At 51.7% G+C, this 57671-nt stretch carries 55 protein-coding genes (1 of these 55 running past the window's edge); 35 read left to right on the forward strand and 20 right to left on the reverse strand.

Annotation, left to right across the window (positions count from 1 at the left end; translation table 11 throughout):
- Positions 1 to 91: 91 nt before the first annotated feature.
- From PQG83_RS07245 to PQG83_RS07310, 14 genes are all read left to right on the forward strand, one after another.
- Entirely contained in the window at positions 92 to 1420 is a 1329-nt protein-coding gene (locus PQG83_RS07245; RefSeq protein ID WP_312748230.1) for a BamA/TamA family outer membrane protein, read from the forward strand.
- A gap of 482 nt (positions 1421 to 1902) precedes the next feature.
- The gene (locus tag PQG83_RS07250) at positions 1903 to 2103 is read left to right on the forward strand and encodes a hypothetical protein (RefSeq protein WP_376753580.1); all 201 of its coding nucleotides are present in this window, start codon (positions 1903 to 1905) and stop codon (positions 2101 to 2103) included.
- 37 nt (positions 2104 to 2140) lie between these two features.
- Positions 2141 to 2359: a DUF2283 domain-containing protein gene (locus PQG83_RS07255; protein WP_312748232.1), complete on the forward strand. Its 219-nt coding sequence runs from the start codon at positions 2141 to 2143 to the stop codon at positions 2357 to 2359.
- Between the two features lie 421 nt (positions 2360 to 2780).
- Positions 2781 to 2999: a DUF2283 domain-containing protein gene (locus tag PQG83_RS07260; RefSeq protein ID WP_312748233.1), complete on the forward strand. Its 219-nt coding sequence runs from the start codon at positions 2781 to 2783 to the stop codon at positions 2997 to 2999.
- Between the two features lie 815 nt (positions 3000 to 3814).
- Entirely contained in the window at positions 3815 to 6238 is a 2424-nt protein-coding gene (gene hsdR, locus PQG83_RS07265) for an EcoAI/FtnUII family type I restriction enzme subunit R (protein WP_312748234.1), read from the forward strand.
- A 15-nt stretch (positions 6239 to 6253) separates the two neighbouring features.
- Positions 6254 to 8032, forward strand: coding sequence for a class I SAM-dependent DNA methyltransferase (locus tag PQG83_RS07270; RefSeq protein WP_312748235.1), 1779 nt, complete (start codon positions 6254 to 6256; stop codon positions 8030 to 8032).
- The gene (locus tag PQG83_RS07275; protein WP_312748236.1) at positions 8032 to 10029 is read left to right on the forward strand and encodes a restriction endonuclease subunit S; all 1998 of its coding nucleotides are present in this window, start codon (positions 8032 to 8034) and stop codon (positions 10027 to 10029) included. The genes PQG83_RS07270 and PQG83_RS07275 overlap by 1 nt, the downstream gene beginning before the upstream one ends.
- Position 10030: 1 nt before the next feature.
- Positions 10031 to 11821 (forward strand): AAA family ATPase, encoded by a 1791-nt coding sequence (locus PQG83_RS07280; protein ID WP_312748237.1) that lies wholly within the window; start codon positions 10031 to 10033, stop codon positions 11819 to 11821.
- Positions 11818 to 12687: an HNH endonuclease family protein gene (locus PQG83_RS07285; protein ID WP_312748238.1), complete on the forward strand. Its 870-nt coding sequence runs from the start codon at positions 11818 to 11820 to the stop codon at positions 12685 to 12687. The genes PQG83_RS07280 and PQG83_RS07285 overlap by 4 nt, the downstream gene beginning before the upstream one ends.
- Positions 12684 to 12896 (forward strand): hypothetical protein, encoded by a 213-nt coding sequence (locus tag PQG83_RS07290; protein WP_312748239.1) that lies wholly within the window; start codon positions 12684 to 12686, stop codon positions 12894 to 12896. The genes PQG83_RS07285 and PQG83_RS07290 overlap by 4 nt, the downstream gene beginning before the upstream one ends.
- Complete coding sequence (locus tag PQG83_RS07295) at positions 12893 to 13279, forward strand: hypothetical protein (RefSeq protein WP_312748240.1); 387 nt, start codon at positions 12893 to 12895, stop codon at positions 13277 to 13279. Before PQG83_RS07290 ends, PQG83_RS07295 begins: the two co-directional genes overlap by 4 nt.
- 68 nt (positions 13280 to 13347) lie before the next feature.
- Entirely contained in the window at positions 13348 to 14331 is a 984-nt protein-coding gene (locus PQG83_RS07300; RefSeq protein WP_376753581.1) for a restriction endonuclease, read from the forward strand.
- 591 nt (positions 14332 to 14922) lie between these two features.
- The gene (locus PQG83_RS07305) at positions 14923 to 15408 is read left to right on the forward strand and encodes a YehS family protein (protein ID WP_312748242.1); all 486 of its coding nucleotides are present in this window, start codon (positions 14923 to 14925) and stop codon (positions 15406 to 15408) included.
- A gap of 1299 nt (positions 15409 to 16707) precedes the next feature.
- A complete protein-coding gene (locus tag PQG83_RS07310; RefSeq protein ID WP_312748243.1) occupies positions 16708 to 16953 on the forward strand; it encodes a DUF433 domain-containing protein in 246 nt (81 codons plus the stop codon).
- A gap of 463 nt (positions 16954 to 17416) precedes the next feature.
- Here PQG83_RS07310 and secB read toward each other — a convergent pair whose 3' ends face one another.
- The gene (gene secB / locus PQG83_RS07315) at positions 17417 to 17878 is read right to left on the reverse strand and encodes a protein-export chaperone SecB (RefSeq protein ID WP_312748244.1); all 462 of its coding nucleotides are present in this window, start codon (positions 17876 to 17878) and stop codon (positions 17417 to 17419) included.
- A gap of 279 nt (positions 17879 to 18157) precedes the next feature.
- Between secB and PQG83_RS07320 the strand changes: the two genes are divergently transcribed.
- The gene (locus PQG83_RS07320) at positions 18158 to 18472 is read left to right on the forward strand and encodes a hypothetical protein (RefSeq protein ID WP_312748245.1); all 315 of its coding nucleotides are present in this window, start codon (positions 18158 to 18160) and stop codon (positions 18470 to 18472) included.
- A gap of 189 nt (positions 18473 to 18661) precedes the next feature.
- On the opposite strand, the gene PQG83_RS07325 is transcribed toward PQG83_RS07320, so the two are convergent.
- Entirely contained in the window at positions 18662 to 18895 is a 234-nt protein-coding gene (locus PQG83_RS07325) for a hypothetical protein (protein ID WP_312748246.1), read from the reverse strand.
- Positions 18896 to 19403: 508 nt separating this feature from the next.
- Here PQG83_RS07325 and PQG83_RS07330 point away from each other — a divergent pair.
- The gene (locus PQG83_RS07330; protein WP_312748247.1) at positions 19404 to 19877 is read left to right on the forward strand and encodes a type II toxin-antitoxin system VapC family toxin; all 474 of its coding nucleotides are present in this window, start codon (positions 19404 to 19406) and stop codon (positions 19875 to 19877) included.
- Positions 19858 to 20067: a hypothetical protein gene (locus tag PQG83_RS07335; protein WP_312748248.1), complete on the forward strand. Its 210-nt coding sequence runs from the start codon at positions 19858 to 19860 to the stop codon at positions 20065 to 20067. The genes PQG83_RS07330 and PQG83_RS07335 overlap by 20 nt, the downstream gene beginning before the upstream one ends.
- 432 nt (positions 20068 to 20499) lie before the next feature.
- Here the strand turns inward: PQG83_RS07335 and PQG83_RS07340 are convergent, their stop codons facing one another.
- The 3 genes from PQG83_RS07340 to PQG83_RS07350 form a co-directional block, all read right to left on the reverse strand.
- Positions 20500 to 20745: a GIY-YIG nuclease family protein gene (locus PQG83_RS07340; protein WP_312748249.1), complete on the reverse strand. Its 246-nt coding sequence runs from the start codon at positions 20743 to 20745 to the stop codon at positions 20500 to 20502.
- A gap of 119 nt (positions 20746 to 20864) precedes the next feature.
- Entirely contained in the window at positions 20865 to 21416 is a 552-nt protein-coding gene (locus PQG83_RS07345) for a hypothetical protein (protein ID WP_312748250.1), read from the reverse strand.
- 203 nt (positions 21417 to 21619) lie between these two features.
- Positions 21620 to 23092 carry an MFS transporter gene (locus PQG83_RS07350; RefSeq protein WP_312748251.1) on the reverse strand — a complete coding sequence of 491 codons (1473 nt, stop codon included), beginning with the start codon at positions 23090 to 23092 and terminating at the stop codon, positions 21620 to 21622.
- Positions 23093 to 23232: 140 nt separating this feature from the next.
- On the opposite strand from PQG83_RS07350, the gene PQG83_RS07355 reads away from it, so the two are divergent.
- Complete coding sequence (locus tag PQG83_RS07355) at positions 23233 to 24129, forward strand: LysR family transcriptional regulator (protein WP_312748252.1); 897 nt, start codon at positions 23233 to 23235, stop codon at positions 24127 to 24129.
- Positions 24130 to 24732: 603 nt separating this feature from the next.
- On the opposite strand, the gene PQG83_RS07360 is transcribed toward PQG83_RS07355, so the two are convergent.
- Complete coding sequence (locus tag PQG83_RS07360) at positions 24733 to 26886, reverse strand: Tex family protein (protein WP_312748253.1); 2154 nt, start codon at positions 26884 to 26886, stop codon at positions 24733 to 24735.
- A 276-nt stretch (positions 26887 to 27162) separates the two neighbouring features.
- Here PQG83_RS07360 and PQG83_RS07365 point away from each other — a divergent pair, with 276 nt between their 5' ends.
- Entirely contained in the window at positions 27163 to 27951 is a 789-nt protein-coding gene (locus PQG83_RS07365; protein WP_312748254.1) for a DUF3313 domain-containing protein, read from the forward strand.
- 353 nt (positions 27952 to 28304) lie between these two features.
- On the opposite strand, the gene PQG83_RS07370 is transcribed toward PQG83_RS07365, so the two are convergent.
- From PQG83_RS07370 to PQG83_RS07390, 5 genes are all read right to left on the reverse strand, one after another.
- Positions 28305 to 29618: an OmpP1/FadL family transporter gene (locus PQG83_RS07370; RefSeq protein WP_312748255.1), complete on the reverse strand. Its 1314-nt coding sequence runs from the start codon at positions 29616 to 29618 to the stop codon at positions 28305 to 28307.
- A gap of 72 nt (positions 29619 to 29690) precedes the next feature.
- The gene (locus PQG83_RS07375; RefSeq protein WP_312748256.1) at positions 29691 to 30020 is read right to left on the reverse strand and encodes a hypothetical protein; all 330 of its coding nucleotides are present in this window, start codon (positions 30018 to 30020) and stop codon (positions 29691 to 29693) included.
- A 64-nt stretch (positions 30021 to 30084) separates the two neighbouring features.
- Positions 30085 to 30780, reverse strand: a complete 696-nt coding sequence (locus PQG83_RS07380; protein ID WP_312748257.1) for a DUF3313 domain-containing protein — start codon at positions 30778 to 30780, stop codon at positions 30085 to 30087.
- A 687-nt stretch (positions 30781 to 31467) separates the two neighbouring features.
- Complete coding sequence (locus PQG83_RS07385; RefSeq protein WP_312748258.1) at positions 31468 to 31941, reverse strand: hypothetical protein; 474 nt, start codon at positions 31939 to 31941, stop codon at positions 31468 to 31470.
- A 216-nt stretch (positions 31942 to 32157) separates the two neighbouring features.
- Positions 32158 to 33264 carry an Lnb N-terminal periplasmic domain-containing protein gene (locus tag PQG83_RS07390; protein ID WP_312748259.1) on the reverse strand — a complete coding sequence of 369 codons (1107 nt, stop codon included), beginning with the start codon at positions 33262 to 33264 and terminating at the stop codon, positions 32158 to 32160.
- Here PQG83_RS07390 and PQG83_RS07395 point away from each other — a divergent pair.
- Positions 33258 to 33557: a hypothetical protein gene (locus PQG83_RS07395; protein WP_312748260.1), complete on the forward strand. Its 300-nt coding sequence runs from the start codon at positions 33258 to 33260 to the stop codon at positions 33555 to 33557. The two genes, PQG83_RS07390 and PQG83_RS07395, sit on opposite strands and share 7 nt — an antisense overlap.
- Positions 33558 to 33597: 40 nt before the next feature.
- On the opposite strand, the gene PQG83_RS07400 is transcribed toward PQG83_RS07395, so the two are convergent.
- From PQG83_RS07400 to PQG83_RS07410, 3 genes are all read right to left on the reverse strand, one after another.
- Positions 33598 to 34083 (reverse strand): hypothetical protein, encoded by a 486-nt coding sequence (locus tag PQG83_RS07400; RefSeq protein ID WP_312748261.1) that lies wholly within the window; start codon positions 34081 to 34083, stop codon positions 33598 to 33600.
- A gap of 107 nt (positions 34084 to 34190) precedes the next feature.
- Positions 34191 to 34643, reverse strand: a complete 453-nt coding sequence (locus PQG83_RS07405; RefSeq protein WP_312748262.1) for a globin — start codon at positions 34641 to 34643, stop codon at positions 34191 to 34193.
- A gap of 71 nt (positions 34644 to 34714) precedes the next feature.
- Positions 34715 to 35446, reverse strand: coding sequence for a TetR/AcrR family transcriptional regulator (locus PQG83_RS07410; RefSeq protein ID WP_312748263.1), 732 nt, complete (start codon positions 35444 to 35446; stop codon positions 34715 to 34717).
- A 755-nt stretch (positions 35447 to 36201) separates the two neighbouring features.
- Between PQG83_RS07410 and PQG83_RS07415 the strand changes: the two genes are divergently transcribed.
- Together PQG83_RS07415 and PQG83_RS07420 are read left to right on the forward strand one after the other, a co-directional pair.
- A complete protein-coding gene (locus PQG83_RS07415) occupies positions 36202 to 38043 on the forward strand; it encodes a mechanosensitive ion channel family protein (protein ID WP_312748264.1) in 1842 nt (613 codons plus the stop codon).
- A gap of 219 nt (positions 38044 to 38262) precedes the next feature.
- Complete coding sequence (locus PQG83_RS07420; protein WP_312748265.1) at positions 38263 to 38841, forward strand: DUF4136 domain-containing protein; 579 nt, start codon at positions 38263 to 38265, stop codon at positions 38839 to 38841.
- Between the two features lie 100 nt (positions 38842 to 38941).
- Here PQG83_RS07420 and PQG83_RS07425 read toward each other — a convergent pair whose 3' ends face one another.
- A complete protein-coding gene (locus PQG83_RS07425) occupies positions 38942 to 40441 on the reverse strand; it encodes an MltF family protein (RefSeq protein ID WP_312748266.1) in 1500 nt (499 codons plus the stop codon).
- 420 nt (positions 40442 to 40861) lie between these two features.
- On the opposite strand from PQG83_RS07425, the gene PQG83_RS07430 reads away from it, so the two are divergent.
- A complete protein-coding gene (locus PQG83_RS07430) occupies positions 40862 to 41704 on the forward strand; it encodes a transporter family protein (RefSeq protein ID WP_312748267.1) in 843 nt (280 codons plus the stop codon).
- A 706-nt stretch (positions 41705 to 42410) separates the two neighbouring features.
- Here the strand turns inward: PQG83_RS07430 and PQG83_RS07435 are convergent.
- The 3 genes from PQG83_RS07435 to PQG83_RS07445 form a co-directional block, all read right to left on the reverse strand.
- Positions 42411 to 42995 (reverse strand): hypothetical protein, encoded by a 585-nt coding sequence (locus PQG83_RS07435; protein WP_312748268.1) that lies wholly within the window; start codon positions 42993 to 42995, stop codon positions 42411 to 42413.
- Positions 42996 to 43251: 256 nt separating this feature from the next.
- Positions 43252 to 43458 (reverse strand): hypothetical protein, encoded by a 207-nt coding sequence (locus PQG83_RS07440; protein ID WP_312748269.1) that lies wholly within the window; start codon positions 43456 to 43458, stop codon positions 43252 to 43254.
- Between the two features lie 376 nt (positions 43459 to 43834).
- Entirely contained in the window at positions 43835 to 44050 is a 216-nt protein-coding gene (locus tag PQG83_RS07445; protein ID WP_312748270.1) for a hypothetical protein, read from the reverse strand.
- Positions 44051 to 44505: 455 nt separating this feature from the next.
- On the opposite strand from PQG83_RS07445, the gene PQG83_RS07450 reads away from it, so the two are divergent.
- From PQG83_RS07450 to PQG83_RS07460, 3 genes are all read left to right on the forward strand, one after another.
- On the forward strand, positions 44506 to 45219 hold the full coding sequence (locus PQG83_RS07450; RefSeq protein ID WP_312748271.1) for a DUF4410 domain-containing protein: 714 nt from the start codon (positions 44506 to 44508) through the stop codon (positions 45217 to 45219).
- 251 nt (positions 45220 to 45470) lie between these two features.
- On the forward strand, positions 45471 to 46529 hold the full coding sequence (locus tag PQG83_RS07455; RefSeq protein ID WP_312748272.1) for a hypothetical protein: 1059 nt from the start codon (positions 45471 to 45473) through the stop codon (positions 46527 to 46529).
- A gap of 42 nt (positions 46530 to 46571) precedes the next feature.
- Positions 46572 to 46910 (forward strand): peptidylprolyl isomerase, encoded by a 339-nt coding sequence (locus PQG83_RS07460; protein ID WP_312748273.1) that lies wholly within the window; start codon positions 46572 to 46574, stop codon positions 46908 to 46910.
- On the opposite strand, the gene PQG83_RS07465 is transcribed toward PQG83_RS07460, so the two are convergent.
- Positions 46890 to 47114 (reverse strand): hypothetical protein, encoded by a 225-nt coding sequence (locus PQG83_RS07465; RefSeq protein ID WP_312748274.1) that lies wholly within the window; start codon positions 47112 to 47114, stop codon positions 46890 to 46892. The genes PQG83_RS07460 and PQG83_RS07465 overlap by 21 nt on opposite strands.
- Positions 47115 to 47313: 199 nt before the next feature.
- Between PQG83_RS07465 and PQG83_RS07470 the strand changes: the two genes are divergently transcribed.
- The 8 genes from PQG83_RS07470 to PQG83_RS07505 all read left to right on the forward strand — a co-directional run bounded on the left by PQG83_RS07470 (position 47314) and on the right by PQG83_RS07505 (position 55685).
- The gene (locus PQG83_RS07470; protein WP_312748275.1) at positions 47314 to 47481 is read left to right on the forward strand and encodes a hypothetical protein; all 168 of its coding nucleotides are present in this window, start codon (positions 47314 to 47316) and stop codon (positions 47479 to 47481) included.
- A 212-nt stretch (positions 47482 to 47693) separates the two neighbouring features.
- Entirely contained in the window at positions 47694 to 48950 is a 1257-nt protein-coding gene (locus PQG83_RS07475; protein ID WP_312748276.1) for a formylglycine-generating enzyme family protein, read from the forward strand.
- Positions 48951 to 49075: 125 nt separating this feature from the next.
- Positions 49076 to 51496 carry an arylsulfatase gene (locus tag PQG83_RS07480; RefSeq protein WP_312748277.1) on the forward strand — a complete coding sequence of 807 codons (2421 nt, stop codon included), beginning with the start codon at positions 49076 to 49078 and terminating at the stop codon, positions 51494 to 51496.
- A gap of 760 nt (positions 51497 to 52256) precedes the next feature.
- Entirely contained in the window at positions 52257 to 52877 is a 621-nt protein-coding gene (locus PQG83_RS07485; RefSeq protein ID WP_312748278.1) for a TMEM175 family protein, read from the forward strand.
- A gap of 41 nt (positions 52878 to 52918) precedes the next feature.
- Positions 52919 to 53359, forward strand: coding sequence for a hypothetical protein (locus PQG83_RS07490; RefSeq protein WP_312748279.1), 441 nt, complete (start codon positions 52919 to 52921; stop codon positions 53357 to 53359).
- Positions 53360 to 53371: 12 nt separating this feature from the next.
- Positions 53372 to 53710: a hypothetical protein gene (locus PQG83_RS07495; RefSeq protein WP_312748280.1), complete on the forward strand. Its 339-nt coding sequence runs from the start codon at positions 53372 to 53374 to the stop codon at positions 53708 to 53710.
- A gap of 898 nt (positions 53711 to 54608) precedes the next feature.
- Positions 54609 to 55091: a hypothetical protein gene (locus tag PQG83_RS07500; RefSeq protein WP_312748281.1), complete on the forward strand. Its 483-nt coding sequence runs from the start codon at positions 54609 to 54611 to the stop codon at positions 55089 to 55091.
- A gap of 15 nt (positions 55092 to 55106) precedes the next feature.
- Entirely contained in the window at positions 55107 to 55685 is a 579-nt protein-coding gene (locus PQG83_RS07505; protein ID WP_312748282.1) for a hypothetical protein, read from the forward strand.
- 562 nt (positions 55686 to 56247) lie between these two features.
- Here PQG83_RS07505 and PQG83_RS07510 read toward each other — a convergent pair.
- Complete coding sequence (locus tag PQG83_RS07510; protein WP_312749123.1) at positions 56248 to 56859, reverse strand: DUF4136 domain-containing protein; 612 nt, start codon at positions 56857 to 56859, stop codon at positions 56248 to 56250.
- Positions 56860 to 57479: 620 nt separating this feature from the next.
- Between PQG83_RS07510 and PQG83_RS07515 the strand changes: the two genes are divergently transcribed.
- Positions 57480 to 57671, forward strand: partial view of a TonB-dependent receptor gene (locus PQG83_RS07515; protein ID WP_312748283.1) — the start only. It continues 891 nt past the right edge of the window; 192 of the gene's 1083 nt are visible here — the first part of the coding sequence; its start codon is at positions 57480 to 57482; its stop codon lies beyond the right edge, outside the window.

Raw genomic sequence — 57671 nt, forward strand, 5'->3', positions numbered from 1 at the left:
GGAAAAATATCCATCGAAAGTCTCGACAAATAGCATGATGAATGGTCGTCGAATCCGTTGCGTCTCATCCTACATAGCCTGGGTCCTGCCGATGCTCCTCCTGCTCGCGCTTCCGGTAGAAGCCGAAACCAGCGTCCCCGCTTCTGCCGCGGTCGAGAAGGAGGTGGTCTACGACCCTTATCGAGGAATGGACCAGAATGGCCGGATTCCCAGCATCGACAAAGCCGCGCTTGTCACCAAGCCCGAACGCTGGCGTTATATCCCCGAGGGCCGACTCAAGCCCGGCGGGTTCTTCGAGCGCTTCCTGGTCTCGAGCTTCCTGCTTCCGTTCTTCTTCGCCAACTCCGCTGTCGGCGCCGGATTGGGCGTGGCCATCACCGACATCGATTTTCGTGCGCAACGTCGTCGTGAATTCCTGGGGGCCTTTCTCTCCCACACGACCGAGGGCCAACAGAGTTATGTGTTGCGGTGGCGACGGTGGCTCAAGCATCTCGAAGTCCCCACGGGTGGCGTGCTCCAGGAAGAACGCAGTTTCGTCAGCGCGGGCGGGGGATATCGCAAGACGCTAACCAGCCGCTTCTTCGGGATCGGGCCATCGACCAAGGAAAGTCAGGAGACCAGCTATACCGACCAGATCGCCTTTCTCGAACTGGGTCTCTCGGAGTCGCTTCAGGGATCGTTTGAAGACGTCGTCCTCGAGTTGGATGTGCGAGTGGAACACCACTGGCTCAGCCGGGGCCGCGTTGGGGGCGCCGGGCAAACCGACAGGGAGTTTCCGGGGCTCTTCGCCGAGGCGGATCCCTATGCTCTCGGGTGGGTGGGCGGCGGCATTCGCTGGGACACGCGTGACAGCCAGCGCAATCCCTACCGCGGGACGGTCCTGGGCGGGAGAGTCGATGCCGCGCTTCTCCAGAGTGATTGGAACCGGGGTGTAATCTACCAACTCTTCGGCGACCAGCTGATCCCCGTTCCAGGGCTCTTCCACGATGGAGGAGACGTGGGCGAAGAGCATCCGCCGACCGACACCATCGCGCTCCACCTCGAGAGCCAACTAAGCTCCGGCAACCTGCCGTTTTTTGCGCGGCCGACCCTCGGCGGCAGCCGGGTGCTACGCGGGTACATCGCCGGTCGCTGGCGGGATGATGCGGCCTGGGCTGCGGCCACAGAATATCGCGTCTGGGTCCTCCCACGCGGTTTCCCCATCTGGCGATATCTCCGGATCGAGCGCCTTGGGCTGGCGCTCTTCTACGAAGTCGGCAGTGTCGCAGAGAACGGATTAAAATTCTTCCAGGAACGCGTGCGCCAGAGCTACGGGGTCAGCGCCCGATTCACGTTGGAGCGTGCAGCCATCTTTCGCGCCGATTTCGGATTCTCGGAAGACGGGATGAACTTCACAGCAGGCTTCGGCCTCCCCTTTTAACCTGTACGCCATGAAAGAAAACCAGCCGGACCATCTGTGCATGATGTGTCTCGAAGAGCACGTCCGTTGTTGAGTCCTATTCTTTCCTCATGAATGCATCTATCTTCGCAGTCTTCCTATCGACTTCAGGTCGGCAAACCAGGCTAACGCGCAATTAACAGGCAACCTGTTAACTCGACGCCTGCCGGCTGGCCAAAGGGAGGGACGCTCTTATCCGTTGCGGACCTTGTCTGAGCGGAGCGAGTTGGTCCGCTCTTCAAAAGATTAGTGTCCCTCCCCTTCCATGAGGCCAGACGGGGCGTCAATGGTTTTGGCTACTTTTGCCGAAACAAAAGTAGCTCGTCGTTCGGGGACGAAACCCCGAATTCCCTGCCTTCGCCTGCCGGGCCGACCCTCGGCCCTACAAAATTCTGTACTTTAAGCAATAGGTTGGGTACATTCTTCTAAGGAATCCCTTAGAACGAAAAAAAGAGGACCACACCATCTCAACGGCAGAACAAATCATGCGAGAAATTCAAATACTTCCCGAACCTTTAGCCAAGGAAGTCTTAGATTTCATCGGGTACATTGAGTTGAAACATGGGCTCAAAGACAGACTAGCTGAGGAACTCAAGCTCGCCCAGACTCCGGCCATGAAACATATCTGGGACAATTCTGAGGATGAGGTGTGGAATGACGTGTAGCGTCTCTGACCTGCATAATAAAGACAGGAAAACCAATATGGAAAAAATCAAAGTCATTCATGACACCGTGGGCCATACCTTAACAGTATGGTTGGATGATCCTTCCCTTGAGCATGTCTGCGAAGAAACAAATGAAGAAGTCATTCTCATGAAGGATAAAGCCGGTCACGTGATCGGGTTTGAAAAACTCCATTACACACCTGCCAACTCACAGAAAACACTTGCTGTCGAAACCGTGGTTCAAACCGGGCATTAAGCAACCCGGAAGGTAGGACTTTCCAACACCATGTACCCTTCTCCACCTTCTCTTAATTAAAAGGGTTTTCCGGAATCCTGCTTTTCGTGCCTCATCAGCCCAAGCTCCACCTTCAAAAGCTTTTCTCTTGATGAGACACCTGAAGACTAGCCATTCATTGGAAAACCAAGTATGTTAGCATCGTGGAGAGTTACACATTCACAGAATATTTTGAGAAAGAAGTATTACGTAAACGCCCATATCTCAAAAAAGACTGGTGCATTCAAGTTGTAGAAAATCCATCTAAGAGCGAACCTCAAGAAGAAAATCGTTTTCGATTTTGGGGACCGATAGCTGAACTTGATGGTCGGATATTACGTGTCATCACACTTGCCGATAAAAAGACAATTCACAATGCCTTTCCTGATCGAGGATTCAGACCATGAAATTGAACTATTACCCAGACACCGATTCACTCTACATCGATCTGACCGAACACCCCAGCGTAGAAAGCCGGGAGGTATCGGAGGGAATTGTCCTGGATTATGACGCTGCAGGCAATCTGGTAGGCATTGATATTGATAATGCGAGCTCCAAGGTGCATCTCAAGGAATTAACCTTAAACAAACTGCCAGCTTCCGTTCATTCCGTAGCCGAATAACAGACCCCTCCGCTCCCGCACCTCTGCCGGAATCTACCTTTCCGCAACTCGGCCCTTCACCCATTCTCTCTATCATGCCTGTGCTCCTCCTTCTTTCATAGGCATTTCTGAAAAAATCTCCGCCTATGTTCCGACGCCTGCCGGCTGGCCCCAGGGAGGGACGCTCTTATCCGTTGCGGACCTTGTGTGAGCCCTGCGAGTTGGTCCGCTCTTCTCAGGTTAGCGTCCCTCCCCTCCCATGAGGCCAGACGGGGCGTCAATGGTTTTGGGTCCTTTTGCCGAAACAAAAGGACCTCGGCTGCCGGGCCGAGACCCGGCAATCCCGCTCTTGAAATCTCAAGGCCACCTCGCGAATCCAAACTAGAGCCATCATAAAATCATCATAACTTCAAAAGAATTTTCCCAATTCTAGTTATCAGAATATAGGACAATCACCCTCGAAGTTTCGCGGAAAAAATGTGGAATCAAACCGGGTCTATATTTCCGAAAGGAAACGTGTGCAAATATATCACTCTGAATTTCATCAGAGGTAATTCCTCTTCGTTCCGTTCATACCGTTGCGAGTATTCGGCTACCCATCTTCCTATGAATCATTCCTTCTCCCCTGCATTGTCATCCTGAGTTCCGGCGAAGGATCTGTGCCCAGCCCAACCCCGCAAATCAACATGCAACGACAAAATTTTATGCACAAATTTTCTGTACATTTTTCAACGAGTTGGGTAGCATAGCCACCAGATTGTGTGAAACCGGTGCGGTCTAGAGTTTCGCCGCAAAACAATCGTACTTCCTAGATTTTCAAAACGCTCGAAACCTCTATGAACTCCCCCGACAAGAAGACGCTGTCTGAACGTGACATCTGCACCAAGTTCATCACTCCCGCCATCCAGCAGGCCGGGTGGGACATCTTGGCACAGATTCGTGAGGAGGTTAAGCTGACCGATGGTCGCGTTATGGTCCGTGGCAAGCTAGCTGCGAGAATTAAGAATCCAGACGCCAAGGGTGGCCCTAAAAGGGCCGATTACGTTTTGTATGCACGCCCCAGCATCCCAATTGCCGTCATCGAAGCAAAACAAAATAAATTTTCAGTCGGCCACGGCATGCAACAAGCCCTAGCCTATGCAGAAATGCTCGATATTCCTTTTGCAATCAGCTCCAATGGTAATGGCTTTCTTTTCCATGATCGAACCGGTTTGTCGCAACCTGTGGAAAGGGAATTGAACATGGATCAGTTCCCACCCTGTGACGAACTGTGGCCGTTGTATCAACAATGGAAAGGATTAACGGAAGCGGGCGCACTCAAGCTCGTCGAGCAACCTTATTTCACTGACGCCAGCAGCAAAGAACCTCGATACTATCAGCGGGTCGCGATCAACCGCGCAATTGAAGGGGTTGCCAAAGGACAGCAACGCATCCTCCTAGTGATGGCAACCGGAACTGGCAAAACCTACACCGCTTTTCAGATCATCTGGCGCCTTTGGAAGGCCAAAAAGAAAAAACGCATCCTGTTCCTCGCCGATCGCAATATTCTGGTCGATCAGACCATGCAGCAAGACTTCGCACCTTTCAGTGAGGTTATGCATAAAATCACCAACCGCGAGGTAAAAAAGAACTACGAGATTTACCTTGCACTTTACCAGGCGGTAACGGGAAAGGAAGAGTGGAAGCAGATCTACCGACAATTCCCGGCGGATTTCTTCGATCTCATCGTGGTTGACGAATGTCATCGTGGCAGCGCCGCAGACGATTCAGCTTGGCATGAAGTGCTCGACTACTTCAGCAACGCAACCCATCTCGGCCTCACAGCCACACCAACGGAAACCAAAGAGATCAGCAATAAAACCTATTTTGGTGCGCCTATCTACACTTACTCGCTCAAGCAAGGAATTGAAGATGGCTTCCTCGCTCCATATAAGGTCATCCGTATCGTTACCGATGCGGACGCCCTGGGGTACGCACCAGAAAAGGGCAAGCGTGACAAACATGGCCAAGCAGTCGAGCAACGCCAATACAACACCAAAGACTTCGACCGAAACCTCGTGCTGGAGAAACGCACCAAACTGGTGGCGCGGCGCATCTGGGAATATTTGGAGGCCATTGACCCTATGGCCAAAACCATTGTCTTCTGCGACGACCAGGATCACGCCGAACGTATGCGACAGGCGTTGGTGGAAATTATTCCAGCCGCAGCAAGCAACCGCCGTTACGTCATGCGCATCACCGGTGACGATAACGAAGGCAAAGCGCAGCTTTCATACTTTATCGACAATGATGAGCCTTACCCCGTTATAGCAACCACCTCTAAATTACTGACAACCGGCGTTGATTCCAAAACCTGCAAGCTCATCGTGCTCGATCAAAACATCAACTCAATGACCGAATTCAAGCAAATCATCGGGAGAGGCACCCGCATTCGGGAGGATTACGACAAACTATACTTCACAATCATGGACTTTAAAGGTGCCACAAGATTGTTTGCCGACAAAAACTTTGATGGCGAGCCCGTAGTAATTTACGAGCCGAAGCCCGAGGAATCTGTCGTTCCGCCGGAAGACACCACAAAGCCACCTCTAGAGGGAACAGCAGAACTTCCCTTTCCCCCGTACACGCCAGAACCGTCTAGTGTTAGTGACACTAGCGAAATCGGAGAAGGTCGAACCAAATACTACGTGGACGATGTTGAAGTGCGCACGGCCATCGAGCGCTCGCAATACCTCGACACCGACGGGAAACTTGTCTCCGAAGATTATCGCGTTTTTCTCAAAAACGAGATTAAAAAGTCCCTCCTTGCCCAGTTCGGCTCCCTCACCGATTTTTTGCGTCGTTGGAGCCAAGCCGAACGCAAGCAAGCAATCGTGAAAGAACTCAAAGATCAAGGTATTCCTATGGAAGTCTTACAGCAGGCTATTCCAAATAGCGCGGACCTCGACATATTCGACCTCATTGCGCACATTGCCTTTGACCAGCGCCCCCTCACTCGCCAGGAGCGTGCAAATGCGGTAAAGAAGCGCAACTACTTTGGCAAATACGGTGACCAAGCACGAGAAGTGCTCGAAGCGCTATTAGATAAATATGCTGATCACGGCATTACCGACATCGAAGATTCAAATGTTTTGGAATTGCCACCGTTTGACAAATACGGAACAAAAACACAAATCCGGCGCGGCATCTTCGGTGGATCGGAAAATTATTCCCAAGCCATTACCGAACTGGAACACGCACTCTATGATAAAAGCGCCTAACAAAGTGAGAGTTTCATGAATCTAAGCAGTACCATTAAGTCCATCCAAGACATCATGCGCAAGGACGACGGCGTCGACGGTGATGCTCAACGAATCGGGCAGTTGTCCTGGATGCTGTTCCTCAAGGTCTTTGATCAACGTGAAGAGGAATGGGAAGACGACAACCCCGCTTACGAGTCCCCGCTTCCCCAGCAATTCCGCTGGCGAAATTGGGCTGCTTACAAGGCCGACGCCGAGGGGAAAAAGCAGCCGCAAATCCAGGGCAGCGAACTGCTCGGCTTCGTCAACAACCAACTGTTCCCCACACTCAAGGAACAGATCGAACCATCGAAGAGCCCGATGCACCAGGTCATCAAACGAGTGTTCGAAGATGCCAACAATTACATGAAGTCCGGTCCATTGATGTTGGCCGTGATTGAAAAACTGGAAGAAGCTATCAACTTCCATGATCTAAAAACCCGGGTCAGCCTGGGTGACGTCTACGAGCAAATACTCAATGACCTGAGAAGCGCCGGGAATGCGGGCGAGTTTTACACGCCACGGGCGATCACGCAGTTCATGGTGGACCGCGTCAATCCTCGACTGGAGAAACGGCAGAAGGTCATGGACCCAGCCTGCGGCACGGGCGGGTTCTTAACTGCCGTCATCGATCACTTCCGCAAGCAGCTCACGGCCAAATCGAGCGCCGACGACACGCGTGCGATTGAGAAACTCATTCGTGGCATCGAAAAGAAGCAGCTCCCACATCTCCTCTGCACCACCAATGTGCTGCTGCACGGGATCGACGTGCCCAGTCAAATCGAACACCGGAACACCCTTGGCATCGGTTGGAACGAATGGAGCGCCCACGACAAGGTGGAGTGTCTCATCACGAACCCTCCATTCGGTGGGTACGAGGATGACTCGGTAGGGGGCGACTACCCGGCCGATTTCCGCACCCGCGAGACAGCGGATATGTTCATTGCGCTTATCATTAAAAAGCTTCTCAAGGAGAACGGCCGCGCCGCCGTGGTGCTGCCCGATGGGTTTTTGTTCGGGGACGGCATCAAAGGTACGTTAAAGCGGCTGCTATTGCGCGATTGCAATCTGCACACCATCATCCGCCTGCCCAAGGGCGTGTTTGCCCCTTACACCACCATTAAGACCAATCTGCTGTTCTTCACCAAAGGCACAGTGGTTGATGACGGCACAGAACATTTCCACACCGATATTATCTGGTTCTACGAGCACCCCTATCCACCCGGCTACAAGAGCTACTCTAAGACCAAGCCCATCCGCTTCGAGGAATTCAAACCCGAGCAGGAGTGGTGGGGGAGCGAGGACAATGATTTTACCGACCGAGTGGAAAACGAATTCGCCTGGAAGGTGGATTTCAAAACCAAGCGCGAACAAGCAGAGGCCGCTGCCCGACCGCATTGGCAACGCGCCGAAGAACTAAACAACCAAGCCTCCGCACTGGAAGGCCAGGCCCGCAAATTGCGCAATGGCCTCGTGGGCAGTACCGACGCAACGCACCGCGAAAAGGTCGAAGGCCAGATCGTGTCTCTGCGCGAGCAGGCCGAACCGCTACGCCTGCAGGCCCGCGACGCTAAGGCATCCGGAGACCGACTCTACTGGCCTATCTACAACCTCGACCTCAAAAACCCCACCGCACCGGAAGAAGAAACTCACGACCCCGACGTACTGTTAGAAAAGTACAAAATCCTGCTCGGCCAGATTGAGGAGACGGAAGCCCAGCTGAAGAGCGAACTGGCCGCTGCAATGGCGCATCACTTCGCAGACGAGGACGCCTGATGGATGCACAGCAGTTCATAGGCGAGTTTAGACATATTGCAAATGCGCCGGGGGGGGTGGGGCGGCTTCGGGGGCTAGTTCTTCAGTTGGCGATAAGCGGTCGACTTACAGAGGAAAAAGCTGGCGATGTATCCGCAGGGGAACTAATTAAACGCAATCAAAGTCTTCAGCGTGAGCTAATTTCGCGTCGAGAGTTAAAACGCCAGCCTGCGCCTCGCCCTGTAGCAGAGGCGAAAATACCTTGGAAGCTGCCAACCAGCTGGAGGTGGACACGCCTTGGTGCCGTAACGAACTACGGAGATGCGCTGAAAGTCGGATATTCAGATGTCGGGGAACACACCTGGGTTCTTGAGCTAGAGGATGTTGAAAAAGGAACGTCCAAGCTACTCACTAGAGTCCTCGCCAAAGATAGAAAATTCAAGAGCACAAAGAACGGTTTCCCGGCTGGCGCAGTGCTATACGGAAAACTGCGACCTTATCTCGACAAGGTCCTGATCGCAGACTCCCCCGGTGTCTGTACAACAGAAATAAACCCCATTTCGTTCTTTGATGGCATAGCCGCCGCCTACCTCCGCTGGTACCTCAAGTCACCATACTTTATAGCTTATGCCAGCGGTTCCACCCATGGAATGAACCTTCCGCGCCTGGGAACAGACTCTGTGCGCGAGGCCTTGTTTCCATTCCCGCCAAAGGAAGACCAAGGCCGCATCGTTGCAAAAGTCGATGAACTCATGGCCCTATGTGACAAGTTGGAAACGCAGCAGCAAGAGCGTCGCAAATTGCAAAACGCCGTTCGCCAATCCTCGCTGCATGCCGTTGCCAACGCCCAAAGCCCCCACGAACTGCGACTTGCCTGGGCGAGACTGGAAACCAACTTCTGGCAGTTGTTTACCCAGCCAGAGGATGTAGATCAATTTAAGGGCATGGTGCTTGATCTGGCGGTGACTGGACAGTTGCTTCCCCCGGAACAACATGCGGCCTCTAGCGGGGCAGAATTATTAGCAGCCATTGAGGCTAAACGAGTCAAATGGGCAAGCAATGCCACGGACCAAGAGAAAAAAGAAGCGCATACAATGCTGAAGAAGCTGCGCACCCATACTGTGACCCAGCCTATAGACCAGTTACCTCGACACTGGAGTTGGGCATCTTTGCTCCAAATATCACAAGCCTTGGTGGATTGCCACAATAAGACGGCGCCTTATGTTTCCGACGGCGTCCATCTTGTCCGTACAACCGACATCCGCAATGGACGGATGGATCTGACAAACACGAAGAAAATTTCCCAAGAGACCTATGAATACTGGGCAAGGCGCATGCCTCCTCGTCCTGGGGACATCTTCTTCACACGCGAGGCACCGATGGGTGAGGCCGCAATCGTCCCGGAGGGGGAAAAGGTCTGCCTTGGACAAAGAACGATGTTGATACGCCTTTTCCCGGCACTTTTCAGCAATCGCTTCCTCCTGTACGTCATTCTCAGTCCTAGTTTCCAAGCTCGGATGATTGAGGCTGCGATAGGTATGACCGTGAAGCATCTCCGCGTTGGCGGAGTAGAAAACTTGATGGTTCCTGTGCCACCTAAGTTTGAACAAGACCTGATTGCCGAACAAGTGGAGCATTTATTCCAGGGATGCGATAGCTACGCAGTGCAGCTGGGAAAAAGGCAAAAATTAGCGGCAAATTTTGCGATATCCTCAGTAGCAAACTTAGCTGGCTTCTCTGGTGAACAAGAGGAGGAAGATTTTGTGAAAGCCCCCGAAACTGAACTTATTGCCCCATTACGTCTGGGCCAGAGCCCAGACGTCAAAGCCCAGGCTCCCCTGGCCACGCTACTTATCCGGCATAACGGCGAAATGAGCGCCACCGATCTGTGGCAACGATTCGGTGGCGAGATTGATGCCTTCTACGCCCAACTGAAAACCGAAGTTGCCCATGGTTGGATTCAGGAGCCGGTCGTTGCTGAGGTGCGCGAAAAGGCTGATGATACGGCGAGAGTCTGAGATGCAATTGCGCCACCTCTCCATCCCACACTTTCGCAACTTGCGCGACTTCGCGATAAACTTTTCCACCCATTTTCCCTTGGGTGATGGGGAATCAATGGGTTCAACTGGCAAGCTTATCCGCAGCCACGCGCTGATCGGCCAGAATGGAACCGGCAAGTCAAACCTGATCGAGGCGCTGATTACGATCTTCCGCGACATCGACCTCAACCGTGATGCTGCCTTTGATTATACGTTGGAATATGAAATTCGTGGTCACACCGTGCGCATCCAGGCCGACAGGACCAGGCAGAAGCATCCCTTCGTATGGGTGGATGGCGATCGGGTCCCTCAGGATTACCTAACGAAAAATGATTCTCCAAACAAGGTTGAACAGGATACGCGACGCGGCCCACGCCTCCTTCCCACGCACATCTTTACCTACTACTCCGGCCGTAACGAACGGATTGAGTTATTGTTCCAAGAGCACCAGCGCCGCTTCAACCGCCGACAGGAAATCGTGGCAGAGGAGGTGTTACCCCCAGAACTGCTGCGTGGCTTTACCGGCAGCGAGGCCGACATCCGCGCCATCGAGGGCGCCAAGAAGCGAGGGCAAAGCCGGATGCAGCAACTGGGCGCTGACCGGTTGCGACGCCTATTCTATTGCCGTGGGGGGCACAGCCAATTGGTCCTCCTAGCTTGCCTGCTCTCTGATGACCCGGTGTTTCAGAAGGTGCTGAGGAACCTGCATATTGAGGCCCTGGAATCCGCACTGTTCGTTTTGAAGGAGCCGCACCGTCTGCGTGAGAAACGCCGCGGGGGTAAATTCGACCAGAACGAACTCAACGAAGGCGATCCGCGCTTCTGGTACGCGCGGGGGAATGTAGTGAGCGAGTTTCTCGATAAGCTCTGGCAGGTCGCTTGGGCACCCATCGAGCAGGAAGCAACTAAGCAAATCGACTTCCGTGGCCGCACTGAAAAGCAGAAGCAACTCTACCTGTTCGTGCCCAGCCACGACAAACTCAAGCAACTCGGTGAATTAGTCGGTGGCACCGACAGCTTCTTCCGCTATGCGGAGGGCGCCTACATCGGTGATCTGATCGACGAAGTGCGCATCACGGTTAAGAAGCGAGACGAACATGGGGGTAAGGTGAGCTTCATTCAACTCTCAGAAGGCGAGTTGCAAATCCTCACAGTGCTCGGGCTCATGCGCATCACCCGCGAAGACCACTGCTTGTTTCTGCTCGACGAGCCGGACACGCACCTCAACCCAATATGGAAGCTGCGGTACTTCGATGATATCGAAGGCATTTTAAGTGCCAACGCCGGTGCGCTAGTACAGGGGGAATCGCAGATCCTTATCACCACGCACGACCCAATGATGGTGGGTAGCCTCAAACGCGAGCAGGTGCACATTCTGAGGCGGGAAGACAACCGCACGGTGGTGGACACACCCGACGAGGACCCGCAGGGTATGGGGGTATCCGGATTGCTCAAAAGCGATTTATTTGGCCTACGCTCCACAGTGGACTCCGAAACTCTCCGCCGTTTGGACCGCCGTAATTACTTGTTCGCTAAGGGCAACGAACGTACCAGTGAAGAAAATAATGAGCTTGCACGCCTGAGCGATGAGCTTTCCGACCTCGGGTTTGCGAAGGACTTCAAAGATCCGTATTACGCATTGTTTGTGAGCAAAATGGCGCGCCACACCAAATTTCACAAGGAGACCCTCACGCCCGCCGAACAGCAGGAACAAGATGCAATTGCCGATGCCATTATCGATGAGATCCTACGGGAGGAAAAAACCGTATGATCTTTATTGAGTTTGAAGGTAAAACACCATGCAATACCCCAGCTAACCCCGATTTTGCAGGTTGGTCGCCCTGGTCCCAGGAAGCGTGGAACACATGGCTACAAAAATCACAGGACTATGCCATACACATACAGAAGCTGCATCAAGAAGGAAAAACCCAGGAACGCAATCAATTTATAGATGAGCATGCTTCTCATTGGGGCTCGCTCAAACCTTGGCTACAAGTTCTTTCAAATGGGAAGTGTTGGTTTTCGGAAGTGCGCGAACTGTATTCGCACTACGACGTAGAACATTTTCGCCCAAAAAAAGAAGCCAAAGCACTGGATGGTACCTTGCGAGACGGGTATTGGTATCTAGCTTTTGATTACACCAATTTTCGCCTTTGCGGAAATGTTGGGAACCGCAAGAAGGGCGGTTGGTTTCCACTTAAAACAGGCTCTATCTGTTCGTCGTTCGATAATCAATGTGAAGAATCAGAAGCCCCGTATCTGCTGGACCCAACTGACCCCGCTGACGTGAATCTGCTTGCCTTTGATGAGGAAGGCAATGCCATCCCAGCGCCAGGAATTTCCGAGTGGGAAAGGCAACGCGTAGAAGTAAGCATCCTGCGGCTAAAACTCAACGAACATGAACCGTTAACTAACGAACGCCGAAAGATTTGGCAAAAGGTCTCTCGAGAAATCGAACAATATCTTTACGCAAAATCCCGCAGTGCTAGCGGTGATAATCCAGCTGCCAAGGAAAAGGTTCGGAGTCATCTCCTGAAAATACGTTCTATGACTATGAAGCATGTCGAACTCTCATCGGTTGCCAAATGGTGTCTTCTATTTCGAAATGATCCGCAATTGTTGAAGCTGGCAGCGTGAAACATGGGAAGGGGCACATCTCCGCCCGCGACAAAGCCAGCCTCGACCTCTTCTGGCTGAAAGACGACTCCCTCGAAAACTCCGCCAATCTTCCCGATCCCGATGTAATAGCCCAGGAAATCGTCAACGACTTCGAGGCGGCTTTCGAACAATTCCGCCTGATCACGAATAATTTAGGTAATAAAAAATCTGCGGAGGTAATCCAATGACGTGGATTCATGCCAAGGAAAAGATTCTCAAAAAAATTATCCAAGGTACGGACATCAACTCTCCCAACACAAATTATCGAATCGTCCTCGAAGTTCGAGAGGACATATCGAGTGCACGCTATGGGTACAATAATGAAACTGGGTTTGTAGTGCAGATTGGAGAGAATAGCTCCATTTGTATCCCGCTGAAAATGCTAAAACATTGTTATGGTGCGTTAGGCCTGGACGGAAACTATGATGGAAAATTCTTTAGGAAACACTACCCCCTTCAGGCAAAAGACCATCCTTGCCATGTCCATACAGTTGGACAGATATTTGTTGTAGCTGGTCTAGCCAAACGAACTGGAAACAGTTATAGCTTGCAACCTTCACGTGCACATTAGTTCCATTGAATCGCTCATACCCTGAAGATTTACCCTTAAAAGGAGATTTCTTAATGGCTAATAACCCAATGTGGATGGTCCGAGCTGGCGAAAAAGGCTATCGGTTTGGGGACTGCAAGGAAAACTCGGTGGTCGCAATTGGCTGGGGAGATATCGGAGATTTAAATGAATTTCGGTCCAGGGAAGAGCTGTCAAGTAGAATCCAAAGCCAGTGGCCAGATTGGAGTAAAGGAAACGTTGCTATGTCTGCTGGGCAGGTTTGGAGATTTTTTCAAGATATTAAGCCTGGTGATAAAGTTCTTACTTATGATCCAGCACGTCGGGTCTATCTTGTAGGTACGGTGTTAGGTAAATACGAACATATGGTTGGCGTAGTGGAAGATTTACCCAATATTCGACGAGTAAAGTGGGATGGGGAGGTTTCCCGTGATGCCATTTCTGTATCTACCAAAAATTCGCTTGGAGCTATTTCAACCCTTTTCCGCATTTCTGAAGAAGGTGCAAAAGAGATCGAATCCTTGGTGGCTGGGAAGACGGTTGCCGCACATACTACGGTTCAGGATGAAATTGCTGAGGAAAAAGACGTCCTTAGGGATATCCAGGCACGATCCCATGAATTCATTAAAGATGAACTCTCCAGATTGGATTGGGAACAAATGCAAAGACTGATCGCCGGGCTTCTTCGTGCCATGGGATACAAAACCCGTATTTCTCCGCAGGGGCCAGACCGGGGCAAGGATATCATAGCTTCTCCGGATGGCTTTGGTTTCGAAGCACCCCGCATTGTGGTTGAAGTGAAACATCGACGCGGCGCTATGGGTTCGCAGCAAATTCGGAGTTTTGTAGGCGGTCGCCATAAAGACGACAAAGGTTTGTACGTTAGTACTGGTGGGTTTACCAAAGATGCCCACTATGAGGCAGAACGTTCTTCCATACCCCTCACCTTAATGGATCTTGATGAAATTGCTGATGCGATCACCGACCACTATGAAACGATGGACTCCGAAACTCGTGCACTCCTCCCTCTTACTCGGATTTATTGGCCAACCTAATAAATTGATTATATGAACGAAATGGAGATGCTCATGCCACGTATGCGTGATCAGGAATGAGTATGGACTTTTGAGAGATGAGCCGCCCACCCAACATGCAACCAGGCCCCTCGCAGAAAGACGATCTTCAATATGTCTCGGGCATGCCGGAGACGAAGATGGATTCCCACTTACTCCTGGCGGGAATGACGGAAGGGCATCGCGTTTCTATGCGCGGGTGCGTCTGGGCACAGATCCTTCGCTGCTGCTCAGGATGACAATGAGGAAGGAGGCTGAGGATAACGCCGGACTACAGAAGAAACACCGTTCGCGCTGCTGGGTCAGGGCTTCCATTCAAATCTCACTCCCACCTTGCTCCTAACCTACAAGGGCGAGGGAGTTTCTGGCATTTTATTGGGTTGGTGGCCGGGTCGTGACTGCATACGTTAAACTGCTTCTGGCCTGGGCAGGTCCTGCTCAATGGGACAGTCCACACGCAAACGCGAAAGACCATAATGGCCAGTGCTACGATCGCATTTGCTAATGAAAAATTCGAATTCAACTCTCACCAATTCGTGGTACAGAGCACCATGAAGTCACGGGAACACCGACATGAATAATAATTATTGCCTGCGTCGAATTCGCTACATCCTGGATTTGGGCGATTCCCAAATGATTGAGGTCTTTGCTCAGGCCAACCAGACCGTGACCCGAGCAGAGGTGAGTGCGTGGTTAAAAAAAGATGATGATCCGGATTTTGTGGAATGTCCTGACACCATGTTCGCCACGTTTCTCAATGGTTTGATTAACGCTAAGCGGGGCAAGAAAGATGGCGCGCAGCCTGAACCAGAACAACGGCTCAATAATAATATTATTTTCGTCAAACTGAAAATCGCCTTCAATTTACAAGCCGATGACATCTTGTCGATATTGGCTTTGGCTGATTTTCGTATAAGCAAACATGAGCTGAGTGCATTTTTTCGCAGACCTGATCATAAACACTATCGCAAATGCCAAGACCAAATTTTGCGGAACTTCTTGAAAGGCCTTCAACTTCAGTATCGTCCCGAGACGGAACCCGACGAACTCTTTCAATAGCCACCCCTTAAAGTCGTGGGGAAAAATCTTTGGTTAACTCATACTCCCCCTCTCACACTGGCCCTGTTCAGCCTCGATTCGTCAATTCATTAGTTGTTCAATTTTTCTCCTGTTTTTGGGGCAAGTCTTGAAATACGATATCTTGACTGCCCTGCCTTGGTAGCTCCAGGGGGCTTTTTCTCTCCCCCTGTTTCTGTGGAAACAAATTCGTGTTGGCGTGGGACGAATTTTTTCTTTTCTGTTTTCTCTGGTCTCGGTTGGGTGAAGGATTGAAGATGGATGCCCGATGACCACCTGCAGGGATGACGGAGGGGCGTAATGTTTCGATGCGCGGGTGCGGCTGGGCACAGATCCTTCGCTGCTGCTCAGGATGACCATAGGGGAAGTAAGATAGATGCCCGATAGTTATTGCAGGTCTGAATGAAAATGGGAAAATGGATTTCCGATGACTACTGGCAGGAGATGGAGGGGAAGATGGATATAACTTGTCTTTTAGATTAGATGCCGGGTTTCGGCCCGACAGCCGAGCCACTTTTGTTTCGGCAAAAGTGGCCAAAACCATTGACGCCCCGTCTGGCCTCATTGAAGAGGAGGGACGCCAACTCTGAAAAGAGCGGCCCAACTCGCAGGGCTCAAACAAGGGCCGCCAGATGCGAAGAGCGTCCCTCCTTGGGGCCAGCCGGCAGGCGTCGGACTACAGAAGAAACACCGTTCGCGCTACAGCGTCAGGGCTTCCATTCACAGATCACTCCCACCTTGCCCCAACCTCCCTCCCCCCACTCTATGGACCGAAATCGTGTTGGAGTGAGAGGGACTTCTTCTTTTCGGTTCTCCCCTGACTCAATTTGACCCAAGAAAGAGATGGATTCCCGCTTAATACTGGCGGGAATGAAGACCGGCGGGAGGGATTCGCTAACCCTCCCCCGTTTCTCTTGGGGCACAGATTCTTCGTGGAGCCCTGGTCCTAAGAGTTGTCGAATGGATCAGGATGACCGTAAAACAAAAAAGGTCCAACCAAGGGGAGAAACCCCGATGGGTGGCCTGTCGCCCCTACAAAGACATGAAAGCTCCAAGGTCCCAAAGGAGTTAGCGTTCAATGCCGCGATCCTATTGGCAGCAGTATGCCGAATAACCATGTGCCTCATCCTTCCCTTCCTTGTTAGCCGGCAATGATAGCGTTATTCGATCCGACTCATTTCCAAAACCGAGTTTGTCTTAAACCGGGTACCCTTTGAATATTAGACTTCACCCTCATTCCCGGATATAGTTCTCAGGAAGACCCTAAAGAAAGGGATAACTATGTCGCTTGTCATAGAAGAACAAGAACTTCAAAAATTACCTATTACGATTGATCCAGGCATCCTGAGCGGGGCACCGGTGTTTGAGGGTACCCGTGTTCCGGTAGACGCGCTCATCACAAATTTGGAAGCCGGACTGACCTTGGACGGATTTCTTGAGAATTTCCCTACCGTCACTCGTGATCAAGCCGTCCAAGTGCTTGAGTTTTCCAAATCAACCCTTCTGAAACTTGCTCACCGATCTTGACCATTCTTCTAGACGAATCCGTTCCACGGGTTGTTAAAATTCGTCTTCACGAGTTTTCAATTGCCACAGTCCAGGAGATGGGATGGACGGGGATGAAAAATGTTGAGTTGCTCGCGGCTGCCAGCCAACAATTCACCGTTTTGATTTACTGCAGACAAGAACCTTCGTTATCAACAGAACCTGACAGGTCACCGGCTTTCCATTATCGTTCTTCCCACCAACCAGGTTTCCTTGGTGGTGACGTTACTCCCGGTTATCCAGGACACCCTTAAGACCATTCAACCCGGCGACCTCATCCAAATTTCTCTGCCGTGAGTTCTTGGGGTCAAGTCTTGTAATCCGATACCTTGACTGCCTTGCCTTGTTTGCTCTCCCTGCAGATAATCCATACAGTTCGTGATTGAGCGACCCCATACGCTAGTGCTCCCTCCCTTCGAGATAGCACTTCGCTCGAGAAGCTGGCTCAGTGGATGGTGGCCGCGGAATCGGGTGTCGTTTGTTGTTGTTGCTGTTGTTGTTGATACAGAGCTTCAAAATTCACCGGGTTGAGCATGACGGTCGGGAACCCTCCCCGTGTCACCGCATCAGACACCGTCTCCCGAACATAGGGAAAGAGAATATTCGCACATCCGATCCCTAACACCGCACCCATTTCCGTTTCCGGGACATGCCGAATCCGAAAAATGCCGGCTTGCTCCACTTCCACAATAAACATGATTTTTTCGTTGACCTTGGCCGTCACGGTCACCGTCAGGGACGCATCATACATGTCCTCTTCCACACGTTTATGTTGTGTCTTCAATTCGACATGAACCTGTGGGACTCCACCCTCCCGAAAAATGCCGGGAGCATGAGGGACTTCCACGGACAAATCCCTGACGTAAATTTTCTCTATGGTAAACACGGGCTTCTGTTCTTCAGTCATGTGTCATCCTCTTGTGCGTAATAAAGATAGTCATCAAGCCACAAGGAGGCCTGACCAACCTGATCTTCCGGCGTTCAAAAAAAAGAAACCCATATTGTCATCGATTCCTCATGAGACGCAACCCGGCTCCCCTTCCTTTTGCATGGAGAAGGGGGGGTTACTTGCAGATGAGGAAAGTTCGTCGCCGGTGTTGATGTCGAAGGCCAGAGATTGGCATCATGTCCTATGCTAGAGAGGAAGAGACCACGGTAGCGTCGAATATGATCCGGAGCTCTAAGCATGCGATTCTATATTTTACGTAATCAGGTCGTCGTTCCCGCTTCGGGTGCCAAGGAATTTGGCGAATGGGTGGAAACGGCCGATCGGGTTGTGAGCCGCACACAGGTCGCAGACATTGAGGTCTCGACCGTGTTCCTCGGGATTGATCATCAATTCTTCGCCGGCCCCCCTCTCCTGTTTGAAACGATGGTGTTTGGAGGCGATCTTGATCAAACGTGTCGCCGCTGTTCCACCTGGGAGGAAGCGGAGGCGCTACATGAAGAGATTTTGTCAGAAGTGTTAAACCGGCTGTATGGCTATCATAAACCGGGTTGAATCTGTCCCGTTCGTTTGGTCTGCAATCTGCGTGGGGTCGGGCTTTCCATTCACACATACTCTCAATTCATTTTCACCTTCCCGATTGTTTAGATGGGATTTGCCTTTTTGATGCCGGGTTTCGGCCCGGCAGCCGAGCCACTTTTGTTTCGGCAAAAGTGGCCAAAACCAGTGACGCCCCGTTTGGCCTCATTGAAGAGGATGGACGCCAATCCTGAGAAGAGCGGACCAACTCGCATGGCTCAAACAAGGCCCGCCAACGGATAAGAGCGTCCCTCCTTTGGGCCAACCGGCAGGCGTCGGATCAACGGTTCGCCTGTTGATTAGCGCGTCAGCCGGGGTGGCCGACCTGAAGGTGATAGGTTCGGTCAATTTTCCTTCAATTTCCCCTACCAGGGCTTGGGATCGGAACATTCTATTCACACAGACTCCCGGCCCATTTTCCACTTTCCTGCTTATTGAGACTGATGTACTTTTGCCTGCGGGTTATTGGGAGGCATTCCGGGGCAAATGCCCAATGATCAACGTCGGAAATGATGCCAGGGAAATCTCTCTGCTGTCCTTATGTGGTTTCGCCGGGAACACACCTCTTTCGCCTCCGGCCCAGGATGACCACCAGCGCACGTTACCCCGCAGGGAAGAACCCGCCGAGTTCTCGGAAAAGTCTTCGCCTGACGGTGCTTCTCCCCATCTGTTGATGATGCCGGTTTTCATGGGGTGATGTTCCCCGCCAGACCCAAACGACAATTCCGTCAAAAAATGATTGGCATAATGCTAAGCTGAATCGTATTTGGTAAGGTTTCGCCGGAAGGAGGACAATGAACCGACATAAGACAGAAGATGTTGAGGACGATAGAATGAAGTCACATTGCATCATCAATGACGGCATCAAATACTGGATAGAGCGAAACTCTGAAAAAAGTGTGAGGGAATGATGACAATCCCCAGGATCTATGCTGATACGTCCGTATTTGGCGGGTTTTATGATGAGGAATTTCGCGACACCAGCGGAAGGTTTTTTGATCAGATCCGGGAAGGAAGATTTTCATTAGTAACTTCGGCACTCGTTCAGGAAGAGATCCGTCCTGCTCCCCCTGATGTTCAACGGTTGTTTTCCGACATGCTCCGATTTATGGAAGTGGCCGAAATCACCCAATCTGCTCTTGACCTCAGAGACGCCTATTTGGAGGCAGGTATCGTTTCAGCGAAATGGGCTGAGGATGCGCTTCATGTTGCAGTCGCCACCGTGGCACGCAGTACCATGATTGTCAGTTGGAACTTCAAGCACATTGTGCATTATGATAAGATTTCCTTATATAATGCCGTCAATATTTTAAAAAGACATGAAACAATCTCAATATTCTCTCCTCTGGAGGTGATCGTGTATGAAGACGAAAACTTTTGACTGTGTTGAAATGAAGCACCAGGGCGCAGAGCAATTGAAGAAAACAATCGACCAATTGACGGATCAGGAGAAGTTGGCATTTTGGTCCGAACGCACACATGAGCTGAAGCAGCGAATGGCGACCGCCAAAACCCGGAAAGAATCTTCAGGGAACACCTCCTCTACTGACTCCAGCACAATGCACAAATGATCGCGAAATTCCAGACGATAAGCTCCCTCCCGGTTGATTCTTACTGGGCTTTATCTGCAAGAACGCCCCCTATCCTCTCCAGATATCCTATGCCGATACTCCTTTGGTAAAGATCATTATCCTCGCGTTACATCGGGATGGAATTCTGCTTTTCGGTTTTCTTTAGTCTCTATCGGTTAAGAGAATGAAGTTGGATGCCCGATGGGAAATGTGGGGCATGACAAAGGGAGGATGGCTCTTAGTTTGCCCTGCGGGGTGTATAGCTTGGGGCACAGATCCTTCGCCGAAGCCCTTGTCCTTAGCCTTGTCGAATGGATCAGGATGACCATGCGGAAAATAAGATTGGTATCCGATGGCACGCGTCGGGCATACAGAAAGAAAGAAGATGGTGATGGCGGATGAAGAACAAAGGAATGAGGGTACGCGACCGTTTTATCCTGTGCCGATTAAGCCCAGTTTTGCTTTTCGCTTCATGGATTTAATCGCCGCTTCTCTCTTTAGTGCCTGGCCTCTCGTCTCCTGCAGTTCGGTGAACACCACGGTAAACGGTCCACGGTGTTTCGTATATTTGGCCCCTTTCCCTTTTGCGTGCTCGTCTAGACGACGCTCCAGATCCAGGGTAATTCCGGTGTACAAACTGGTATCGGCGCATTCCAACATATAGACCGTCCACGCCATACAAAGCCCTTTCCTCATGATTCATGCAGCCAGGTCACGCTGCGAGTGACATGGCCCCTACCCATTCAAGGCCACAGGAATCTCCCCTGGAAAAATTCCGTGATGGTCCCCCTCAACGACTAATCGTCGAGCAGCAAATGTCCAAATACCGAGAAAATGCCGATCATGATGCCGGTCACGAATTGCGCATGTACAAAATACGAAAACGTTTTCAAATCCTGCGGAGAATATCGCCATGTCAGGAAAAACCCAAACAGGCCCTGCCACAGCACCAGCGCCAGGACGGCCGGAAAAAATAAGATGTCGGCGTTCAGGCCGACCATCGCGATGTGCAACAGGATGACCGCGATGGCCACAATCCCCACATAGATGTGTGTGCGATTCAACACATTGAGAAGAGTGCTGAATGGCGGGATCGCAGACACGTCGTATTCGTCCGGGACAAGTCGCTGAAGGAGGCCACCCTGACCACACGCCAACTTCACCAACGTTCTTCCATAAATAATGCCCAGTGCCCAGAGGCCGAGCGTCCCGAAGCCCTCCCCGATTTCGCGCAGAAATGTTTCGTGCTCGGGATCATCAGGCCGATTCGGATAGAGAGAGAGGAAGTATCCAAAGGAGAGAAGAAACACACTGACCGTAAAGATGAGAATACGTTTAAAATTGTTCATGCGGAGGTTCCCGCGTGGATATTGGTGATGTTCGGATGTCTTGTCAATGGTATCGGATGGGAACGCAATTAGGAATGGGACGGCAGGTATACCTCGTGTCGGAATGATCGATGCGGGTGTGAAGCCTGTAAGGGGTAAGGAGTCGGAAGTCGTGTATCGATGTGTTTCCTGGTGACACGCTCCGGGTTCATCCCGAGCCTTTCTCATTCGCCTGCCACTGCTTCCACAGCCACTTCCCGATTACCCGATGTGCGCCGGGACATGCCGACTGCGAGGGCGAGCGCGATGACGATGAGCATCGCGGCGACGGCGAATGTGTTCCGCATACCCCTGGCCACGGCCTCTGGAGGCGCCGTAGTGATGTCGATCGTGGCCGAGGCGAATGCGAACACCGCACCCATCACGGATGCCCCGGTGATACGTCCGAGATTGCGCGAGAGGTTGAGCATGCCGGACATGACCCCCCGCTGGTCCGGACTGATACCGGTCATGACGGCGGTGTTGTTGGCCGTCTGGAACAACCCATAGCCGGCGGTGATGACGACGATGGGAGCGAGGTAACCGGAAATCCCGAATGTCGCCGGTATCATGGCCAGGATGAAGGAACCGGCCCCCATGCCGATGAGCCCGACGATCGCCACGCGTGGTGCGCCAAAATGGTCCGCCATGCGCCCGGCGGGCACCCCCGTCAGGGCGGCGACCAGCGGCCCGGCCGATAAGACGAGACCCACCATTGCCGCATCGAGCCCGAGCGCTCGAGAGAGATAGAACGGCCCGACGACCAGCGTCGCCGTCACCACGGTTGTGACGAGTGCGCTCATGGCGAGGCTGGCACTCAGGATGGAATCGTGGAACACCGCCAATCGGATCAACGGCGAGACGGTTCGCGCCTCGACGTGCACAAAGAGGCCGACGCCCATGGCCGCAGCCAGGAGCAGTGCCAGATTGAGTGCACCGAAACTGCCTCGACCGATCGTCACGGCGAGGGCATAGGCCGCGAGCGTCAGCGCCAGCAGGAGCGTGCCCGCATGGTCGAATCCGGCCCGATGCGTCTCCGGCTCCCGGCGATCAACAGGGAGGTAGTGGTGCGCGAGAAGAAAAGTCAGCATCCCCAGCGGCAGGTTCATGAGAAAGATGGCCCGCCAACCGAATCCGGCGATCAGCACGCCGCCGAGCGATGGACCAAGAGCCGTGCCGATTGCGGACATCGTGCCGAGCAGGCCCATGGCGCTCCCGGTCCTGGCCTTCGATACCGTCTCGCCGACAAACGCCATGGAAAGTGCCATCATGATAGCCCCACCGAGGCCCTGCGCTGCCCGCCCGGCAATCAACAACCAGAACGTGGGCGCGACAGCGCACAGAACCGAGGCCACCGTGTAGAGGAAAATTCCGGCTAACAGCAGCCGGCGCCGGCCGATGATGTCACCGAGCCGTCCGACGCTGACGATGAGGGTCGTGGCGGCGAGAAGATACGCGAGGATCACCCATTGGACTTCCTGGAAGGAGGCGGTGAACGCCAGGGCCAGGGTCGGTAAGGCCACATTGGCGATACTGGTGTCGAGCGAAGAGAGCAACATGGAGAGCGAAAGGCTGACGAGCGCCCATCGTACCGTCGGTTCTCGTTCCGCATTTTCATGGTCGACCGTGTGTTGGTTCGCAATAATTGTCTTCACCATACCCTCCGCTTTTTTGGCCACTCTCGACCTGTCATGTTCCAAAATATACGCTCTGCGGTGACCTGGCGGAAGACGCACCACTTGCACTGTATTCGTGCATGTGACGCTACATCAGAAAAAAACTGTGCTACAATCCCTGCATGTCGACTCCTGATTTCAACCTGTTGGTCACGCTCGATGCGGTGCTCGCGGAAGGGAGTGTGGCGCGGGCAGCCCGACGGTTACGGCTGAGTCCGTCGGCGATGAGCCGCGCGCTGGCGCGCTTGCGTGAGACGATTGGCGATCCACTGTTGGTGAGGGCCGGACGCGGTCTCGTTCCCACCCCCCGGGCGCTCGAACTCCGGGAGCGGGTCAGTCAGCTCGTGCAGGAGGGAGAGGCGGTGCTACGCCCGGCCGGGAAGCTCAACCTCACACAGCTCGTCCGGACGTTTACGCTCCGGACCGGCGAAGGCTTTGTGGAGAACTTCGGACCAAATCTCATTGCCCGCATCGGCAAGGAAGCGCCCGGCGTGCGGCTGCGCTTCGTACAGAAGCCCGACAAAGACAGCACGCCCCTTCGCGACGGGACCGTCGATCTGGAAACCGGCGTGGTGAGTGACACGACTGCCCCGGAGTTGCGCGTGCAGGCATTGTTCCGCGACCGGTTTATCGGCGTCGTGCGAAAAGGACACGTGCTGAGCAAGGGGAAGATCACGCCCTCCCGGTATGCGGCCGGAAAGCACGTCGTGGTCTCGCGGAGGGGTCTCGACAAGGGACCGATTGATGAGGCCTTGGAAATGTTGGATCTGACAAGGGAGATCGTCACGATCGTCGGCGGCTTTTCGGCGGCGCTGGCGCTCGCCAGGGGTTCGGACCTGATCGCCAGTGTTCCCGAACGACACACCGGAAATCTGCGCACCGGCATGCAGAGCTTTCCCCTTCCGTTCTCCACACCGGAGGTGACCGTTTCCTTACTCTGGCACCCCCGGCTGGATGCCGATCTGGCGCATCGCTGGCTTCGCGGCCACATCCGGGATATCTGCGCGACGATCCGCTGATGCGGGACATCTCCCCCGGTCCACCAGGGGGTCTGTTGAAAAAAGCCGCCAGCGACGTTCTCGCCATTTTCCCGTGCTCACGTACTAAACGTACGCTCCGCGCGTAAAAACGGCTGCGGCCTTTCCTTCGAGGGGCCTCAGGACAGGACTGGACGGACCCTTCGGGAAGACTCAGGGCATGCTTTTTTGAACCGACCCGTAGCCTTTGATGAGTAATCTCATCCTGCGCAAATTTGCCCTTGAACCTCCTTATTATTATTCAACACTCCCCCAGGACACGCTTGCCGATTGCCTGCCGGATCCAGTGCTACCCATCAAGGTAAAGGATCAGTCCTGAAGATCGCGGCTGATCACACGACGGCTTGTTCTCCCTCTAGGTGCGCACCCACTGATTCGGTCCGGATGGGAGGGAACCCGAAAGTCGGCTTAATTCGCCGGACTCCGACACGGGCTGCCTGTTGATGTGCGCGTCGGCCCGGTTGCCCGATCTGCAGATGGTGTGTAGAACGAGACCGGGTTGTGGTGAAATTCGCGGGGATGCGGCGGGCTCGGATCGAAGGGTCTCGGATTCCCACAAGGACACGGAGACATGACCACCGTGACTCAGGACTTCCCGTTTGCCGCTGCTTTCATGGACAGCGAAATACGCTTGCGGGGAACGTCGACTTCCAGGACGGTGACTTTGACCTGTTGATTGACCTGCACCACCGTGTTGGGATCGCTGACAAATTTGTTGGCGAGTTGACTGATATGCACCAGACCATCCTGATGCACGCCGATATCGACGAACGCGCCAAAGGCCGTGACATTGGTCACCACCCCGGACAGAATCATGCCGGGGGTGACCTGCTCGATGGATTGCACCCCTTCATCAAACTTTACGGCTTCAAATTGTTGGCGCGGATCACGGCCGGGTTTGGCCAATTCGGTGAGGATATCCATTAAGGTCGGTTTGCCCACGTCCTCCGTGATGTATCGATTGAGATCGATCGTGCGTTGCCGGGCAGGATCCTTCATGAGATCCTTCACCGTGCAGCCTAAGTCTTTGGCCATCGCGTTGACCACGGGATACCGTTCGGGATGCACGGCGCTGGCATCCAGCGGATGCTCGCCATTGGTGATGCGTAAAAATCCTGCCGCTTGCTCAAACGCTTTGGCTCCCAGGCGCGGGACTTTCTTTAATGCGGTTCGGCTGGCAAACGGGCCATGCTCCTGTCGATAGGCCACAATATTCGTGGCAAGTTGCGGACCCACACCGGAGACGGCCGTGAGTAGTTGCGGGCTCGCCATATTTACGTCCACCCCTACCCGATTGACACAGCTGATAACCACATCCTGCAACCGTTGTTTCAAGATGCCCTGATCGACATCATGTTGATATTGCCCGACGCCGATGGCCTTGGGATCGATCTTTACCAGTTCGGCTAAGGGATCCATGAGCCGTCGCCCGATCGAGACGGCGCCACGCACCGTCACATCGTGATCGGGAAATTCCTCACGTGCGACCGGGGACGCGGAATACACGGACGCGCCGCTTTCGTTGACCATCACGATGGGGATGGCGGATGGCAATTTCAATGCGCGGAGAAACGTTTCAGTCTCCCTCCCGGCGGTCCCGTTGCCCACCGCGATCGCCTCAACCGGAAAACGCTGACACAATTCCACCACCGTGTCTCCCGCTTTGGCGGCCCCGCTTGCTCCCAGATGCGGGAAGATGGTCTCCGTATGACGCAAGGTGCCCTGGCGGTCCAGACACACCATTTTACATCCGGTGCGAAATCCCGGATCGATGGCCAGCACGGTCCTCTGGCCCAGCGGTGGCGCCATGAGCAGTTGCTGCACATTCTGCGCAAACACTTCTATCGCCGTTTGATCGGCTCGGGTTTTGGTGACCAGGCGGGCTTCGGTTTCCATGGAGAGTGACAGGAGCCTGGTAAAACTGTCCTTGATCGCCAGGGTGACCTGTTCCGATGCCGGCCCTTTTCCTTTCAGAAAAAGGCGATGCAGAAGCGACAGCGCGTCAGGTTCAGGCACCAGCACCCGAAAGGTCAGAAACCCTTCTGTTTCCCCACGCCGCATGGCCAGCACGCGATGTGAAGGCGCCTTGGCGACCGGTTCTTCCCATTCGACATAATCCCGATACTTGCTGCCTTGAACATCTTTCCCCCGCACGGCAGTGGTTTTGAAGATTCCCTGCTCCAGATACAACGCCCGCATGGAAGCGCGAGCCTGCAGATCTTCGCTGATCCATTCGGCCATGATATCGCGCGCACCGGCCAACGCATCATCCACGGTCTCTACACTGCGTTCCGCATTGAGATATTTTTGAGCCTCGGCTTCGACATGCAACTGGGCCTCTTGCGCCCAGAGGCTCAACGCCAACGGTTCCAATCCCCGTTCTTTCGCGATCATGGCTCTCGTGCGGCGTTTGGGGCGAAAGGGTAAATAGATGTCTTCCAATTCGGTCATGGTCGCGGCCGCGTGCACCTGCCCTTGAAGCGCGTCGGTGAGTTTGCCTTGTTCCTCGAGCGAGGCCAGGATGACGTCCCGCCGCTTATCCAATTCCCGAAGCTGCGCGATACGATCCCGAATGGAGGTAATCATGACCTCATCCAACCCGCCCGTCACTTCTTTGCGATATCGTGAAAGAAACGGCACCGTGGCGCCATCATCCAGCAAGCTTACCGTGGCTGCCACCTGCTTGTCGGAGATCTTCAGTTCCTTCGCAATGGTCTGATCATGCAATGCTGAATTCATATGCTGTTTCCATCCTTACGTATTCATGAGTGAAATGGTCATTACGAGCCGTTCGTCACACCCCAGGCCTGATTGCAGATACATGCTCCCGGCAGATCACTTGGGCCATGTTGTCGGGACCCAACCGTCTTCTCAACCCGGCTCAACGTCACCCGGTCCCTCCGTGTGTGACAGACCGCACGACCGTGCCTCCAGACAGGAGCAGACTTCCCCTACCAACCACAAGCCATGCCCTCAAGATGGACACCCTCATGTTCTCGATGGAGCTGATTTGGAGTGCGGCCGCGATATGGCCTTTATGGAGTAGACGGGATATACTCGTCAACTTTCGATCTCGAAAAAATTGAGGATACCGTGATTCACACCTTTCCGCAAATACACCGGCTGAGCATGCTCTTGTGCGTGATCGTCAGTCTCTCCGGATGTACTCCCAAAATCGAGCCGTTGAATTTTTCCGGATTTTTAACCGATTACACCAGCCTTCGTCCTTCGCCGGATGACAGCGGTGCGTGGAGTTATCGGAAGCCGGGGGTTAATTTCAAGGGATACGACCACATTATTCTCGATCCCCTGGTGATCTGGCCCAGCCAACATTCTGAGTATGGCGGTCTTGATGCCCTAACGGCCTGGAAACTGGCGCTGGGATTCCAGGACAGTATGAGCCGGGCGCTGGCAGGAGGGTATGTGATTGTGAAAGATCCCGGTCCGGGAGTCCTGCGGCTTCGAGCGGCCCTGACGGACGTGTTGTTGGAACGCCCGGTAGTGTCCACGCCGGATCATATCCTTCCGCTGGCCAATGATCTCCTGATCCAGGCTTCCGAAAAGATTTCCGGCATGAATGCCTTAGAGGGCGAGGCGGCCATTGAGGTCGAAATATTGGATACCCAGAGCCAGGAACGACTGGTGGCGTACGTGGAAAAGCGGATGAGCTCAGAGGTTCTCCTGACCCGCGATAAAGATTCTTTGGGACCGGTGCTGGAGATCTTTGACTATTGGGGCAAGAAACTTCGACAACGGTTAGACGAGGAACGCGGCCTACGGGAGTATCGGAAAGATATTCAGTAATCCGTGGTGGTGTGCTCAAGATAGCAGTGCATCCGCATCCGGAATTCGAACCGGCGACCATGCGTGCTTCACGCCATCCAGAATTCATAGGAATGGGTCTGGCCGTTTATTCCTGCATGACGATTGTCTGCTGACGCACTCTCCCATGACTCCCCGCTCCTGATCGAACGCAGCAAATTCCGAGTCTCTCTCCGTCCTCCCGTTCTCACGTTGGTCCGACACCGCGGGCGGGGGTTGAAAATTTCAGACGGAAATTTTAACCACGTGACGATGGAGATTGCCGGTTCACACGATCGTTCACGTCATCAATTGTCGTGACCTTGTCACCGATGCATTCCCGACGGACGGTGGCCTCAGGCCCCTCCTGGCCCAATATTCACCCCCTCGCCCCAGGTGACGGTCAATGCAAAAAAGTGGAGGGTGGTGTTCTTAAAATCACCGGATACCCGGCCGGCCAGTGGTCCACGATTTTGATCAACCGGCAGATCTCCCCCCCAGACAAGTTCATAGGAAAAACCCAGATTAAGGGCGGGTGTCTTTTGCCAAAGGGCTCCAAATCCGAACTTGTAGGTTTCGCCAACGGGGACGCTGAGGGTGCGATTTTTATCCTTCACCATGGAACTATCGTAGGCAAAACCCGTTGAGAGCACCCATGCGGAATTCATACGATATTGGGTCCCAAACGCCACATGCCAGGTATCCTGATAGTTCAGGTTGGTGACGACGCTCGTGGGATTCGCCGTATTCACGCCGACATCCACCTTCCCGAATTCAGACCAGTCCTGCCATCCTAAGTTACCCATGATCGCCCATTGCCTGGTGAGGTCGTGGTAGGCGCTGAACATCAGCGATTGGGGGACGGTGATGCCGACATCGAGTTTCTTGTTCAGTAGGCCGTTATTCTGCAGGGCGGTACCGATGGGTCCAAGATTCGTAAATTTCGGTTTATCGGAAAAATTCAAATCAATGGGCGATTGATACGTGAGGCCGAAGCGTGTCCCTCGTGTCGGGGTAAACATGACGCCGATATTGCCTCCCACCCCGACTGCCTGATCTTTGATTTGCATTTGCCCGTCGTTGGTACTCCCGAGATTGTTGATACCAACGGTTTGTTTGACCGCGCCAAGCATCACGTTGACGCCTCCACCGACAGACAGGTATTCATTCACCCGATAGCTTGCGGTGGGCATGAAGCTGACACCGGCCAGCAGCGCGTCTTTCACGTAATAGCGACCGACCCATTCCCCCGTGTATTTCAATCCAAGCCCGAAATTGGAAAAGATGCCAAAGCCCACTCTCCAATCATCTCCCAGGGGATGCACGTAAAATCCGCTGGCTCCGGGAATCACGTCGATGGGATTCCCGCCGCCGCCGCCGGACGGGGTGGATTTGCCGTCGGAGGTGAATCCAATATCTCCATATAACAGTTGGGCGCCACCCTGAAATTGCGCGCCCTCCAGGAGGGACATGCCGGCGGGATTTTTAAATAAGGTTGACGCGTCCTGCGCGCGCGCCGCCCATCCCGCTCCAGCGAGTCCCACATCCGGAGTCCCGATCTCGGTCAGAAAGAGTCCTCCGGCTTGAGCCCATGAAGGGAAAAGGAATGGTCCCACCAGGAGTAGACTCAGAATATGCCATCGGAATGTCACCGCAACCCACGCATTCATAATTCTTCCTTATGTGAAGGATGTCTTGCCGGAATGTCCAGGGCCATGCTTTAAGCATGGCCCTGAAATCGCTTATTCAAATTGGACGTCGAGAATTTTTCGAGCCGCATCCTGGCCGGACGGCAGGAAGGCGCACCCGAGATAGACCGTTTGATTGGCTTTCACAGGTATTTGGGAAGTCGTAATGACCTTCTCTCCTGTGATCTCGGCAACGGTCACCATGACCGTCGCCTCCGGATGTTTATTGACAACACCTTGTTCAATCTTGGAATGCGGACACTCCCCGTTAGGACGCTCGATCATTTCAGCATATGGTGTCGCATCCATATGCTGAAGATTTCCTCCACCACAGGACGCCAAGGTAAGGAGTACGCAACCGGACCACCAGGGCACAACTTTCATAGTCATCTCCTTGTCAGTGAATCACGCGATGATTTGACCGGATTTGGTTGGGAATGACTGGCCCTTACGCCTCCGGCTCCACACAATTTTCTCCACCTCGAAGCAGACATGCCCGCCAGCGTGTTTTTTCCGCCCAATACCGGTAGGCTTCCTCGACATCGTGCCACGAATTGGTGACTCCGCTCAGATTTTTCGTCCCTCCCCGGCGATCCACCGCAGCGGCCAGCAGGGTCTTATCCAAGGAATCCGTGACTTTCAACTCTACACTCGCCGAACCTGTAAAACCGGAAACGCCTGTCGCGACCCCTTTGACTCCGGTTAAGACTCTCAACTGAGGAACGATGCTTGAAACCGTATCTAACACGGGATTGGAGGATTCGGCTTCCGTAATGGCGGCCTGGAGACGCATGACATCCGGACCGGGTGTGGTCACGATTTCATAATCGTTTTTTAAGGCATCATGCAATTTGACCCAGAAGAGATCCGCCATCCGTTGACGATCTTCCGCGGACACGTCTTTCAATTGGGAATCCTTGCCGATCCAGAGGTTGACGGGATCAAGAATGATTTTCTCGTATTTCTTCCAATCGGCTTGAGGATTTTTATAGATCAAAAGGGTTTCGTCACTTTTCCCTTTTTTTAACATGGAATAGTCCCCAAGAAATCCTGATTGTTCCACGCTCCGGGTTTGCTGAGTGCTGGCACAACCCGATACACCTACCAACAGGATGAGCACTACATGTAAAGGTAAACGGATCATTACGCTTCTCCCTGGCTTAAGATTGATAAGATGCTCGTACAAGGCAGTTGTCTTTTTCGGGATTATAGCGATATCAGCATTCAAAACATACGAAGAACAACAGGTACGGTGAACGTGGTGCCCATACCATCACCTGAAAAACTCCGCATGCATCAGTACACTCGAACAGTGGTGGTTCAGGAAGCTACCAGGATTTAGGCCCATCATAGAGACAATCTTTCCAATCCCTTCCGGCGCAACATAATAGGCGCATCATCAAAGTAGGCATCAGTCAGGTCGGTGACCCGAAGCACGTTATTGGTAAATGGGCTGGTTTCCCCTGAGGAGATCACGTTTTTTTGGTTAATTGGTGCCTAACGGTCTCAGAATCGACCCGGGCCACACCCACCGGGGTTTTGACAGCCAGCCAGAATAGCGGCAGTGAGGATTACGAAAAACCATCGGCAGTTAGCATGCACACTCGCCATCGTCCATAGCCATTCTTTTCAGAAAATTGGGTAAAGACTGCCCCCGACTTATCTTGAACCAAGGATTTTCGTGGATTGGTTCACACATGACTATACTTGGATCACCGACTCGCCCCATCGATCCGAGAGAAGCGAGCCGGTTAGGTCGGCACCAAACCCACGAATCCAACCTATACGATCCCGCCGAGGGAAAAATCAGAAACCATGGCTGAATCCTCGACTAATCCATCAAGGGAATATTCGCAGCTAGGTCAAACTTGATCGCAGCCCGGATTTTATTTTCCATTTGGAGGTACCGCGCGACTTTATGAGCGGGCAGGACTTTGCTGAGTTTTTCGGCATACTCCCTCCGCATTTTGACTTCCGCCCCTTCGGTTTTGATTGATTCGTTGATGAGATCTTTGGCCACTTTATCCGGCACGGACCCTTTATTGTAGGCCTCCGCATATTCGTTGATGAGTCCGCCCAAATGTTGATTTAAATGTTCGAGTTCTTTTTGATACCCTTCATACAGGGGCCAGAAATCTTTTGATTCTTGGTCCGTCAAATCCATATTGCTGGCGATGAGCAGCTTCTTATCCGCTTTGACCTTATCGATCAGAATTTGCATATTGGTGATTTGTGCATTCTCTGCAAATGCTGGAGTCACGCACGTGATGGCTGCGGCAACGACAAACATGATGAACTGATTCATAGGAAAACTCCCCCTAAGTTGTAGGTAGATATGGAATGCGAAGGGAACGGTACGCCCTCAAATCTTCGCCTGAACGTGCGGCGTTGAGCCTAGCAAAGGCACTAATTAAAGTAAACGCTGAAGACAAGGCGATTCAACCTGACCTTCGATTCGGTTAAAACCGACAGGGCACAATGGCCGCAGCCCGAGAACCGGCTAGATTCCTCAATCCGAAGATCAGGGAGAGAGAAGATGGGAACGAATGCGCCTGGAAAAATCAGGAGCCTGATCGGCTTGTAATGCCACCTCATTGAGGTGTGAACGACGCTGCAATTCTTCAAAAGAAAAACCTGTGCCCAGTTTTCCCTGCTCATGCAGGTAGGCAGGCGTGTACCCGCTTAACAAAATCTTCCAGGAAAATGGCACATGGCCGGGATTCAAACGGGTGTGCATCCAAATGACATTCGTGCAGTTGGCGGTGAGCGTATTATAGAACGTTGGCCGCTCGCGCAGTTGGTTGATGGTGGTCAGGTAATCCAGAAATACCCGTCTGGCGTTTTCAGGTGATCCCGCCAATGGATACAGATACACGTCTTCGGGCGGATCTTTTCGATAATTCGTCCGGACCCTGATGAGATCCCGTTCGTCACCCACAATATAGATCAGCTCGTACTGTTTAAAAAAACCTTTGATTGACGAATAGCCTTCCGTGGCTTCCTTTCTGGCTTCGATGGAAATGGCCAAGTAATCATCACCGAACCCGAACGTGAGAAAAATATGCGCGATCTCCGGTCCCATCCAATAGGCAGCCACAAGGTCTGCGGAATCCAGTTTCTTAAGATCATACGGGCGATCGTAATAGACGGGGGTAAAGTCGGTTTCGGTATGGTAATCAAAGTTTCGAATGTTGTGGACCGTGATCAAATTTTTATCAAAGGTGGCATAGGGAAGTAACGCCACTTCCGGTTGCCACTGGCGATCATTGGAGGGTTCGATCATGCTCCACCACATCACAAGCACGACAAACAGGCTGAGATAGGACCCGGTGGCCAACCATCGAAATCGTGGTGTGCCATACCCCACCAACGACACCAGGCCGGCCCCTGCAAAGCCTGAAGCCAGGAACGTCCGGAGCGTGTCATGTTCCGGCCCGTCAAAATATAAGGCGAAGGTGCCCCAAGCTCCGGTGGCAACAATCAGGAACGCTCCCAGAAAAAGACCAACGTACTTTGTTATCCGGCGAAAGGAAATTTCCTGATTCATGTGCGTCAGAGTTGAGGTGTGTTGTTCTCCTGGTTCCTTGCGAACCGACCGTAAAAGACGCGTCACATTGGCGAATGCCACAGAAGACTCAGAAAAACAGACATCCGCGCAACATCCCGATCATCGATCCGGATATTTTTAAACGTATTCGAGTTTGGAAGTGGGAAATTCTTGCGCCGGCTTCGAGAGGGGTGCTGGTGCAATCGGCGGTATGTTTAAGCGGTGATGACAGATCTCCCCAATTTTCTTTAGTAGGTTCAGGGAGGAGTGCTGCCGCCGTCAAACTGCAGTATCACCGCAAGGGTACGTCATTTGTCGAAACCCATGGGGATGTCACCATCCCGTTTGATGAAAGGGAAAAAGTAGAACTTTAATTCGAACCGGCGGCCGAAGAGTATAAATTAATTTCGGAATTTACCAGGTGAACCGGAGAAATCCTCCGTTATAGTCAGCACCATTGACGGAGGGAGGAAGAACCAGCGGCAGCCGGTCACGATTCACGGGTATTTCTTTCGGAAGGCTTCCTTCGGGAATGACCGTTTCCAAAGCCTGAATACTGTGCATTTCGACACCAAATTGGATTCCCGGTAACATTCCTGGATCTTTGAGAGAAAAATTTGGACCGTGTTTCCACTTAAAATCGTATTTGGGAGGAGTCTCCTGAAGAAGCGGGACATCGAACAATTGTTTTTCCGTTTGGTGGCTTTCGGGTAATCTAGCGGTGCTCTTTTCCGTGAGATCAGGCATGGGACCGAATTCCTTTCCGCCCACAACATTCTTCGCGACTAACATCGCTGCTGCATTCGAAGAAATTCCCAAGCACGACCACGATAGCAACAAAAGAATAAGTGCCGGTAGGATTGTATTTGAAATGTGAGTTCTGGCTACTGGATTCATCATGCCACTCCTTCCTTTTATTCTACCCCTTCACCATCTTGTCTTCCAAGGGGAGCCCTCTTTTGTCCAAAAACGTGAGAGCCAGGCCTTCGGTGTCTGAGTAATAGGTTTCAATCACCGGGGTCCACAAGTTCGCGTTCAATTTCCTTGATTGCCACCCTCCAAGCCTCCTCCACGGGGGGACACCAGGCATCCTCCACACATTCCGCAACGGCGTTCAAAAAGGTCTCTGCCAGTCTGTTAAACCGCCTTCTTTCTATAGCTGGCGTGAGCTCCACAACCGGAAAATTCCAATATTCCTCCAATACCGTTCGAAGATCCGGGCCTGTCCGGTAGGCGGAAACAATTGCAGCAAAACCTTTTAGAAAGGCCTTGTGGAATTCCTGAAATCCTGTAGTCAGCAGAGGCTTCCTGAGGACCGGATGTTCCTCCAAGAGGCGGTCATACAATTTCCTGGAAAATGGAGATGTGTCTTCACTTAACCAAACAAGGCCTTTTTCGATGGATATAAGTTGGGTCTCAGTGAGGGCATTACAATATTTGGTTTGATAATTTTGAGTCATGGTTTCGTCCAAATTTGCTCATGAGTCAATTTTTGACTTTTAGTCATTATATTCCAAAAAAATAGTCCCGATTAGGCGATGGCTGCTTGATGAACCTCTTGTGGAAAAATTTCCTTCAAGATGCGGTTCCTGGTTTCTTCCCAATCCAGCTCGTGAAAAAACGGATGCCAGCCGAACCCATCCAATAAGGCATGGATGTTTTCCCACACCGCCTTTCTCGGATCTGAAATTCCTAGGGCTTCTAAGTTCACTTCGGAGAACATCAGCACAAAGGCCCCATAGGCACCGGTCCACAAGCCAAAGGTGACCTCCTCAATGGTCACCCCCTTCCGAAGTTGCACGTGGCCTTCCTGGACCGCGTCCCGTAAAACTCCGGAGACAATCCCGATATTATCCTGCTCGGCCTTTTCCAGGTTTTTTTGGAAAACCAGAGAAGCCTTTCCTCTAATGGATTCATTCTGGAGCAATAATTTTGATTTAAAATGATCAGGATTAAGCTGAATAAACAAATCGTATCCCAAAGCCATCGCAGCCACTCGTTCCCGTGGAGTGCCCTGAAACTGAGAACCCCTCAGGAGAAACGTGCCGCATTTTTGCGCGGATTGAATGAGCATCGCGACCAGAATTTCTTCTTTACAGGAAAAATGCTGATAAATTGTTCCCTTTGAATATTCAGTAATTTCCGCAATCCGATCCATATTGAGTTCGATATAGCCAACTTCCAACAACAGATTTCTGGCGGTGTCGATGATCAGCGTTTCCCGCTGTGCATACTCTCGTTTTTTTCTTTCTGATGTAGCCATTGAGACTTTTTAGCACAATAAATGACTTTACGTCAAATTTTGACATTTTGCACGCAAACATAATGTTTTCAAAAAACCCACCATTAATAAACCATTAATAATACATGGAGTGAATAATGCTTGATGAGTAACCAGTCACTGCAACACTCACTTGTGAGTTTCCTCTGATGTCTGAAACGCCAAGATTGGCGTGGCCGGTGATTCGGTTGTCACGTCACATCATATAACTCCTCTTGTAAATTCCAACCCGGATCCGTTCTTCCGGGCAAATACAGACGGACTACACGATTGGTTTTTTCATTCGTCCCTCGTTACCGCGAGAAGCCTCAACCGGGACGGCCCATCGGTACTCGCACCCTTGGCGCGTCCCCCGCACGATGCAAATGAATGTATAGTGCACCGCCCTCAGGCACCAAACCTTAATGAAGGGTTCGCCATTTTCGTTCGAGGTGGATGTTTAACTGCCCCAATTCTTTTTGATAGCCTTCTCACCCAGGGGCCAACCCCTTAGACTTCTGATTCGTCAAATCTATATCTACCCGGCGATTAAGAGCTTCTGATTCCTTTTCACTTTTTCGATCAGGATTTGCATAGTGTTGGATTCATCCTCAGCCAGGCTTGACGTCACCATTGCAACAAAAGGTCCGCTTGTTGATGGAAAATGATTACAAGTCAGGAATTTCAAACCAAAATTTTAGCACCTTCGATTCGACCCATAACTTGAAAAAGGAAAATGAGCAAAAGGAGGAAAATGTATGAACGTGAGAAAAAGAAAACAACGGGTGACGACGTGTATGTGTCAGGTATTGGCACTGGTGATCGGCCTGTGCTCGGCTGGCCTCATGTTGGGAGGATCTGCCTTCGGACAGCCCACATTGAAGGAAATTGTGGCAGGAAAGGAACCCTCGCCAAATGAGGAACCGGTAAAAGACAAGAGCGAAGATACGGAAGATTCGAAACTCCCAATTCCTGATGATCCATTCGGTCGTGGGACTCCTCGTGGCACCGTGGAAGGCTTTCTAGCCGCCGGCAAAGAGGGTCAGTACGAACGCGCCGCGGAATACCTGGATTTTCGGTATCTGCCAGGAGGGATTTCCCAAATCCGGCAGCCATATCTCGCCAGGCAATTCCAAGTTGTACTGGATCGGGCTCTTTGGATCGATCCTACCGATTTGAGCATCGATCCGACCGGGCAGCAAGAAGACGGCTTACCCTCCTATCGAGACTCAGTGGGACACATCGAGGTGGGAGGACAAACCATCGATATTCTTCTCCAACGGATACCCCGTGAAGACGGAGTATTTATCTGGAAATTTTCCAATGCGACCGTCGCTCAAATACCCGGGTTGTACCGAGAATTCGGGTACGGTTACTTAGAAAATTTCTTTCCGGACGCCTTTTTTGATCTAAAAATACTCGGGATAGAAATCTGGCTGTGGGTCGGCCTGGGGACCATCGTCATCGTGGCGTATGGAGTGGCTTATGCCGTCACTTCTTTGATTGCCCTTGTTGTTCGTTCTCGCCCATCTGCTTCCCGTGATCAAATTTCACGCCTGTTAGTAGGTCCCGGACGATTTCTTCTATTTCTCCTGATAGGGAGAGTCATGATTGGATATATTAATCCTCCCATATGGTTTCAAGCCGTTCTTCAGGCACGAACGGTGATGACCATTGCCCTCGTCTGGACGATATTTTGTATGGTGGATTTTATGCTGGACCGGTTAACCCAGCGATTTGAACGGCAGGGTAAAAGTTCTGCTGTGGTCATTTTATCCCCGTTGGGAACAGGTCTCAAAACGCTTTTTGTCATTATCGCCCTATTAGCCTGGCTCGATAATATGGGGTTTGAAGTGACCACCATTCTCGCAGGACTCGGCATCGGAGGGTTGGCGGTGGCCTTGGCCCTGCAAAAACCCATTGAAAACCTGATTTCGGCCATCACCTTATACGCCTCGCAACCGGTAACCGTGGGAGACTTTTGCCGGTTCGGCGATCACACCGGGACGGTTGAAGAGATCGGGTTACGTGCGACGAAGGTTCGAACCCTCGACAATACGATCATCACTGTTCCTAACGTCGACTTCGCACAAACACAACTGGAAAACTATTCGAAGCGAAAAAAGATTTGGTATCATCCGCAAGTTCGATTGCGACATGAAACCACTCCGGACCAGATACGTTTCATTCTCGTTGAAATTCGAAAGCTTTTGTACGCCCACCCCAAAGTCCTTTCCGACCCCGCCAGAATTCGTTTCCAGGAATTTGGCGCATTTTCCTTTAACCTTGAAATCTTTGCCTATGTCGACGTCACGGATTATGGAGAGTTTCTCGAGGTGGCTGAAGATCTGAACCTGCGCATCATGGACATTGTGCAGAAAGCGGGTGCAAGTTTCGCACTGCCTTCACAAACGCTTCACATGGAAAAGGGAAGAAGCCCGGACACCCATCTAGGGGAGGTAGCCGAAGCTCAAGTCCAGGAATGGCGGGAACAGCAGGCGCTGTATCTTCCGAATTTCCCGTTGGACAAGATCGCCGAACTCCGAGGGACGTTAGAATATCCTCCCCCGGGTTCACCGGTTTCAGCTACCTCTTCTTAGGGTAGAATGAGGAATAGGGTCCGTGTAGTAAAAGTTTTAGCAAAAGGAATCAACGGAAGTTTCGTGCCACGTAAGAGCACTCCCCGCTTGAACCGACAGACGCAGTATGGCATCTTTCCGGACTTTAACCACTCAAGGGGATAGGAAATTCGTCCTGAACGGTAAATCTGGTGAAGTTATCGATGTTACGATTGTTAAAAAAAGAAGGAAACCCCATGCATGCAGGCTATAAAAATACTGAAAATCAAAGAGTTTGTCAGCATTCTTCTTCTCTTGGCGGTGACGGGCTGCATTTCCAAAGTATATATCGATTACGATAAAGGCGCAGATTTCACGCAGTACCAGACCTATGCGTGGAAAAAAGGAACACCGACTACAAACCCACTGATGGATCGCCGAATCATCACAGCTATCGATAAACAACTGATGGGAAAAGGATTCCAAAAAGTGGACACCAATCCGGACATGATTGTCTCTTATCACGCGGCCACGACGAAGGAGGTGAGCTATACCACATCTTCAATGGGGTACGGCTATGGTCCTGCCGGGGGAACGACCTATGGTCGGTATGGTGGAGGACTCGGAATGTGGGGAGTGGGTCTTTCATCCGGAACCGCAACCCCGGTCACGGTAGTCAAAGGCACGCTGGTCGTGGACATTTTCGATGCTGAGAGGAAATCATTGCTTTGGCGAGGCACCGCGAATGATACGGTTCATGCCGACCCCGAAAAAGTGGAAGACCAGATTCATACCGCCATTACCGATATGTTCGACAAGTTCCCTCCGCCAGCCAAGTGATAGAGCATCCAACGTGAATCACCTCAGAATGGAATGACGTCGAAAAATCATTTCCATACTGGGCAAATAGGCTCCGCTAGCGCTCAGTCTCGCTGACTGCTTAATGTTGCATCGCTGATTTCATGGCCTCCTTTTCCAAAATCAGGCGATACGCGATAAAGTATTTGTAAATATTACTCACGTATTGCACGGTCTCGCGACCAATGTGCTTCGCAGCCACTATCTCCACATTTTTAAACCACTTATTCGCGTCCAAGCCCATCGACGGCGCCTTAGCCCGGAGTTTCGCGATCCTGGCAGGGCCCGCATTATAGGAAGCTATCGCAAAGAGCCACTGGTTTAACAAGCTTATATTCGGATCCCTAAAATACCGGTCATGCAGGAAATGCAAGTATTTGACTCCGGCATGAATATTGGGTTCAAGCTTAGTAATATTGGGAATATTCACGTTTGGATCCCGAGCGGTACTCGGCAAGAGCTGCATCACACCGATTGCACCGGCAGAACTTCTTTTCCGTTGGTCCAACGTGGACTCCTGGTAGCCAAGGGCCATAGCGAGCACCCAATTAAAACCATATGGCTTGGCGGTTTTTTCAAACACGTGCATGAGACTTTGAAATTTCTTGCGTTCCTCCTTTGCCAGGGCACGTTTGACGTACGTGGTATTTTTCAAATACCGGGTGAATAACATATTTCCGACTAAGGTGCCCTTCTTATTGTTCCTGACAAACCGGTTGACCACCTTTTTCAGCTTTGGACTGTTTTTGCGAAAGGCCCAAGCAATCTCCCCGCCTGTATGAATGGCAATGTCGGGATGCAGACGGATATTTTTAAAAATTTTTGCCCAAAATTCCGCCTTTGGGCTATCCATGACGAGCATCGGCAGTAAACCCGCGTTCACCATTTCGAGAAGATCTTCGTCTTCAAGGTTCTCCTCCTCAGGGATGAGTGTAATCTCAGGTTTCCCGGCACTGAGAAATGAGGCATTCAAGCGAACAAGATGTTCATAAAAACTACTGGACTTCCGCACATGGATGGCCTTGCCGGCCAGATCGTCGAGACTGGAGAGAGGGGGGCTACTAGGCCCGGTGACAATGATCTCACGTACATTGGTGAGAACCGGTTGGGAAAAATCAATGAGTGCCTTCCGTTCGGGTGTAATGGTGAGGCCACCGGCGGCAATATCACCAAACCCATTAATCAAATCCGGAATGAGTTCATCACGGTTCACAGGAATGAAGACCAACTGAACCTGCACGATCTTCCGCTTCAAATCTTCGTTAATCTGTTTTGCAAAAATTTTCATCAGATCGTATGTGAGCCCACGCTGTCTACCGCCGTCCAGAAAGTAAAAGGTTTTGCTAAAGGGGACAAGCACTCGAATTTGGTTACGGTTGACCATCCCGTCCCAATCACCTGTCCACGGCTTCAGTGCTTGCTGGAACTGCGGGCCGAATTGCTCATCCTCGGGTTTCTGAGAAGCGCCTGATTCAGAGCCAAGGATGAGAAACAGGACAGAGGTCAACAGCACAAGACAAGAGAGGCACCTGGTCTTTTGTCGCATTGCAATCATCATGGTCATATAGGGTAAGCCTATCATGGGCAATTTCCTATATGCCATTCTGAATAGGTTCGATAGATGACATCCAAGACATTATTGAGTCGATATTAAGAAAAAACCTCCGAAAGCCCTTGGTTCTTACATCTTTGTGAATATATTTCCCGCAATGCTTAATGAATAGCTCATTCGTTGAATGCTCACAGGAAGCCTCCCATTCATAATTCCCGTGGTATCGATTTTTTTCTTCCCCCTTATTCCATCATGTTTTCCGGTCTTCCTTTTATACGCAAGGTAAGCAAATCGGGAAAATGGAGACTCCTCCGTTCGTATTGAGATGCTTGATGAGAGATATTTTTTCGCACCAGTCCTGCTAAACTACACAAAAAATCATTTGCCTCTCCATTGATGTTTATTTCGACTAATCCTCAACCGAGGGTTAGTTGCGCAAAAAAAATGTTGTTGGCATTTCACAAAATAATATTCCAAGGCTGTGTCCTTGCAGCGGTTATCCTGGTAGTTCTCGGAACTCAACCGGCCCAGGCCGAGGATATTAAAAAACTTGCAGAAGAAGTGCAGAACCCGGTGTCCGATCTTGTGCGATTGGGGTTTTTGAATGGGACATTTTTCGGGGCTGGGCTCAATAACCATCTTTCAAATGTCTTCAATCTGCAGCTCGATACCGCCAGAAAATGGGGGGATTGGGCGCTCCTCAACCGGCTCACAATTCCCCTCCCCTATTTTCCAGCCACGGCCTTTGAAGATAAAACAGGAAGTCTCACCGGGCTGGGGGACATTCAGTATACGGGATTTCTGGCCCGTGATGAATCCAAGCGACGGTTCAAATTGATTGGTGGACTGGGCCCAACCTTTATCCTTGACACCGCCACGAACGATCGTTTGGGCACTGGCAAATGGAGCGTCGGCCCTACACTCGCAATCGTGAGCATACCGGATCCGTGGGTGATAGGGGCCGTCATCGGTAATATCTGGTCGTTTGCAGGTGATAATCAACGCCTCAAGGTAAATCTACTTTCAATCCAACCCTTTCTCAACTACAACTTTCCCAATGGCTGGTATCTGACCTCTACTCCGATAATCACCGCAAATTGGGAGGCTGAGGACAGAAGGAACAGATGGACGGTACCCATTGGAGGCGGATTCGGGAAAGTGGTGTTCCGCGGAGAAAAACGTCCGGTCAACATCAAACTCCAGGGATTTTATTTTTTGGAAAAACGGGATCTGGCACCTGACTGGACCCTCCAACTCCAGTTTCAAATCCTGTTTCCAGATAAATCCGCCTAAACAGGGGCCGCCTTATGTACATCTCCCTCTCTCATCAACCCGCTCTTTTAGAACTTGGTTGAAATTTGAGCCAGGGCCCTTTCTGTGTGGGTTGGAGGAATGGAATTAATTGGGAGGAGTTGATGTGTGGAAAAAAAAATTGCATGCTGCTGGCAAATATGACATTCCGAATCACATCTTCAACTACTCATGTGGGGTAAGATAATGAAAGTATCATCATGTGTGGGTTTATGTTTTTTACTCTTGTCCGCTTGTGGTCCTACGCAACAGTGGGTTAAACCTGGCGCGACAAAGGAAGACTTGAAATCGGCGATTATCCTCTGTGATCGGGAGAACGTGCATTTTGGCCAGGATCGCTTCGCACATTTCGGTCCGGAAGACGAAAACACCCGTCCCAGAAGCTATCCAAGAGGTGGAGGGGAAATGATGCGGGAGAAATGTCTTGAAAGTCACGGTTGGACACGTGAGTATGTCGAGTGAACCGTCTGCATTCGAATAGTACGCCACGATGGCGTAAAACCGGCTTGGTACAGTTGGTGCTTCCTTGCGCGCAACCTTCAGTCGCCAATTGAAGAGTAGTGACGATGGCCCGTCAGGGCAGGGCCCTGCATGCCGGGCCCCTGAAGCAAAGATGACAACGGGAGTAATCCCCTATAAGAGGGGACACCCATTGCCGTCTATTCATTGCATGGATCAATGAAACAATTCACAAACCGGGAGTTTTCTTAGGTTGATCCGCACAGAGTGTTCTATTTCTCGTTGGAGGATATTGATTGTCCAACTGGCTGGAGCGGGAATCGTCCTGCCCGGTTTCCCAGATACGGACACATCTCGCATTGACATACAGCAGATCCTTTCGAGGACCGAATATATTCACCAATGCCTTTTGGGTTCCTTCCACTGTGCCTTCTAAAAGAAAGATATTCCCCCGGGTGGTATAAAATTCCTTTTCGCGTTTCCCGATAAACCGAATGAGAAAATGTCTACTCCTATCGGTTTGACCTATTTGGGGCCCTTCCTCGATCTGCGTTTTGGGATAGGGCAACCATTCCGCCAATATTAAATATCCTTCGTCCGTTTGATCAATACTGACGACTGCTCCTGCGAGTTTCTTTTCCTCACCCAGGTAACTTGAGGGATTGTCCGCTATTTCATCAAACTGCGACTTGGAGGTCACGGTCTTTATCCCATTCGAATTGGAAGACAATAAATCGTAGCCTGGTAATGCCGTGCATCCTATCTGCAGACCTACCAGTCCCAATATGCCAAGTACGATAATCCCTTTTTTCATGAAGATCCTCCTTTGTGTGAAACAAAAAGCCCTGACAATGCAGACGAAAACAGAATGCGATTGCTTCCGGGTGCATGGGGAAATTTTTCTCATATGAGAGTCCAAGCCTAGCTCGAACTTATTGCAGTCGGGTCAAGGGCCTGTTACGGCATTGTTAACTTTCAAGGATCAATTCCATGAATACCATTTTTAACCGACCAAATGGGATCCACCGGATTCAATGGCCGTCCGATTCATCCCTGTCTTTGGCCAATACTCACGGGTCGTGAAACACTTCGCGCAGGACTACTGTAGGCTCCAGACGTCTATCGCGGCTCATGCGATCGACATACGCAAGATCCGGTTCACGTATAGACCGGTCAGCTTGGATTCCACCATAATCGATCTGTATCTCTCCCACTATGCCTGAGTGACATTTCGCCGCAGCAAGGGCAGGATAGGATTGCCCTTGGTGCTGGACCATGCCGGCTATCTGCCCGCTTAGAATATGATACCGAAAGGGAAGGTGCACGATATAACGGTGCGTGCCAACCGGTTTGTATTCCTGACACCATGATCCTCAATGACATGGAGTAAGGGACGACCGGCTCGTCAAAGAATGAAGCGGGCCCAAACCGTGATTCCCCATGCGGCCGAGAGGGAGTGCATATGTTGAGATGATGAAGTGGGGTGCGCCATAGCCGCACCGCTCCATTTTTAACGTGTAACGCATCTGGCGGTGCGAATGAATTTGGACTTCCACCACGTATAATTTGACCGCCTCATTCCAAAACGGATGCCGCACCAGGCATGAATATTCTTGCGGGAGAATCCTGGTCGGGTATCAGCGACCTTCCGCGTTAGCCGACCTTATAATCTTTTGCCTCCATGCAGGTACGATGGGCACAATCAGACTTGTCACGCGTGCACTGATTTCGGGCTCCGGCCGGTTGAACGCCCTGCTGATAGTCCTGCACAGCCACCCGCTGGCCCATCAAGCCCAACACGCCGCCGGCAGCGGCATGTTCACATCTCCGCTTGTAATGAATGCTGGCCAATATATCAAAATACCTCACACTGGGAAATCCTCCTTCCCACCTTAATCACAATATGCCGCTTCCCAGTCTGCACAATCGAGTAGCCATGCATCTCAAGAAGAGTTCAAGACAATACCCCCATCCCTACAGTAAGCTTCGCCTGCTGATCGCCCAACAAGGATTGCCCAGTCCTCATGTGCCGCCTCGAGCCTTTCTTACGAATATGGATTGACTCATTTTGTCATTCCTCAATCTCCGACTTGGTCTCGGGAAAAAATGTTCAACAAACAAGCATGGGGTGTGTCCTCGATTTTTCCTGCTGGTTTACCTACAATGCCTGATCCAGAACCATGAGGGGTTTGCCCCTGATACGATTGAACCGTCAATACCACCGATTGAAAATCATTCGTACTGACCGAATAGCCCACGGTGAAATCCGCAGGAACAAAAAATTGGAAATATCTAAAATCCACCCAATCACATGGAGGTCTGTCATGAAGTCCCTCACAGGTATTGTCCTAGGAGTCTTTGCCATTGCTGTGGCAGCAGGATGCTCCTCTACCAAGATCACCGAAACACATCCATTGTATGGCAAAGAGAAACTTCCCAAGCCGGACCGCATCTATGTGTATCCCTTTGCTGCCACCCATTCGGATCTCCCCCCCTGGTCCTCGGCAGCCAAACAGCATGACCCACCCGGCGAACCGCCATCGCCCGAACACCTCGAGACCGGGCGAAAACTGGGTGCTGCCGTCGCGGAAGAATTAGTCTCGAAAATTCAACAAATGGGACTGATATCCTTGGTGGCCGACGCACAAACCGTTCCGCGGGTCAATGACCTGTTGATTGTGGGATATTTTGGCACGTTCGAAGAAGGCAGCGCTCTCAAACGGATGGGCTTGGGTTTCGGATCCGGTGCAGCTGAAATCACGACAGCTGCGGAAGGGTACCAGTGGACCGCCACTGGCCCCCGTCAACTCGGATCCGGGAAGGTTGATTCCGCGGGAAATAAAATGCCCGGAGTGGCCCTACCTATTGTCGTCCTGGCTGCCACCGCAAATCCAATCGGATTGATTGTCGGCGGAGGCGCAAAGGTGTATGGACAAATGTCGGGAAAAGATACGATCGAGGGCGCAGGGAAACGAACAGCAGATGCGATCGCCGAACACCTCGAGGGGAAATTCAAGGAACAGGGGTGGATCCCGTAATTGTGTTCGGCAAGATCCAAATAGCACGAATAGAAGCCGAATGAAAAAATACCGGTCATAGTGCGTGAGAACGGCAGGCATTCCGCAGACGGTCAGATTGGGACAATGGCCCTTGAACATATTGAAGCGCACCTCCTCACGAATCAGACCATACGCATCCCGACCTCACCTGTAAGCGTATTTTTGACCCGCATAACTTATCCGGGGGCTGTTGAAATTATTCGCCCAACCCCACAGAGGAGAGAAAACACATGCGGTTAAAGACGAACCACTGCCACATTTCCAAAGTTCTGGTATGCCTCTGCGTCACCATGCTCTTCAACAGCCCTATCCCTGAGGCTGGAGCTTTGCCGACAGTCGATGAAGTACTCCAGGAATTGCACCTCTCGGAAAGCGACGGGGAAGACATCCGGCAGGGAAAGATTGTCGATTGGTCCCCCAGTGAAGGATCAGATCGGGAATTGGCCCTCGGCATGGCCTTCCTGGTGAACACCAAACCGGAGGAACTGGGAAAACTCTTTCAAGAGGCCATCATTCTCAAAGAAGTCTCGGTCATCACGGCACATGGCCGGCTGACGGGCGAAGGCACCATGGCGGATTTGGCAGGGGTAAAGTTGCAGCCAAATGCAGAAAAAGAAGCCGGGCGTTATTTGAACGTAAAACCGGGCGACAAACTGAACCTTGATGCTAACGAGATGGCCGCGTTTCAAGCTCTCAAATCAACCCACAAGGGAGACGAAGTGCCGGTGAAGGAAGTCGAAGACCTTGTGCGACAGCAGTTACTCGCCCGCTATCAGGCCTATCGGACAAAAGGGCTGTCAGGCATTGCCCCTTACGAACGTGGTGACGAAAACCAACGGAATGCCGGTGATGAATTGCTCCTCTCCACGAAGGAACTGGCAGGCGTGGCCAAGTATTTGCCGGCCTTCCATCAATTCTTGCTCACTTATCCACAGGGACTTGATAAGGATGAGGCTAAAAACCTGGAGGAATTCTTCTATTGGTTGAATATTGACGTGTTTGGTCGACCGACCTACGTTCTGGTTCACCGCATGTTACACCATGTGGGTGAGGCGGCATTTGCCGTGGAGCGTCAATACTATGCGAGCCACGATTACAACAGCATGTTGCAAGGTATCGCGGCTCTTCCGACCAAGGACGGCACATTCCTGTTCTATGTCGGCAGGGTTTCGACCGACCAAGTCGGAGGATTCGGAAGTTCCGCTAAACATCCCATCTCACGAGCGATCACTGCACCGTATATCAAGGACATGTTTCGAGAGCTTCAAACCAAAGTAGGAAAACCGTAGACTCTTTCGGCTGAGTGTTGTTTCGGATCTGAACGGCGGCGTTTGGAACTGCGGCAATCCTTTACCAAAAATTTCCGTGTATCTCTTAATCAGGGAGTCTGCCCCCCGGAGCAGGTGACCGCGGTGTTCGGCACCACGTTTGCCGAAACATTGCTCCTGCTGACGCCGGGATTCTGGGAAGGCCCGATTGAGTCCGGATTGGGCTGGAACATAGTCTGGGTGGAATCGATTACACCAGGCCACCCCCCCGCCTTCGAGGAAATCGAGCCGGACATCAAAACTCAATGGAGGGAAAAGCAACGCATCAAATCCATCCGCCGGACCTTTGAGGCGATAATCCCGCTACGAGGTGGTCCTGCCTCACGGGCCTGCGATCAATAACATGATGGCGGACACCACGGAGACGAAGGGAACGCCATGAGCCAAAGGGAAGTTCATGGGTAGATGTTCCCGCTTGTCGCCGGAATCTCCCTCATGCGGTGAGAATCGCTCACCACCTGATGCCCCGAAAAAAGCGGTCCCGTTCAGCATGGTGGACTGACGGATCCCTTTGATGCCCTTCCGTCGCCAAAAAACGTTACACATCGTTTCATACCGAAAACCATCCTCGTCATTAGAGTTCTATTATGCAGGTGTTTCCTGGTGTTCTCGTCTCGGTGTGAGTCCTCATGTCGGCCATCCGATCCGCTTCAACCAACGTCACCGATCGTCATCTCCATATTAGGCAGGAAAAAATTTATCGCGAAGCCCGAACAGATCTCTGTGTATCCTTTTGCGCCAACCCATGCAGCTATTCCATCCTGGTCTACGGCAGCAGAAAAATTATGCAAACCCCGCCACCGCCAACCTGATCGGTCTGATTGTGAGGGGAACGACAAAAGTGGAAGGTGAAATGTCAGGCAGGACCAAAATCGAAGCGGCGGCCAAACGAACGGCTGAGGCCATCGGTTGAGAGCTACGGATCAGATTCAAGGCAGAAGGTTTGATCAAAAAGGTCCATATCAAGGTCGAGCCACAATATGGGCACGAAAACCCTGCGACACGCCGATCGTGCGGTCGGCGTGAAACAGGTAGAAAAGATCTACAAGTCCTGGTAGATTCGGGTGAGTCACTATTGACGTCAACAAGAGTACAATTCTTTTTCTCCAATAGTGTGAAGCCATCATGAAAGCCGGTCGCCGATTGAAAGATCAAGGGAAGCCTTCGCTATATAATGCGCTCAAACCAATGGGCGCAGTGGCTTTCGTCTTGCTCTTGGTCATCGGAGCCTGGTGGTATAGCACGACACCAGACCAGTCCTCTGTGCCGGATCCACAGATCGGCGTGACCTGCGATATGGGTATTTCTGCTGCGAAGTCCGGTCGGGCTCTGTCAGTGACGAATGCGCCACCAACCCTGCCTGCGGGCCAGCCGATCTCATCCCCACATGCTTCATCAGAAACTGAATACTCGTCCCCGCCCTCCGAACCTGCTCCGGATGGCATGGTCTGGATTCCCGGTGGTGAGTTTTCCATGGGGGCAGCCGATTTATCCGATGAGGAGATAAACGATGTCGGCATGCACGCGACGCGAGATTCACGGCCGATTCATCGTGTGTACGTCGATGGATTCTGGATGGATAAAACAGAAGTCACCAATGCGCAGTTCAAACGGTTCGTGGACGTCACCGGCTATGTCACGGTCGCAGAGCGCACACCACGCGCGGAGGATTTTCCAGGTGCCCCTCCGGAGAACCTGGTGGCCGGGTCTGTCGTGTTTTCTCCACCGGACCATTCTGTGCCCCTCAATAACCATTTTCAATGGTGGAGTTACATTAAAGGCGCAAACTGGCGTCATCCGCTTGGTCCAGGTAGTGATCTCAAAGAACGCGACCAATTTCCTGTTGTGCACATCGCCTATGAGGACGCGGAAGCCTATGCGAAGTGGGCCGGCAAGCGACTCCCGACTGAAGCGGAATGGGAATTTGCCGCGCGCGGAGGATTAGCAGGGAAGGTCTATCCTTGGGGCGATGAGTTTCGAAAAGACGGCCAATGGATGGCCAATAGCTTTCAGGGTCATTTCCCACAACAGGACACGGGAAAGGATCAGTATACGGGCATCGGGCCCGTGGCAAAATTTCCCCCGAACGGATACGGACTGTATGACGTAGCCGGGAACGTGTGGGAATGGACGAGTGACTGGTATCGGCCAGATTATTACGCACGACTTGCAATAGCAGGCGGAGTCGCACACAATCCCCAAGGGCCGGACTCCCCGTTCGATCCCAGCGAACCCGGTGAAAAAAAACGCGTGCACCGTGGCGGATCGTTTTTGTGCACCGATCAATACTGCTCCCGCTACATGGTCGGCACACGCGGGAAAGGTGAGATCAGCACTGGCACGAATCATCTGGGGTTCCGGTGTGTCATGTCTCCAAAATAGAAATCTTTAGAGCATGATGAGCGATCATGTGCCGACACGACAGGCCGTCAGACGGAAACCGTAAGCAAGAAGATTATGAAAATGAAGATTCCAACCTATGACATGAATGAGAAAAGGAGAAAATAATGAAGGGTGTACTTCGTGTTTCCCTCGCCATTTTGGCGGTGTTATCCCTTCCGCTGGGTGCAGCGGGTGAATTTCAGCTTGATCGGACAGTGCTACCGATTCATGAGCCGGAATACCCTTCGATCACAGAGTTGGACGCTCGAAATGCCACTCCTCCCCCAAGATTCGAAGTGAAAGCACCGGCGGACGCACCCAATGTGCTCCTCATCATGATCGACGATATGGGCTTCGGAATGCCCAGCGCCTTCGGCGGGCCCATTCATATGCCGACCGTCGAACGATTGGCTAACCAGGGACTTCGCTATAACCATTTCCATACGACTGCCCTCTGCTCGCCGACCCGGGCCGCCTTGTTGAGCGGCCGCAACCATCACATGAACAACATGGGCGCCATCACGGAGGCCGCGACCGCATTCCCGGGCAATACGGGACAGCGTCCGAACAATGTGGCCCCCCTGGCGGAAATGCTGCGGCTGAACGGTTACAGCACCGCGTTCTTCGGCAAGAACCACGAAACGGCGGCCTGGGAAGTGAGCCCTTCCGGTCCGACCGACCGCTGGCCAACCCGTTCCGGCTTCGACAAATTCTACGGTTTCATCGGGGGTGAAACGAATCAATGGGCTCCCCTGGTCTACGACGGACTGACGCAAGTGGAACTGCCAAAAGATCCGAACTACCATTTCATGAACGACATGACAAACCAAGCCATTCACTGGATGCGGTACCAAAAGTCGCTCACGCCGGATAAGCCCTATTTTATTTATTTTGCGCCGGGGGCGACCCACGCGCCCCATCATGTGCCAAAGGAATGGATTAAAAAGTATAAGGGGAAGTTTGACGGAGGTTGGGATCAGTTTCGGGAAGAGACCCTGGCCCGCCAGATCAAACTTGGGGTGGTGCCTGCAGGCACGAAGCTCGCGCCGAAACCCGAAGCCATCAAGGACTGGGACCAATTGACAGCGGATGAGAAAAAGTTGTTTGCACGACAAATGGAAGTATTCGCGGGGTTCGGCGAATATACCGACAGGGAAATCGGACGACTGGTGCAAGCGGTCGAGCAGACCGGCCACATGGACAACACCCTGATCCTCTATATCATCGGGGACAATGGCACAAGTGCGGAAGGCGGCATGAGCGGCCTGTTCAACGAGATGACGTATTTTAACCGGGTTCCCGAAACTGTCCAGGACATCCTGACGCATTACGATGATCTCGGAGGACCGTTGTCGTATCCTCACATGGCAGCGGGATGGGCAGTGGCCGGTGATACACCCTTTATGTGGACCAAGCAGGTGCCTTCCAACTTCGGCGGCACCCGGAACGGAATGGTCATTCACTGGCCAAAAAGAATCAAGGCCAAAGGGGAGGTTCGCCAACAATTCCACCACGTGATCGATGTGGCACCGACTGTGCTGGAGGCTGCCGGTCTACCGGAGCCGACAATGGTTAACGGCACGAAACAGTCTCCAATTGAAGGCGTAAGCATGGTCTATACGTTCGATGATGCCCAGGCGAAGGGTCGGCACCAGGTCCAGTATTTTGAAATTCTCGGTAACCGCGGCATCTACGCCGACGGCTGGTTCGCTGGAACCATCCACCGGGCACCGTGGGAATTCGAGCCACGAAGGGCACTTCTTGATGATATATGGGAGCTATACGACACTCGCGACGATTTCAGCCTAACGAACGATCTGGCTGCCAAGAATCCAGATAAGCTGAAGGAACTGCAGGCTCTGTTCATGGAGGAAGCCGTCAAATATCGCGTGTTGCCCATAGATGACCGTCTTCTGGAGCGCATTAACGCCGCCACGGCGGGCCGGCCGGATTTGATGGCAGGACGCACATCCCTGACCCTTTATGAGGGCATGGAGGGAATGTCGGAAAATGTCTTCATCAACACCAAAAATCGCTCTCACACCATTACGGCTGAGCTGGAAATTCCTGATGAAGGCGCTAACGGCGTGATCCTTGCGCAAGCGGGACGGTTCGGCGGCTGGAGTCTGTATGTGAAAGACGGGAAGCCGACCTATACCTATAACTTCCTCGGCTTACAGCGGTTCACCGTGGCGGCTCCACATACTCTTGAACCCGGCAAAGTCACGATACGGTACGAATTCGTCTATGAGGGACCCGGTATGGGCAAAGGGGGCGTCGGGACAATTTTTGTCAATGATCAGAAAGTGGCCGAGGGAAACATCAAGCACACGCAATGCTGCGTGTTTTCCGCGGACGAGGGTGCCGATGTCGGGTTGGATGAAGGGACGCCTGTCATTGAGAACTATGGAATTCCGGCGCCCTATCGATTCAACGGAACGATCAAGCAGGTCACAATTGATCTTCAGGATATGAAAGCTGCCGACCGGCACAAAGCCAATCAAGCTCGCGTTGAATATGCTCACAAAAAAGCTTTGTCCGACTAACAATGCTGCATGGAACGGGCAGGGAAAGGCTTGCCACTTTTCCTACTCGGTTTCCTCTTCCGTAAAAATGGATGGGTGTAGGAGTCATGCCTAGAATTTGCAGGGATGATGTTAGAAAAGATGAAGAGACCAGCGATGGTTGAGGATTACGGAATCACCCTGCCCTGTCGATTCACGAAGAAGATCAAAAGAATTATCATCGAATTGAAGGACATGAAATTGTCTGCTCAAGCGGACATGCAGAAGGATTCGCGGTCTTCAGATCTGGGGATTGAACCGACTCCTCTGTCAGAAAGGTACGACTGAAATCCCGCAAATGGGAAAAGACCTTTTCTGAAATCTGACCCAACGAGTTGCCGTGGATCATTCTGAAAGAACACATCGAGGTCTCTGTACGGCAAGTCCAGATGTTTGTCCGCACTTTCACTCCAAACGCCCGCCCAACTCTCAAGAGTTGTTTATAAAAATCATTCCTTCCTGCATTTGACTCTTCACAGTATTCCATCTTATTTGATTGTCACCCTGTTCCTCCATGGCTATTCCACCGCGTTTTGAAAGTGGACGGCAAATGGGCAAACGGCCGGAGTAGCACTCCCAGTCTTCTATGAGGTAATATTTTTCCAACATTGCATTGAAAGGTTTCATAGGTTGTCATGCCGGGCAATCACTTCAACCTCGCACGATACATCACTCACACTCCTGAATCCTCGAGACAAAAGAGGTGTGAGCGTCTACTCATTTTCAAAGACAATACAAACTTATGAGGAATTGGAGTCGAGGCATATTTTTAGGCCATCTCACCTCACTGGAACGGCTTAATGGCCTCACTGATGGTGTGTACGCCATTGTGATCACCCTTCTGGTGCTGGATCTGAAGGTGCCTGAAACTCCGGGAATGACCACAGGGCAGCTTCTTTCCGACCTACAGAAACAGATTCCAAATTTTGCTGCCTGGATACTCAGCTTTTACATGGCGGCCTTTCTGTGGATGAGAAATTTTTGGATTCTCAACCATCTCAAGAAATGCGATGAAAAGACATTCTGGTTGAACTTTGTTCATCTGATGTTTGTCTCTCTCATCCCCTATGCAGCCTCGCTGCTCGGACATTACGAAGAAGATGCCATTGCGGTCATGCTTTTCTCCGCAATTCTTGGTCTGGCCAGCTTTTCCTTACTTATCCTCCACCGGTATGTGGCCCCCAAACGCGAATGGCATTCGGATGGTGTCCCCAAGCTCTGGACAAATCCGAACTTGTGGGCCATGTACCCCGCACCTCTTTTCGCGATAGGTTCTATTCTCATCTCTTTCAACAACGTCAATGGCGCGATTGCCTTCTGGTTCCTCGCCCCGGTCTGGGCACGTTTTTTTTCACAGAGATAAATGAACTTCAAAGCAAGAACGTGCATTCACTTAGAGAATGAATGATGAACCCCTATCGGCGAAGACAGGTGTTCTTGGGCCGGCTCTGGTTGACGTTCACCCTTTGCTGCACGGTCGGGAATTTTGCCTGTGCCTCGCAAGACCTTCTATTGACCGGCTCGTGGAGAAGCACTGAGATCACCCATCCTTCTCCTTTTTTTTCCGATGCGCTAGACTCCAACACAGGCAGGAATGTCAGGTTGGTCCTGGACCAGTATGGGACATTCAGATGGTTCGAACCTGAAGGCATTTGCCATTCGGGAACCTATCTTATCCAAGGGGATGCTCTCCTTTTGAATGCATCGCCAGGAGAGGAACGTATTCGCCTTGACTATACCTTCCGTGGAGATGAACTCCGACTGAAATCCCCGGATGGTTTCATGTTCGAGTTTCGAAAGACACCGCACCAGGCCAATGCCGAAGCCAATTCCTGTAATCGATAGAAAGGAGATGCAGTGGGAGCCGAAGAGGAAGAATTGACAAAAAAAATTCGTCTGCTGGTTAAGGAGAAATTTGACGGTGATTTCCGTAAAGGCTTTGACCACTACGATTCCATCGATGGCCAGGATTTAAAGATCGGTTCATCCGCGTTGGAGCAACTCCTCACAGATGCCAAGATAGGAAATTTCCTGACCCGAACCCTATGGGTGGAAGGCGTCTTAAAGGCACTCGACAAGGATCGGGACGGCGCCATTTCCTGGAATGAGTTTGCATCGATACTTGAGAACGGCCCACAATCCAAAGAAGAAACAGCTAAGGAACCGGGCGAGGACTCATCCCCTGCCAACAAATGAAGTCGGAAATCTTTGCTTGGCCAAACTGTGGGGCCTCAATAGAAAGCCCCAAAATCGTTGCCGCTCGCGCATTCGTGCGCATCAAACATGTCTTCGGCCATCAGGTCACTGCGATGGGCGACAAATTGATTCGAACCCTCAGCCCCGTGTGGACTCGGCTCCAGATTGGGTGAGGAATCTCAGGTATCACTTCAAACGATTTCCGCTCCTCTCTGCTCCATCGAAGAGACAGGTGCCCTGAGGTAGGGGCAAACAGTGAAGCAATCTATAAAACCCTATTGGAACCGCTGCATACGCTCTGCTTCCAGGACCCTCAAAAATTTTCGAACCGAGGACTTCGGGAATTCAAACCCACTTGGTGGTTTTTAGAGATTCCCTTTTCCTACTCGGTAGGTGTTCGATTGAGGGCATGCTCCTGATGAGTGGCCTGATCAGTCTTCCGTCTTTCTTTGATTCTCAATCGTGGAATCAAAACTGAAACTGAGTGTCGGTTTTCTCGCAATCGGATTCGGTACGTATTTTATGTGTATTCATTTTTCCTAAGACACTTGCGTGCATTCATTTTAGCTATGCCCAGATATGATTGACTCAGGATGTCGGATATCTGCCATTCGTTTTCCCTTCCCCTGTTACCCACGCCATTTCTCGAAAACCCATGGACTGAAAAACCTTCCAAAAGAATACCGCCTGTGGAAATCTTCATTGCGAGGACAAAAGAGTTTATGTTGAAATGGCCCCTGGCTTGAAACGTTGGTTTCGTGAAATGAAGGAGAAGACTAACTCATAACCCTCGTTTTGCAGAACCCTCACTGCTAACTCCCAAGTCAGAAAAACAAACCAGCTTCCGGATTTTCATTATTTTCCCAACCCACTTGGATGACAAAGAAAGGCAGATGTTATGACCATGTCACGCATGACGAACATTTTCGCAGTGGTGCTGACCTTGACCATGGGAATCATAGGAACCGCATTGGCCGCAAATGAGGAAAAGCATCCCTTGCCATTCATCATCATGGATATCGAACGCCACATTGCCGAATTGACCATCAACATTGAGAAGATTTCGGATCGGATGAAGTTTTTACGCGAGGTTCCGAATTCTAAGGATCCTCTCATTCAGGAAGTCAGGAATCTTGATCTGAGAGGGTGGGAGCTGCATCAGGAACAGTGGAAGCTGCAACTCGACGGATTGCGATTCACGGAGGGGCTCTTGCGAAAAATCCAGGATCATCCCGAAGAAAAACCCGAAGCCTTACAAACCTGGCTTGGCCGCCTTGAAGAATTTAAAAAAGCCATGAACGATTATCAGCAACAGCGGGCCGAGATCGAAGTGTTGCGCATAGAAACAGAAGGTAAATTGATCGAACAATATTTGCGATAAGGCAAGGAGATTCTAATGGATTGCGTAAAACGACCGACCGCATTTTCTGCCTTATGCTTGACGGGGATATGGGTCCTCATGACCGGGTGTACCTCAGTCGATACCATTCGATTTACCAACCAAACCTTTCCTCCCAAAAAATCAGTTCTAGATGTGGAAGTGATGGCCCTGGAACCAAAATGTCCCCATATCGCCATTGCCCAATTGAGTGTCCAGGATTCAGCCGTAAGTTATGAAGACGAGGAAGGCGCCATTCTCAAAAAAGCCGCTGATTTGGGGGCCGACGCCGTGGTGCTCCATCGGGGGACAAAACGGACAGTGGCGACTCCCGCCTACGGAGGCTATGCATACAACTACGGCTACCCCGGATGGGGTTATGCTTCTTACGGTATGGTTGGTTACGGAGGGTATGGTACGACCGGATACACGATAGGGGGATTCGGGTATTCTCCTTACGGCATGGGAACACCCATGATGTATGACACAACCTTGAGATCGCTCTCGGGAATTGCCATCCGCTACCAGGATGGCCGTTGTGTAACAGGTAAGCCGGAATCCAGACAGATCCACACGTCCTTCCCCCTCCAATCATAAGTTTTCAATGAAATCTCTAAAGGACATCTTTAGCATCTTGCTCAACCTGACCGATGCATCTGGCCTTCCATGAACTTAATATTCCGTAAAGTTGAGAAAGAATTAAATCACAGAAAAAGAGAAAGGTCACGCTTCCCCTTTAGCCGGGACCAGCAATGAGTTCAGAACATTTCTGAAGCCGCTGAGTAAATTGATCAAATAGGACGTGAACGAAAAAATACTGGGAGAGCTCTCTTGAGTGGGCTTTCCGTAGGAGCTATTTGAAGGTGAACGATGAATTGAGAAGAACGGTTTGCCGTCGACTCTATCTCTTGATAGTAGAACCTTTCATAAAGGACCCGCTTTCCTATGGAGGTGATTGATCCCATGGAAAAATGCTCCGAGGAGTAAATTCTTCGGAATCATCCTGGTCTAATTGAGGTAAACATGAACGCCTTACCAATGCAGCTCTTCTTTCCAAACGAATCTTTTTGGTCCGACCTGACCAGTGCGAGTTATGATGAAGGAGAGTCCCGAGAGTTCCCTCGGGCCATCAAACTCCGCACAAGCTGAATGCGACTCATCAGGAACGTTTTGGAGGGAATTGTGCCAAAACTTTCTGGACTGCCTCATTGATCAGCCCGGTTTGCCCTCCTGTCGTTCCCTTCCAATCCACCACGCCTTTCGCAACTCCACGCCAGATAATATGCTGAGCCGGCTTCGCATCAAGGAGATCGATGATAAGCGTCCCTTCCTCGTATTGGTACACTTCGGTGTAGCCCATACCCATCCCCCAGTATGGCCTCATGAGCGGACCTTGCATATTTTCGACACGCATTCGCTCCTCCCTACCAACATAATAGGTCACATAGAAATCTGAATTTCCAGCGATGATTTCGATGTATCCCTTGTTTGCAAGTTCGGCTGCGACCGCGTCCTGAATCCTTTGCCGGGCTATGTGATTGGCCCCACCCAGATCGATGTCTCCTTCTGGCGTTTTCAGCATCCAGGAAAATGTCTTCAGCTCACTAAAATCCGTCGACTCTCTATAATCAGAACTGACAGAAATAGTGGAGCACCCCCAAAAACCGGGTAACGCCAACAAAACAACAAGCCTCAGGAAACATCGCATTGGTCCCACCCTTTCTTTTACCATATAATTCGCATTTTCGAATTTAGGATTCAGTCCTATCATCACAAAAGGCACTTCCCAGGCACACGCCTACCGATTTCGATCTGCCTGCTCAAGAGAGCTGTGATCGTTCTCAATAGAAACCCTCGGAAGATTATTTAGCTCAGAGAAACCGGGAGCACGGCCGGTTATCCCCCACAATCATGAGGGTAAATTGGTGGTCGTCCATCAGCTTTCTGCCTGCCGGTTTCTTGGCCCAAAACTATAGCAGACACTTCTCACTCGTTTCGACTCGCGACTTTCACGTCCGATATTCCTTCTCAGGGAAGCTCTGTGGATAAGCGGTGGGATGGTGATTGCTTCGGTATGAATAGATACGGTAAAAACCCTGGCGTCCTTTTCAGAATTCTCGGGCCAATGGGATGTTTGTCCTGAACGGTAAAACCGTCGAGTTGGCGGCTCAAACAATGTCTGATGAAGGATGAGCAGGGGGGTATGGCTTGGAACATGAAACGCGGCGTTCAATTTTTTCTGCCAAAAGGATCCCTCAACCTCGTCATTTCTGAAATGTTTAATCAGGAATCTTTCGACCCTGGGCATTCCCGACATGTTCAATCGGCAATTATCTGTGTGTGCGTTTGGATAAATACCTGCCCCTGACTCGCAGGAATGACGCAAGGAGGATGGAGGTCCGTCGACAATTGCGGACCCGACAACTGATGTTCTTGAGACGTACCGGCACTGGGGATCCTGCTCTCACGCCGTTTGTTGTATCTCTTCTTATTGGAGTTCTCTTTCTTGCCTCTCCTTCGTTTGCCGGGTGGAAGGTCACCGGCGCGAATAACGTTTATTATACCGACGATGCCGCCCTGTTC

The sequence above is a fragment of the Candidatus Nitrospira neomarina genome (assembly GCF_032051675.1).
In the GTDB taxonomy this organism is placed as follows: Bacteria; Nitrospirota; Nitrospiria; order Nitrospirales; family UBA8639; genus Nitrospira_E; species Nitrospira_E neomarina.

Excerpts from the sequence above, each read along its gene's own strand:
- secB (WP_312748244.1), bottom strand. The coding sequence starts at position 17,878 with ATGACTGAAGAACAGAAGCCCGTGTTTACCATAGAGAAAATTTACGTC.
- PQG83_RS07435 (WP_312748268.1), bottom strand. The coding sequence starts at position 42,995 with ATGAAAAAAGGGATTATCGTACTTGGCATATTGGGACTGGTAGGTCTG.
- PQG83_RS07485 (WP_312748278.1), top strand. The coding sequence starts at position 52,257 with ATGAGGAATTGGAGTCGAGGCATATTTTTAGGCCATCTCACCTCACTG.
- PQG83_RS07415 (WP_312748264.1), top strand. The coding sequence starts at position 36,202 with ATGAACGTGAGAAAAAGAAAACAACGGGTGACGACGTGTATGTGTCAG.
- PQG83_RS07440 (WP_312748269.1), bottom strand. The coding sequence starts at position 43,458 with ATGGTCCAGCACCAAGGGCAATCCTATCCTGCCCTTGCTGCGGCGAAA.
- PQG83_RS07510 (WP_312749123.1), bottom strand. The coding sequence starts at position 56,859 with ATGATAGGACTGAATCCTAAATTCGAAAATGCGAATTATATGGTAAAA.
- PQG83_RS07255 (WP_312748232.1), top strand. The coding sequence starts at position 2,141 with ATGGAAAAAATCAAAGTCATTCATGACACCGTGGGCCATACCTTAACA.
- PQG83_RS07335 (WP_312748248.1), top strand. The coding sequence starts at position 19,858 with ATGAAGACGAAAACTTTTGACTGTGTTGAAATGAAGCACCAGGGCGCA.
- PQG83_RS07260 (WP_312748233.1), top strand. The coding sequence starts at position 2,781 with ATGAAATTGAACTATTACCCAGACACCGATTCACTCTACATCGATCTG.
- PQG83_RS07305 (WP_312748242.1), top strand. The coding sequence starts at position 14,923 with ATGAATAATAATTATTGCCTGCGTCGAATTCGCTACATCCTGGATTTG.
- PQG83_RS07455 (WP_312748272.1), top strand. The coding sequence starts at position 45,471 with ATGCGGTTAAAGACGAACCACTGCCACATTTCCAAAGTTCTGGTATGC.
- PQG83_RS07370 (WP_312748255.1), bottom strand. The coding sequence starts at position 29,618 with ATGAATGCGTGGGTTGCGGTGACATTCCGATGGCATATTCTGAGTCTA.
- PQG83_RS07340 (WP_312748249.1), bottom strand. The coding sequence starts at position 20,745 with ATGGCGTGGACGGTCTATATGTTGGAATGCGCCGATACCAGTTTGTAC.
- PQG83_RS07350 (WP_312748251.1), bottom strand. The coding sequence starts at position 23,092 with ATGGTGAAGACAATTATTGCGAACCAACACACGGTCGACCATGAAAAT.
- PQG83_RS07375 (WP_312748256.1), bottom strand. The coding sequence starts at position 30,020 with ATGAAAGTTGTGCCCTGGTGGTCCGGTTGCGTACTCCTTACCTTGGCG.
- PQG83_RS07395 (WP_312748260.1), top strand. The coding sequence starts at position 33,258 with ATGCCACAGAAGACTCAGAAAAACAGACATCCGCGCAACATCCCGATC.
- PQG83_RS07465 (WP_312748274.1), bottom strand. The coding sequence starts at position 47,114 with ATGTGTAACGTTTTTTGGCGACGGAAGGGCATCAAAGGGATCCGTCAG.
- PQG83_RS07285 (WP_312748238.1), top strand. The coding sequence starts at position 11,818 with ATGATCTTTATTGAGTTTGAAGGTAAAACACCATGCAATACCCCAGCT.
- PQG83_RS07245 (WP_312748230.1), top strand. The coding sequence starts at position 92 with ATGCTCCTCCTGCTCGCGCTTCCGGTAGAAGCCGAAACCAGCGTCCCC.
- PQG83_RS07380 (WP_312748257.1), bottom strand. The coding sequence starts at position 30,780 with ATGATCCGTTTACCTTTACATGTAGTGCTCATCCTGTTGGTAGGTGTA.
- PQG83_RS07330 (WP_312748247.1), top strand. The coding sequence starts at position 19,404 with ATGATGACAATCCCCAGGATCTATGCTGATACGTCCGTATTTGGCGGG.
- PQG83_RS07270 (WP_312748235.1), top strand. The coding sequence starts at position 6,254 with ATGAATCTAAGCAGTACCATTAAGTCCATCCAAGACATCATGCGCAAG.
- PQG83_RS07295 (WP_312748240.1), top strand. The coding sequence starts at position 12,893 with ATGACGTGGATTCATGCCAAGGAAAAGATTCTCAAAAAAATTATCCAA.
- PQG83_RS07300 (WP_376753581.1), top strand. The coding sequence starts at position 13,348 with ATGTGGATGGTCCGAGCTGGCGAAAAAGGCTATCGGTTTGGGGACTGC.
- PQG83_RS07505 (WP_312748282.1), top strand. The coding sequence starts at position 55,107 with ATGGATTGCGTAAAACGACCGACCGCATTTTCTGCCTTATGCTTGACG.
- PQG83_RS07450 (WP_312748271.1), top strand. The coding sequence starts at position 44,506 with ATGAAGTCCCTCACAGGTATTGTCCTAGGAGTCTTTGCCATTGCTGTG.
- PQG83_RS07500 (WP_312748281.1), top strand. The coding sequence starts at position 54,609 with ATGACCATGTCACGCATGACGAACATTTTCGCAGTGGTGCTGACCTTG.
- PQG83_RS07475 (WP_312748276.1), top strand. The coding sequence starts at position 47,694 with ATGAAAGCCGGTCGCCGATTGAAAGATCAAGGGAAGCCTTCGCTATAT.
- PQG83_RS07275 (WP_312748236.1), top strand. The coding sequence starts at position 8,032 with ATGGATGCACAGCAGTTCATAGGCGAGTTTAGACATATTGCAAATGCG.
- PQG83_RS07310 (WP_312748243.1), top strand. The coding sequence starts at position 16,708 with ATGTCGCTTGTCATAGAAGAACAAGAACTTCAAAAATTACCTATTACG.
- hsdR (WP_312748234.1), top strand. The coding sequence starts at position 3,815 with ATGAACTCCCCCGACAAGAAGACGCTGTCTGAACGTGACATCTGCACC.
- PQG83_RS07425 (WP_312748266.1), bottom strand. The coding sequence starts at position 40,441 with ATGATAGGCTTACCCTATATGACCATGATGATTGCAATGCGACAAAAG.
- PQG83_RS07385 (WP_312748258.1), bottom strand. The coding sequence starts at position 31,941 with ATGAATCAGTTCATCATGTTTGTCGTTGCCGCAGCCATCACGTGCGTG.
- PQG83_RS07490 (WP_312748279.1), top strand. The coding sequence starts at position 52,919 with ATGATGAACCCCTATCGGCGAAGACAGGTGTTCTTGGGCCGGCTCTGG.
- PQG83_RS07345 (WP_312748250.1), bottom strand. The coding sequence starts at position 21,416 with ATGAACAATTTTAAACGTATTCTCATCTTTACGGTCAGTGTGTTTCTT.
- PQG83_RS07280 (WP_312748237.1), top strand. The coding sequence starts at position 10,031 with ATGCAATTGCGCCACCTCTCCATCCCACACTTTCGCAACTTGCGCGAC.
- PQG83_RS07400 (WP_312748261.1), bottom strand. The coding sequence starts at position 34,083 with ATGATGAATCCAGTAGCCAGAACTCACATTTCAAATACAATCCTACCG.
- PQG83_RS07405 (WP_312748262.1), bottom strand. The coding sequence starts at position 34,643 with ATGACTCAAAATTATCAAACCAAATATTGTAATGCCCTCACTGAGACC.
- PQG83_RS07470 (WP_312748275.1), top strand. The coding sequence starts at position 47,314 with ATGCAGCTATTCCATCCTGGTCTACGGCAGCAGAAAAATTATGCAAAC.
- PQG83_RS07410 (WP_312748263.1), bottom strand. The coding sequence starts at position 35,446 with ATGGCTACATCAGAAAGAAAAAAACGAGAGTATGCACAGCGGGAAACG.
- PQG83_RS07360 (WP_312748253.1), bottom strand. The coding sequence starts at position 26,886 with ATGAATTCAGCATTGCATGATCAGACCATTGCGAAGGAACTGAAGATC.
- PQG83_RS07420 (WP_312748265.1), top strand. The coding sequence starts at position 38,263 with ATGCAGGCTATAAAAATACTGAAAATCAAAGAGTTTGTCAGCATTCTT.
- PQG83_RS07480 (WP_312748277.1), top strand. The coding sequence starts at position 49,076 with ATGAAGGGTGTACTTCGTGTTTCCCTCGCCATTTTGGCGGTGTTATCC.
- PQG83_RS07320 (WP_312748245.1), top strand. The coding sequence starts at position 18,158 with ATGCGATTCTATATTTTACGTAATCAGGTCGTCGTTCCCGCTTCGGGT.
- PQG83_RS07355 (WP_312748252.1), top strand. The coding sequence starts at position 23,233 with ATGTCGACTCCTGATTTCAACCTGTTGGTCACGCTCGATGCGGTGCTC.